The organism is Noviherbaspirillum humi, from assembly GCF_900188095.1.
Classification (GTDB): Bacteria; Pseudomonadota; Gammaproteobacteria; order Burkholderiales; family Burkholderiaceae_D; genus Noviherbaspirillum; species Noviherbaspirillum humi.
This window is the reverse complement of sequence record NZ_FZOT01000008.1, coordinates 113,085-170,558: the sequence shown is the minus strand read 5'-3', so window position 1 is coordinate 170,558 and position 57,474 is coordinate 113,085. Positions and strand designations below refer to the sequence as shown.

The window sequence follows — 57,474 nt, the reverse complement described above, 5'->3', positions numbered from 1 at the left end:
GTGACCAGGTTGCCGCTGGCATCGAAGATGTTGGCATAGAGGAGCTGGCTTTCCGGGAAGATGCCGTGCGCCTTGTCCTTTTCCAGGTCGACCGGGATCACCGGATCCTCCCAATGGTATTTCAGCCGCAGCGTGATCTGGTCGACCTGCTCGATCATCTGGGCCAGCTGCTGGGAATAGGAATCGGCGACGGCGACCGCTTCGCTGCGCACGCTTCTTTCGGCCTCCCGCCGGCTGCGCTCCCGCTTTTCGGCGGCGTTGATCCAGACCAGGCCGATCAGCAGCGCGCCCAGCAGCGGCCAGACCAGGACCGCCAGCCATTCGCGTCGCTTGGCGAACACATTCAGATTGATGCGGGGAAAGGCGGCCCAGCTTGGCATGGAGGTAAGCAGTCGCTTGGATATGGGGATGTGAGAAATCCGCCGCGGTGAAGTTCCTTCGATGCAGGTTTTTCCAAGTCACATGGTGGCCGCGTGTGCAGTCCGGGCCGGCTGCCTGCCGGCAGTGCGCTTCCAGCTTGCCCTTGTTTTACGCAGACTGCGCACCGCATTCTCGCGCCTCCGCTCGGAACTGGCGCATCCGCCCCACGAACGCTCGCTTTTGGATAGCGAAAGCCAAGGAAAACAGGCCGAAAACGGGTATTTCCACTTGGCATAGCCATTGCTAAGAAGGCTTATACGTTTTATGTATGAACTGCCTGTTTTTATATGATACAAAAATCTAGCTTTAACTCGATTTTTGTCCTATTCTGACAGCCTGCAGTTCATATTTAAACAGTTGTTTTATATATGAGACAAACGGTTGGCCAGAGATGGTCAGTCATCAAGGACTGCAGTTCTGTTTGTTGAAGCGTCGTACTCAGACCCCGGGGCATCATGATAGAAATCGAATTTCGCAACGTCGGCAAAAGCTTCGTCGATCGTCAAACCTCTGAACTGCGCACAGCGGTTTCCAACCTCGATATCAGCATCCGCAGCGGCGAAGTGGTATCCATCATCGGCCCCTCCGGCTGCGGCAAGAGCACTCTGCTCAACATGGGCGCCGGCCTCTACCTGCCGACCATCGGCGAGGTCTTTGTCAGCGGCGAGCGCGTCACCAAGCCGGTCAAGAAGGTCGCCTTCATGCTGCAGAAGGACCTGCTCATGCCATGGCGGAACATCCGCGCCAACGTCGAACTCGGCCTCGAGATCGACGGCATGGCGCCCGAGAAGCGCCGCGTCATCGCCGAGGAACTGCTCGCGCGCTGCCACCTGAAGGGTTTCGAGGACCACTATCCCTACCAGCTCTCCGGCGGCATGCGTCAGCGCGCCGCCCTGGCGCGCACCCTGGCGGTCGATCCGCAGGTGCTGCTGCTCGACGAGCCCTTCTCCGCCCTCGACGCCCAGACCAAGATGGTGCTGCAGCAGGACCTAGCGAAAATGCTGTATGAAAAGAAGAAGACCGCGCTCTTCATCACGCATGACCTGATCGAAGCCATCGCCCTGTCCGACCGCCTGCTCGTCATGAGCGAGCGCCCCGGCACCATCATCGAGGAAATCACGATCAACCTTCCGCATCGCGACAACCCGCTGGAGCGGCGCAAGCTGCCGGAGATCGGGCCGCTGCAGGGCCGCCTGATGGAGCTGCTGAAGGTAGGCAAGGAAGAAGCCGAGCTGCATTAATCAACGACGCATCAACCGCACATCCACGGAGGAAAGAGCATGAACAAATTGATCGCATCCCTGTGCTGCAAGCTGGCTCTCGCCGCAGCAGTCGTCCCGACGCTGGCGCATGCCGCGCCGGAGGAAGTCACCTACCTGCTGCCGGCGCCGCCGAATTCACCCGCCTTCGGCCCGTGGATGATCGCCCAGCAGAAAGGCTATTACGCCGACGAGAACCTGAAGGTCACCTTCGTCGCCGGCAAGGGCGGCGTCGACGTCGCCAAGCAGATCGGCGCCGGCAATGCCGTCATCGGCGGCGCCATCGGCGATACCCCGATCGTGGTGCGCGCCAACGGCGTGCCGGTGAAGGCGGTGGCGGTGCTCGGCGCCGGCTCCCTCACCATGGTCGCCGCGCACCAGGGCGAGAACATCAAGTCGCTCAAGGACCTCAAGGGCAAGACCATGACGGTCATGTCCTACACCGACACCACCTACTATGCGCTGCTCGGCAACCTGAAGTCGGTCGGCCTCTCCAAGAGCGATGTCCAGATCCAGGCAGCCGGACCGGCCGGCGTGTGGCAGCTGTTCGCCGGCGGCAAGGCCCAGGGCATGGCCGGGGTGCCGGACTGGGTCGTCAGTTCCTCCGACGCCGGCGCCAAGGTCGAGCTGCTGGAGTCGAACGGCTTCAAGAGCATGGCCCAGGCCATCCTCGCCTCGGACGAAACCATCCAGAAGAATCCGCAGCTCATCAAGCGCCTGGTGCGCGCCACCCTGCGCGGCATGGAAGACATCATGAAGGACCCGAAGGCCGCCGCCGCCACGTATGCCGAGGCAGTGCCCGCCTACAAGGGCAAGGAAGCCAGCATCGAGCAGGTGTTCGAGCTGTACCGCAAATACGTGTACGCCAACCAGAAGCCGCTCGGCGTGATCGATCCGAAGCGCATGGAAGAAGTGCAGAAGTTCTATGTCAGCGAAGCGATCGTGCCCAAGGCCACCCCGGTCAACGACCTCTACACCAACCAGTTCGTCGGTACGGAGCGATAAATGAAAACCGCCACTACGGTCGATTCCATGCCCGTCCAGCAGCAGGCCAAGGCCAAGCGCCCCGTGATGAGCGAGCGCGCCTGGATCGCCACCGGCAGCGTGCTGCTGCTCATCCTCTTCCTCGCCCTCTGGCAGTGGGGTCCGGCCATGCTCGGCATGCCGGAGTTCATCCTGCCGAACTTCACCCGCACCATGCAGGAAGCGGTGGTGATGTGGAACAACGCCGACCTGCTGTCGCACTTCGCCATCACCGCGATGGAAGTGGTGGTCGGCTTCGGCCTCGGCTCGCTGCTCGGCCTCGGCGTCGGCGTGGCCCTCGGCCTGTCGCCGCGCGCCGAAGCCATGCTTTCGCCCTACATCCTGGCGCTGCAGATCGCGCCGAAGGTGGCCTTCGCGCCGCTGTTCGTGATGTGGCTCGGCTACACCGTGTATCCGAAGATCATCGTCGCCATCCTGATCGTGTTCTTCCCGGTGATGATCAACGTGCTGTCCGCCATCCGCACGGTGGATCCGGACATGGTCAACCTGGTGCGCACCCTTAACGCCAGCCGCTGGCAGATCTTCCATCTGGTGGAGTTCCGCTCCGCCACGCCGGCCCTGTTCTCCGGCCTGCGCATCGCCTCCACGCTGGCGGTGATCGGCGTCACGGTGGGCGAGCTGGTCGGCGGCAACAAGGGCCTCGGCTTCCTGCTGGTCGACGGCGAAGGCCAGGGCAATACCGCAGCGGTGTTCGTCACCATTCTCGCGCTCACGCTGATCGGCATCGCCGCCTATGGCGCGGTGGTCTGGGCCGAGCGCAAGGTGCTGCACTACCTGCCCAAGGTCGCCACTACCACGGTCTGAGGAGAGCGCATGTCCTTCGCAGCAAACCAACTGCTCGCCGGCCGCAAGGTGCTGGTCACCGGCGCGGCGCGCGGCCTCGGCTTCGACTTCGCCAGCGCCATCGCCGAAGCGGGCGCCAGCGTGGTCATGGCCGACATCCTCGCCGACCGCCTCGCCGAGAGCGTGGAGCAGCTCAAGCGGCGCGACCTGGCGGTCAGCGGCGTGGCCGTGGACCTGGCCGATCCGGCTTCCATCGAGCGCTGCGCGAAGCAGGCGGTGGAAACCCTGGGCGGTCTCGACGGCCTGGTCAACAACGCCGCCATCACCAACTCCGGCGGACGCAGCAGCGAACAGCTGGAAATCGGCATGTTCGACAAGGTGATGACGGTGAACGTACGCGGCACCTGGCTGATGTGCAACGCCTGCCTGCCGGCGCTGCGCGCCTGCGGCCGCGGCAGCATCGTCAACCTCGCCTCGGACACCGCGCTGTGGGGCGCGCCCAACCTGATGGCCTATGTCGCCAGCAAGGGCGCGGTAATCGCCATGACCCGTTCGCTCGCCCGGGAAGCCGGCAGCGACAACGTCACGGTGAATGCCATCGCCCCCGGCTTGACGCTGGTGGAAGCCACCGAATACGTGCCCCAGGCGCGGCACGACACCTACCACAACGGCCGAGCGCTGCAGCGCGCGCAGGTGCCGGAAGACGTGTCGGGCGCGGTGGTGTTCGCGCTGTCGGACCTGTCCCGCTTCATCACCGGGCAGCTGCTGGCTGTCAACGGCGGTTTCGTCATGAACTAACGCATGAACCAACTTAAGGAGCAAGCAATGAGTGATCTGTCAGAACAAGAGAACGTCAAGCGCAGCTGGGACCGCCCGGAAGGCGCCAGCTTCGAGGAGTGGATGAATACCCGCATCGCGCGCTTCTCCACCCGCAAGTACGACTGGGATGCCCTGAAATTCCAGGCCGACTACGACCCGAAGTATCGCCGCGCCCAGATGCGCTACATCGGCACCGGCGGCACCGGCGTGACCGCTGACGTCAACACCATCCCCGCGGAAAACTTCACTTTCTCCACCATGGTGATCCCGGCCGGCCATGAGGGTCCGTCCCACCTCCATACCGACGTCGAGGAAGTGTTCTTCATCATTCGCGGCAAGATGAAGCTAATCGTGGAAAAGGATGGCGAGCGCTTCGAGACGGTCCTCACCGACCGCGACGTCGTCTCCGTGCCGCCGGGCGTCTATCGCGAGGAAATCAACATCGGCGACGAGGATGCGCTGATGTGCGTGATGCTCGGCGCCAAGAAGCCGATCACGCCTACCTATCCGCCCGAGCATCCGCTGGCCAAGATCAAGCGCGGCTGAAAGACATGAACGACCAGGCCATGTCCCCGTCATTGCAGCAGCAGGTGGAACTGCTCGACGCTGCCTTTCCGGAACGTCGCGTGGAAACCGCCGACGGCATGCTGTCCTGCCGCAGCTGCGGCCAGGGCGATGCCATCGTGCTGCTGCATGGCATCGGCTCGGGCGCCGCCTCCTGGCTGCCCTGCGCCCTGCAGTTGCGGGACAAGGCAAGGGTGGTCGCGTGGAATGCGCCCGGCTATGGCGCTTCCGATCCTCTGCTGCAGGCGCGGCCGCAAGCGAAGGATTACGCCGTCCGCCTGGACGCGCTGCTGGCGGCGCTCGACATCGAGCGCTGCACGCTGGTCGGCCATTCGCTCGGCGCCATCATGGCGGCGGCGTATGTGGCCGGCGGCGGCCGGCGCGTCGCCAAGCTCGCGCTGCTGAGCCCGGCCCAGGGGTACGGCGTCGATCCGGAGAAAGCGAAGAAGGTGGAGACGGAACGCCTCGGCAACCTGGCGCAGCTCGGCATCGAGGGCATGGCGCAGCGCAGCCCGCAGCGCATGCTCTCGGCCGATGCCGATGAAACGGCGCGGCAATGGGTGACGTGGAACTCGCGCCAGCTGCGGCCGGCCGGCTATGCCCAGGCGGTGCACCTGCTGTGCGGCGCCGACATCCGCGCCGATGCGCCGCAGGGCGTGCCCTGCGTGGTCGCCTGCGGCGATGCAGATGCCGTCACCACGCCCGAGGCCAGCCGCGCGCTGGCCGATCATTTCGGCGTGCCCTATATGTCCATCGCGGGCGCGGGGCATGCCTGCTACATCGAACAGCCGCGGACAGTGGCGGAGCTGATCCTGTCCCTGCACGCGGCCCCTATCCAGCATGAACAGGCTTGAATCGAACATCATGGCGAAACCCGAACAACCCGAAGAAGACGGCCAGGACCGGTATTCGGTGCCTGGACTGGAGCGTGGATTGCGGCTGCTGTGCGAGTTCAATCGCCACAACCGCGCGCTCTCGGCGCCGGAATTGGCCAAGCGCCTGGACGTGCCGCGCTCCACCGTGTTCCGCCTGCTGACCACGCTGGAACGCCTCGGCTTCGTCGAGCGCAACGACGGCGGCCGCGAATACCGGCTCGGCATGGCGGTGCTGCGCCTTGGCTTCGAATACCTGGCATCCCTCGAACTGACCGAAATCGGCCGGCCGATGCTGGACCGCCTGCGCGACGAGATCGGCTATGCCGCCAATCTGGTCGTGCGCGACGGCCGCTCCATCGTCTACATCGCCAAGTCGGTCAACTCCACCTCGCTGGTGAGTTCGGTCACCGTCGGCACCCGCCTGCCGGCGCATGCGACGGTATTCGGCCGGGTGCTGCTGCAGGACCTGACCCTGGCCGAGCTGCGCGCGCTGTATCCGGAAGAACACCTCGAGGCCTACACGCCGCACACGCCGAAGACGGCGCTGGAGCTGTTCAACATCGTGCAGAAGGACAAGCAGCACGGCGTGGTGCTGCAGGAAGGCTTCTTCGAGCGCGGCATTTCCACCGTGGCCGCGCCGGTGCGCGACCAGAGCGGCCGCGTGATCGCGGCCCTGGGCGCCACTGTGCCGGCGCCGCACATCGCCGAGAGCGAGCTCGGCCACATCATCCGCCGGGTGGAGCAGGTGGCGCAAGAGCTTTCGCGCCTGCTCGGCCACTCGCCGGACAAATTCAACAACGTGGTCAACCTGTAACGGGACAAGACAACCATGAGCATGCTCGTCAACCTTTCCGACCGGGTCGCCGTCGTCACCGGCGGCTCCTCCGGCATCGGCCTGGCGACGGTCGAACTGCTGCTGGAGGCCGGCGCGAGCGTCGCCTTCTGCGGCCGCAGCGAAGACCGCCTCGCTTCCGCCAAGGAAGCGCTGCTGCGGCGCTATCCGCAGGCCCGGCTGCTGGCGGCGCCCTGCGACGTGCTGGACCCGGCATCGGTGCAAGCCTTCGCCGCGCAGGTGAAGGACGCTTTCGGCGATGCCGCCATCCTGGTCAACAACGCCGGACAGGGCAGGGTGTCCACCTTCGCCAGCACCGAGGACGCCGCCTGGATGGAGGAGCTGCAGCTGAAGTTCTTTTCCATCATCAACCCGACCCGCGCCTTTCTGCCGCAGCTGCGCGCCAGCCGCGAGGCGGCGGTGGTCTGCGTCAATTCGCTGCTGGCGGTGCAGCCGGAGCCGCACATGGTCGCCACCTCGGCGGCGCGCGCCGGCGTGCACAACCTGGTGCGATCGCTGGCCACCGAATTCAGCGCCGACGGCATCCGCGTCAACGGCATCCTGCTCGGCCTGGTGGAATCCGGCCAGTGGCGCCGCCGCTATGCCGCCCGCCCGGCGGAAGAACAGGACCTGAGCTGGGAACAGTGGACCGGCAGGCTGGCCCGCAGGAAGGAAATCCAACTCGGCCGTCTCGGCCTTCCCGAAGAGGCTGCCCGGGCCATCATGTTCCTGGCCACGCCGCTCTCCTCGTACACCACAGGGAGTCATATCGATGTTTCAGGAGGACTATCACGTCATGCCTAATCAAAAGCAAGTAACCGTCGGCTGCGCCATTGCCGCCTTCCTTGAGCAGTGCGGTGTCAAGGCCGCCTTTGGCGTGATCTCGATTCACAACATGCCGATCCTCGATGCCTTCGGCGAGCGCGGCAGGATCCGCTTCATTCCGGCGCGCGGCGAGGCCGGCGGCACCAACATGGCCGATGCCTATGCCCGCACCACCAACAGCCTCGGGGTCTGCCTCACCAGCACCGGCACCGCCGCCGGCAATGCCTCCGGCGCGATGGTGGAGGCGCTCACCGCCGGCACGCCGCTGCTGCATCTGACCGGCCAGATCGAGTGCCAGTACCTGGACCAGAACCTGTCCTACATCCACGAAGCGCCGGACCAGCTCACCATGCTCAAGGCGGTGTCGAAAGCCGCCTTCCGGGTGCGCAGCGTGGACACCGCGCTGTCCACCGTGAAGCTGGCGGTGCAGACCGCGCTGACCGCGCCGACCGGCCCGGTCAGCGTGGAGATTCCCATCGACATCCAGGCGGCGCTGATCGACATGCCGGCCGATCTCAGCCCGCTGCCGGTGCCGCGCCAGCAGCCGGCCGAACCGGCGCTGGATGCGCTGGCCGAGCGCCTGGCCAAGGCGAAGCGGCCGCTGCTGTGGCTGGGCGGCGGTTCCCGCGGCGCCGGCGCGCAGGTCAAGCGCCTGCTCGACATGGGCTTCGGCGTGGTCACCACCACCCAGGGCCGCGGCGTGGTGCCGGAAGACGATCCGCGCTCGCTCGGCGCCTTCACCCTGCAAAAGCCGGTGGAGCAGTTCTATCAGACCTGCGACGCCATGCTGGTGGTCGGCTCGCGCCTGCGCGGCAACGAGACGCTGAAGTATGAGCTGCGCCTGCCGCAGCCGCTGTACCGTATCGATGCCGACCCGGCCGCCGAAGGCCGCTGCTACCCCAGCGACTTCTTCGTCAGCGGCGATGCCGAACTGGCGTTGAAGGGCCTGGCCGACCGCCTCGAAGGCAGGATGAAGACCGACCCGGCCTTCATCGGCGACCTCGGCAAGGCGCGCGACGCATCGGTGGCCAGCCTGGTGGACGGCCTCGGCCCCTACAGCGAACTGGTGTCGCAACTGCAGCAGGCCGCCGGCCGCCATTTCAACTGGGTGCGCGACGTCACCGTCTCCAACAGCACCTGGGGCAACCGCTACCTTCGCATCTTCGATCCGCACGCCGGCGTGCATGCGCTCGGCGGCGGCATCGGCCAGGGCCTGGCAATGGGCATCGGCGCCGCGGTCGGCGCGGCGGTGACCGGGTCGGGCAAGAAGACCTTCTGCCTTTCCGGCGACGGCGGCTTCATCCTGAACCTGGGCGAGCTCGCTACCGCGGTGCAGGAACAGGCCGACATGGTGATCGTGCTGATGAATGACAAGGGCTACGGCGTCATCAAGAACATCCAGGATGCGCAGTACGGCGGCCGCCGCCATTACGTCGACCTGCATACGCCCGACTATGCGCTGATGTCGCAGGCACTGAACTTCGGCCACAAGCGCATCGGCAATCTGGCCGACATCGGCGCGGGGCTGAAGGCAGCGGCCGAAGCCAAGGGACCGTTCATGCTGGAGATCGACATGCTGTCCATCGGCAGCTTCAAGACCATCTTCGCCGGCCCGCCGGTGAAGGCGGCCGAACCGGCGGCGGCAACCACCTGAGGCGGAGAACGAGATGCTGCATGTATCGATGATCGGCTGCGGCGCCATCGGCGTCGGCGTGATGGAGCTGTTGAAGAGCGACCCGGACATCGTGGTCGACATGGTGATCGTCCCGGAAGGCAAGGAGGACAGCCTGCGCGCGGTGGTGCAGCGCCTGGCGCCGACGGCCCAGGTGGCGAGCCACCTCAATGGCGGCGCGCGTCCCGATCTGCTGATCGAATGCGCCGGGCATCAGGCCATCGAGCAGCACATCATCCCGGCGCTGGAGCACGGCATCCCCTGCATGGTGGTGTCGGTCGGCGCCCTGTCCGAGCTGGGCATGGCGGAACGGCTGGAGCAGGCGGCGCGCAAGGGCAATACCCAGGTGCAGCTGCTGTCCGGCGCCATCGGCGCCATCGATGCCCTGGCCGCCGCCAAGATCGGCGGCCTGGAGTCGGTGGTGTACACCGGCCGCAAGCCGCCGCAGGCCTGGAAGGGCACGCCGGCCGAGGCGCAGTTCGATCTCGACCGGCTGGAGCAGCCGACCGTCATCTTCGAAGGCACGGCGCGCGATGCCGCCCGCCTGTACCCGAAGAACGCCAACGTCGCCGCAACCCTGTCGCTGGCCGGCCTCGGCCTGGACCGTACCCACGTGCGCCTGCTGGCCGACCCGACGGTAACCGAGAACGTGCATCACGTGGAAGCCAAGGGCGCCTTCGGCGGCTTCGAGCTGACCATGCGCGGCAAGCCGCTGGCGGCCAATCCCAAGACTTCCGCGCTGACGGTGTTTTCCGTGGTGCGCGCGCTGGGCAACCGTGCCCATGCGGTGTCGATCTAACCAGTTGAGCTAACGGACATGGACCTCACCAAGACCCAACCCATCTGCGTCGCCGGCGAATGGCGGCTCGGCGGCGGCGACCGCTACGCCACGCTTTATCCCGCGACCGGCGAACCCGCCGCCTGGCTCAATGCGGCCAGCCTGGCCGACGTCGAAGAAGCCATCCAGGGCGCCGACCGCGCCTTCCGCACCTCCGGCTGGGCGCAGCGCAAGCCGCATGAGCGCGCCTCGGTGCTGTACAACGTCGCCACGCTGATCCGCAAGCGCTCCGAAGAGCTGGCCCAGCTGCAGCGGCTGGACAACGGCAAGCCGATCAGCGAGACGCGCGCCCTGGTGGCCAGCGCGGCCGGCACCTTCCAGTTCTTCGCCGCTGCCTGCGAGACCCTGGAGGAAACCCTGACCCCGATGCGCGGCGACAACCTCACCATGAGCGTGTATGAACCCATGGGCGTGGTGGCCGCCATCACGCCGTGGAACTCGCCGATCGCGAGCGAAGCGCAGAAGATGGCGCCGGCGCTGGCCGCCGGCAATGCGGTGGTGGTCAAGCCGGCCGAGGTCACGCCGCTGCTGGCGCTGGAACTGGCCCGCATCTGCGAGGAAGCCGGCGTGCCGCGCGGCCTGATCAGCGTACTACCCGGCAAGGGCTCGGTGATCGGCGACGCCATCACCCAGCATCCGCTGGTGCGGCGCGTGTCCTTCACCGGCGGCACGACCACCGGCAAGCACATCGCCCACATCGCCGCCGACAAGATGATGCCGGTATCGCTGGAGCTGGGCGGCAAGTCGCCGACCATGGTGTTCGAGGATGCCGACATCGACCATGCGGTCGCGGGCGTGCTGTACGGCATCTTCAGCTCCTCCGGTGAATCCTGCATCGCAGGCTCGCGCCTGTTCGTGGCGCAGGTCATCTACGACGTATTCATGGAGCGCCTTGCCGCCGGCGCCGCCGCGCTGCGCGTGGGCGACCCGGCCAGCGAGCGCACCCAGATGGGCCCGCTGATCACGGCCCGCCACCGCGAGGGCATCGAATCCTATGTCGCGCTCGGCCTGGAGGAAGGCGGGCGGCTGCGCACCGGCGGCCTGCGGCCGCAGGGCGAGGCGTTCGACAAGGGCTTCTTTTACACCCCGACCATCATCGAGGACGTGCGCAACGACATGCGCATCTGCCAGGAAGAGATCTTCGGGCCGGTGCTGGTGGCCATGCCTTTCGACAACGAGCAGGACCTCGTCGATCAGGCCAACGACAGCGTGTACGCGCTGGCGGCTGGCATCTGGACCCGCGACTACAAGAAGGCCTGGCGCATCGGCCGGGCGGTCCAGGCGGGGAACGTCTGGATCAACACCTACAAGCAGTTTTCGATTTCGACGCCGTTCGGCGGCTGGCGCGACAGCGGCCTCGGCCGCGAGAAGGGCAGGCTCGGCATCCTGCAGTACATGGAGCAGAAGGCCATGTACTGGGGGCTGAACGAACAGCCGCTGCCCTGGATGAACTGAGCCGCATGGACGGCGCAAGGAGAGAAGGATGAATGTACTGGGCATAGATGAAATCACCTACGGCGCGGACGACCTGCCGCTGTGCAAGCGTTTCTTCACCGACTGGGGCATGAAGCTGGCGCAGGAAAGCGCCGACACCCTGGTGTTCGAATCGCTCAACGGCTGCCGCGTGATCGTGCGCGACCGCAGCGCGGCGGATCTGCCGCCGGCGATCGAGGACGGTCCGACGCTGCGCGAGGTGGTGTGGGGCGTGGCCGACCAGGCCTCGCTGCAGCAGATCAACGGCAAGATTCAAGGTCTTCCGGGCTATGTGAATCAGCGCGATGGCGGCCGCGTCGGCTGCACCGATCCGAACGGCCTGGCGGTGCGTTTCCAGGTGACCAGGAAGCACGAGGTCGACCTCGAATGCGCGCAGATGAATACCTGGTCGAACAAGCCGCGTCGCAACCAGCGCAGCAAGATCTACGACCATGCCGAGCCGATCGAGGTGGGCCACGTGGTGTTCTTCGTGAAAGATGTGAAGGCCTGCGAAGCCTTCTACGCCGAAAACTTCGGCTTCGTCGCTTCCGACCGCTATCCGGGCCGCGGCGCCTTCCTGCGCTGCGCGCCGGAGGGCGGCCATCACGACCTGTTCCTGCTGCAGACGCCGGAAGGCCGTGCCGGACTGAATCATGTCGCCTTCGCGGTGCGCGACATCCATGAGGTGTTCGGCGGCGGCATGAACATGTCGCGCCTCGGCTGGGAGACGCAGCTCGGCCCGGGCCGGCATCCGATTTCTTCCGCCTATTTCTGGTACTTCCGCAATCCGGCCGGCGGCCTGATCGAGTACTACACCGACGAGGACCATCTCGATGCCGAGTGGGAGCCGCGCGAATTCGAGCCGGGCCCGACGGTGTTCGCCGAATGGGCGATCGAGGGCGGCATCGACGGCCAGACGCGGCGCCAGCGCAATGCCGATGCGCCGAGCGGCAAGTTCCTCACCGAGAAGCCGAAATCATGAGCGAGGCCACGCCGGGCACCATGCTGCTCACCGTGCTGCTCAGGCACGACCAGAGCAAGAACCTGGACCAGATCCAGACCCACATGAAGGAAATGGACTGGTGGGAGCGCTTCCCGGTGGAAGGCGCCCGCGTCGTCTCCTGGACGGTGGCGATGGGCCTGGGCCAGATCGTCACGCTGGAACTGCCGCCGGCGCTGCTGCCGAAGGTGAACGTGGAGCTGGAGCGTTCCGCCTGGGGCGTGTTCCGCACCGAATGCTATCCGACCTATGACTTTGTACCCGTGCGCGAGCGCATCCGCGAGCGCGTCAGAAATGGAGGGAAATGATGCAAGACCGCTACCTTGACCCGCACCAGGCTCGCAGCCGCCAGCCGACCGCGTATGAAGACCTGCTGGGCGACGCCATCGAGCGCGCCTATGCCGCCGGCATCCACGACCTGCCGGGGCTGGTCGCCCAATTGAACCGTTCCGGCCCGAGCTGCCCCGGCGGCGTGGCATGGACCGAAGAGAACTACCAGGCCGAGATCGCGCGCCTGGCAGCCGACTGCTGAACCGACTTGCGAAGGACCCGACATGAGAACCACAGCCAATGACCCGGTGGACGCGCTTCTGGCAACCGGCCTGAAGGACCTCTGGTATCCGATCTGCCCGTCCGGCTTCGTCAAGGAACGGCCGGTGTCGCTGCGCCGCCTCGGGCGCAAGTTCGTGGTCTGGCGCGAAGCCAGCGGCAAGCTGCACGCGCTGGAAGACCACTGCCCGCACCGCGGCGCGCCGCTGTCCATGGGCATGGCCATGGGCGACCGCATCGCCTGCGGCTACCACGGCGTGCAGGTGCGCGCCGACGGCGTGGTCACCAAGGTGCCCGGCAGCCCGGGCTGCAAGCTGGAGGGATCGCGATCGACCCGTTCCTTCCACGTGCAGGAAGCGGCCGGCGCCATCTTCCTCTACAACAGCAGCCAGAACGTGGACACGCCGCCGCCGCTGAACCTGCCGAAGGAACTGACCGATCCGGAGTACTCCCATTTCCTCTGCTACACCGAGTGGAAAGGCGACTACCGCTACGTGCTGGACAACGTGATGGATCCGATGCACGGCACCTTCCTGCACAAGCAGTCGCACTCCATGGCCGAGGGCGACGCCACCGCCAACTTCCGCATCCGCGAGACCGACATCGGCTTCGTGTTCGAGAAGGAAGGCCAGCGCGACGTCAACTTCGACTGGACCGAGTGGGCCGACACCGGCATCCACTGGATGCGCCTGGAGATTCCGTATCCGAAGACCGGCGGCCCCGGCGGCAACTTCATCATCGTCGGCAGCTACACCCCGATCACCAACGAGCTGGCCGGCGTGTTCCACTGGCGCTGCCGCAAGCTGACCGGCTGGCAGAAGGACACCTGGCGCTTCCTGTACAAGAACCGGCTGGAGGCGCGCCACTGGGCGGTGCTGGAGCAGGACAGGGTGGTGCTGGAGCTGATGGAGCCGGACGCCAACCAGCGCGAGATGCTGTATCAGCACGACATGGGCATCGTCCGCCTGCGCCGCCACCTGCGCAAGCTGGCCCAGGCTCAGCTCGCGCCGCAGGAAGAGAAAGCTGCCTGATGGACCTGCTTCCCGTCAGGCGGGTGCAGTCGGCGGACGTGCCGGAGCCGCCGAACGCTACCTGGTCCAATTGCCTGGTGCTCGGCAATGAGATCGCGATCTCGGGCATGACGGCGCATCCGGCCTCGCGCGACAACCGTCTCGGCACCTACGAGCAGACGCTGGTGGTGCTGAACAAGGTGCGCGCCCTGGTGGAAGCCGCCGGCGGCGGCCTCCACAACATCTACAAGATCGTCGTGTATGTCACCGACATCGCCGACAAGGACGAAGTGGGCCGGGCGCGGCGCGAGTTCTTCCGCACGCCCTATCCCTGCTCCACCCTGGTGGCGGTGAAGGACCTGGTCTTCCCCGAACTGACGGTGGAGATCGATGCCTTCGCCCGCCTCGACATCGACATGCGCGCCGCGCAGATTTGATGCACGGGGTGGTTGTTGACAGGTAGTGCGAGTCCGGAATTCGTCGCGCAGCAAAGAAATCTCCTCCCCTTTCAAGGGGAGGCTGGGAGGGGGATGGGGTGCTTCTGCATGAAAAGGACGTACTTTAGACACTGAAGAAACCCATCCCCACCCACAGCAGCGCTTGCAAGCGCTGCTGGCTGCGCAGGCGCGGAGCAGTGCTCCGCGAAACCCCTGCTACGCCCCTAATCCTCCCCTTGAAAGGAAGGGAATTTCCTTTATGCGTGAACCGCACCCACGGTTGCGCTTGCAAGCGCAACCGGCTCCGCGAGCGCAGAGCAGTGCTCTGCGAAACCCTCGCTACGCCCCCTTGAATGGGAGGGGACTTTCTTTATGGTTGGCCCTTACATTGAGAAACAACCAGCGCAAAGCTTACATCCTTACCACCCGCCATCATCATGAACAGCACCCTCACCGTCCGCGTCCAGTCAATGCGCTTCGAAGCGGAAGGCATCGTTAGCCTGGAGCTGGTCTCGCCCGAAGGCGCGGAACTTCCGCCCTTCGAGGCCGGCGCCCACATCGACCTGCACCTGCCCAACGGCATCCAGCGCAGCTACTCGCTGCTGAACTCGCCGGAAGAGCGCGGGCGCTATGTGGTCGGCATCCTGAAGGACCGCAACAGCCGCGGCGGCTCGCGCTACGTGCACGACCAGCTGCGGGTCGGCATGACGCTGGCAATCTCCGCGCCGCGCAACAATTTCGCGCTGGACGAAGGCGTCGGCCAGTCGGTGCTGATCGCCGGCGGCATCGGCATCACGCCGATCTACTGCATGCTCAACCGCCTGCAGAAGCTGGGCAAGCCGGCCCGGCTGCTGTACTGCGCCCGCTCGCGAAGCGAGGCCGCCTTCGTCGAGGAGCTGCTGGCGCGCGACAACGTGCAGGCGCATTTCGACCAGGAGCAGGGCGGCCCGCCCGACCTGCGCGGCTTCCTCGCCAGCCAGCCCAAGGACGCCCATTTCTACTGCTGCGGCCCGACGCCCATGCTCAATGCCTTCGAGGCGCTGTGCGAGGAGCTGGGCCTCAAGAACATGCACCTGGAGCGCTTCGCCGCTGCCGAGAACGTGGAGGCGGTGCAGGGCAGCGAATACACCGCCCAGCTGGCGCGCAGCAACAAGGTCATCACCGTCCCGGCCGGCAAGTCGCTGCTGGATGCGCTGCTGGAAGCCGGCATCGACGTCGACCACAGCTGCCGCGAGGGCGTGTGCGGCGCCTGCGAAACCCGGGTGCTGGACGGCCAGCCGGAACACCGCGACGGCGTGCTCAGCAAGACGGAGCGCGAGTCGAACAAGATGATGATGGTCTGCGTTTCCGGCTGCAAGGGCAGAAGCCTGGTGCTCGACCTATAATCGAAGGGTCGTGATCAGCGTAAGAGGGCGTTGTGGAAGAACTGCGGGTTTCGAGCTGGAATGAATTCGTCGATGTCACCGCCGAGCTGGACGGCTGGGCCTTCCGAGGCCAGCAGGATGCGCGCTGGGAGCTGAAGACCTCGCTCTCGCGCTATTTCAACGCCTTCATCCCGGACCCAGCCACCTGGCGCATCCGGGAAGAACGCGCGATCCGCATCTTCCGCCGCAAGGCGCACAACTACCTGGCCAAGACGGCCATGCTGCATACCGACCTGCGCTGCCTGGCGCTGATGCAGCATCACGGCGCGCCGACCCGGCTGCTGGACTTCACCAAATCCGCCTTCGTCGCCGCCTTCTTCGCGCTGGAAAGCGCGGAAGGCGATGCGGCGGTATTCGCCCTCAACACCCTGCGCATGTGGGATGCGGTGCCGGCCAACAACCCGCTCCTCACGCGCCAGGAAATCGATCCCGCCGTTCCCGGCAATTTCGAGCGCTATTTCCTGCCCAATCAAAATCCGGTGCTCTGGATCGGCGAGCCGAACGAAATGGATGAGCGCCTCGCCGCCCAGTCCGGCACCATGGTGATTCCCGGCGTGCTCGACCGCTCGCTGCCGGAGATTCTGCAGGAGTACCGCGATTCCGCCACCCTGATCAAGAAGATCGTCATCCCGCGCGCCATCCGCGAGCCGGCGATGAAGGCGCTGTACCGGATGAACATCACCAACGCCACCCTGTTCCCCGACCTCGACGGGCTGGCCCGCTCGCTGCGGGTGGAACTCGAGGTGCTGTGGCCGGGTTCCGCACCCGGGCATGGCGGGCTGTAGGCATCCGCCGGATGGCATCCGTATCGACCCGACAAGAAAAAGAAAGGACATCACTCGATGACACCCAACCGGACTGAACGCCGACGGCTGCTCGCCCTGATGGCGGCGCTGGCCAGCACGGCTGCCGTACCTGCCTGGGCGCAGACCGCCGGCGCCGGCGCGGCCGAACGCCAGCTCGGCCAGGACCGCTTCACGCTCGTCGCTCCCTTTCCGCCAGGCGGTCCGGTGGACGTCCTGGCGCGCATGCTCGCCGACGGCCTGCAGCGCAAATACGGTCAGGCGGCCATCGTCGAGAACTTGCCGGGCGCCGCCGGCAACATCGGCATCGATCGGGTCAAGCGCGCCAGGCCGGATGGCCACACCCTGCTGGTCATCCCCGCCGGCAACCTGACCATCAACCCGACGCTGATGCCAAGCTTCCCCTTCAACATCGAGAAGGATTTCGCGCCCGTCACCATGCTGGCCCAGGCGCCCAACGTCCTGGTGGCCAATCCCGGCCTGAAGATAAAGACCGCGCAGGAGCTGGTGGCGCTGGCCAGGGCGAAACCCAATACTCTGGCCTATGCCTCGCCCGGCATCGGCAGCGGCTTGCACCTTGCGGGCGAACTGTTCAAGCAGCAGACCGGCACCGACATCCTGCATGTGCCCTACAAGGGCTCCGGCCCGGCGCTCAATGACGTGGTCGCCGGCCAGGTCGGCCTGATGTTCACCAACCTGCCGGCCTCGCTCGCCTTCATCCGCAGCGGCAAGCTGGTGGCCATTGGCACCACCGAGGCGAAACGCGTGCCGGCGGCGCCGGAGATTCCGACGCTGGCGGAGCAGGGCATCAAGGGCGTGGTGGTCTCTTCCTGGTACGGCCTGCTGGCGCCGGCCGGCACGCCGCCGGCGGTGGTGGCGCAGCTGGCGCGCGATGCGGCCGACATCCTGAACGAGCCGGCGATGCGGGAGCGCCTGAATGGACAAGGCCTCAGCCGCACGGCGATGAGCCCGGCCGAGTTCCGCGATCACATCCGCGCCGAGACCGAGACCTGGGCCAAGGTGATACGCGCACGGCATATCGTCGCGGAATAGCAGCGCGGTGTCCGTGCCTCTTTGGCTACGAGGCGATGGAATAGCTCGATGGCGAAGGGCTTTTCGGAAGGCTCAAAGGCTCTCATACCCGCTGCCCGCTTGACGATTCTCAAATGCAGGCTTCCCGCCGGCAAAACCAAACGTCCGCTCCGCCATCCAATCTTTTCCCGAAACGGCTGCCGTACGACGGCCCCGTTTTCCGCGTCGCGACACCAAGGAGAAGAATCATGGTCAGGCCCGGCAGCGTCATCGCTCTCATCTTCGGCACAACATTGGCGCTCACCGGATGCGGTGGCGGAGGCGAGAGTCCCGCCGCCAGCGCCGGCAGTCCGAGCGGCGTCACCATCCTCAGCCCCACCGTCTACTCCACCGAAGGACGTCCGCTGAATTCCTGTTCATTCGACGCGCGCTGCTCCAACAATCCCTACGCACCCTATACCGTGTTCGCGAATCCGATGCCGCCGGACGGTAGCGTGCTGAGCGGCTTCGTGCGCCTCCAGGTAAGGGGCATCGATCTGGGCAACGTCGAGCTGCTGCCGGCCAGCGGCTACCTGCCGCGCTACGGGGTATTCACCCTGTCGCAGGATAAAACCGTCGCCTGGCTGGACCTCGACACCCGAACCCTGCCCAACGGTCCGGTGACGGCGCGCATCAGCGCCTTCAACGTCGCCGCCGGCCAGCCGAATGCCATCGAGCTCATCGCCATGTCGCCGCGCACCTGGACCATCAGCAACGCGCCGCTGGCCAGCGGCGGCTTCAGCGCCGCCATCGCCAACGCGCCGGGCAATGGCGCCACCGTCTCCGGCACGATCCGTATCGAACTGCGCGGCAGCGGCATCGCCAATGCCGAACTGCTGCCCGCTTCCGGCTACGCGCCGCGCCTCGGCCAGTTCAACGTCTCCGCCGACCGCAGCTACGCCTGGCTCGACCTCGATACCCGCGGTATGCCGGACGGACCGCAAAGCCTGCGAGTGAGCGCCTTCAACGTCACCGCGAACCAGCCGGGCGCGGTGGAAATCGTCGCCATGCCGGCGCGGCAGTGGAACGTCGCCAACGGCAACGACGGCAGCTTCACCGCCCGCCTCGTCACCGCGCCGCTCGAGGGCGAAGCGGTGAGCGGACGCATCACGCTGGAAGTGCAGGGCGCCGGCATCAAGAACATCGAGCTGTTGCCGGCGAACGGCTATACCCCGTCGTACGGCCGCTTCACCACTTCCTTCGACGGCAAGAGCGGCTTCCTCGATATCGACACCGCCAGCCTGCCGAACGGACCGATCGACGTGCGGGTGAGCGCCTTCAACGTCGCGCCGGGGCAGGCGGGGGCGAAGGAAATCGTGGTGATGGGAGTGCGGCGGTGGGTGGTGAGGAATTGACCTTTCCGGCTGCGGCAAACCGGCACGGCACTTTGCCTAAGCTCAAGCGCATTGCCACGGTCAAGGTTTTTCGATGCGAAGAGTCACTGGCAAAGAATGCGTTTCCATCGCCGGACGACCAGGCGGTCGGCAAATTGCCGTGCCTTTGACCCTTACTACTGTTTCCGATGTAATACTCATCTGATGAGTATTCTCCACAGTGCCAGTGAATGCAGATGGTTTCGAAGCGGATTCTCTAGAAACGGAACCATGGGCACTTGGACCAGTTGCAGAAATAATGGTCTGTGCTTCGACAGTCACTGGAACAGTTTGACCGTTTTCTTGGTACCGTCCGGTTGTCTTGCCGATGACAGTTCTCTGATTGCTAAGTTTGTCCCGGAAAACGAAACCATCAACCTGTACAGTGCAAAACGCTCCTTGATTTTTCTGGTCCTTGGCTGGTTCGATGCTAGCCTTTTTCGGCACATTGGGGATTAAGACTTGCCTGGTTCCAGGTGAGTTTTCCGATCGCCTTTTTCTCCCGGCGTAAATCCTATCGAGTGCAGCCTGAATAACAGTCCGGTGCTCTTCGGATCCGTTTCCATCGCCAAAACCCCATGTCTTTTTTTCCATGGAATCTTCAACAGCTTTTCGAAGAATGCCTTGCTCTTCAGGGGAAAAGGTATTCATTAAACTCGGTGGAAGAAGCTCATTTGTTATTTTTTGCTTTCTCTTCTGTATTTCCGCTCTGTTATACGGAAAGCCAAGCATCAATATGCCAAGCGGGGCAAGAAAGCTGTCGGATTTACTCCACCAACTATCACCAATGGGCGCCGGTGATGGTGTTGCCTGAACCGGGGTGGGTCTTGAAATAGGTGGCGCCACTTTTTGAGGAGTGATCGGCTGCTCCGAAGGCAGTCGAGCAAGAACGGTAGGAGCGGACGGTAAGTTCGTCGTAATGAATGTCATAGTAATGCCTCATGCAAGCGGAAGAACCTTGCGGTGTGAACTTCGATGCGCGAATTGATAGAACAGGCAGGAGGGAAGATGCGGCGGTGTTCAAGCCGCAAGACCACCAAGTCGATGTCGCTTGGACTGTGCTGGCCACATTCATCCTGGGACGAACGTTACCAGATCTCCATACCGCTGCAGGCAGGATATGATCGCATCCCCTCTAGTAGGGACACGAACTGCAGAAAATTTATGCTCAGGCGGTAATCACCTAGCGACAGCCCTAACTTCCCGCCACGGCTGCGCGCTTCTGACGCTCCATCACCAGTTCCTGCAGTTGCCACAGATTGGCCGGCTTCACCAGATGCGTGTCGAACCCGGCGCGCGCGGAGGCCTCGCGGTCCTGCTCCTGCCCGTAGCCGGACAGTGCCACGAACAGGCTGTCCGGCGCCGTGCCGCTGCTGCGCAGATGACCCACCAGCTCATAGCCGTTCATGCGCGGCAGGCCGATGTCGAGAATGTACAGGTCGAAGGGGCGCTGGCGATGCTGTTCGAGCGCCGCCGCGGCGCTGTGCTCGATGACGACCTGATGCCCCATGGTTTCCAGCAGGAGCGCCATGGTGAAGGCGGCGTCCACGTTGTCGTCCACCATGAGGATGCGCAGCCGGGGCGATTGAGCTTCGTTCACGCTTTGACGGGTCGCCTCGGGGGCTTCAATGGAAGACCGTCGCGGCAGCGTCAACCGGAATTGGCTCCCTTGTCCCGGGCCCGGGCTCGATGCCGCGATGCGTCCGCCATGGAGTTCCGTCAGGCTCTTGACGATGGAAAGGCCGATACCCAGGCCGCCTTGAGCGCGGTCCAGCGGCCGCTCGCCCTGGAAGAACAGGTCGAAAACATGTTGAACCAGCTCCGGCGCCATGCCAATGCCGCTGTCGGCGACGCACAAGCTCACCTCATCGGCATCCGCGTCGATCGTCACACTGACCCGCCCGCCGTCAGGCGTATATTTCGCGGCATTGTCGAGCAAGTTCACCACGACCTGAATGAGCCGATTGTGGTCGCCGAAAACGTAGACCGGGTCGGCGCCGAGATCAAGCGTGAGCCCGTGCTTGCGCCGTTCGATGGCGGGCCGCACCTGCTCGACGGCGTCGGCGATCACCTGCTTGATGTCCAGCGGCCGGCGGTCGAGTCTCACCAGGCCGCGCGTCACGCGGGAAGTGTCCAGCAGATCCTCCACGAGTCGCACGATGTGTTCCACTTGCCGGCTGATGATGGCGCTTGCGTTCACGAGGGGCGGGTCGCCCCGGGCACGCAATGACAACAGTTCCGCCGAGGCGCTGATCGGCGCCAGCGGGTTGCGCAGCTCGTGGGCGAGCATGGCGAGGAACTCCGTTTTGCGGACATCAATTTCATTCAGCGCCTCGGAGGCCAGCTCCTGCGCATGGATATCCGTATTGGAGCCGATCCACTCGGTGATGCGGCCCGCCTCATCCCGGACAGGCACGGCGCGCACAAGGGTCCAGCGGTACTCGCCGGAATGGTGCCGCAGCCGGTTCTTCACTTCGTAGGTCGTGCCCTGCACGACGCTGATTTTCCACTGCGCCAGGTTCGGCTCGCGGTCTTCCGGATGCACGGCGTCCCAGCCATTCAGCGCGCCATCGGGCATGCCGGTGAATGCGTACCACTGCTGGTTGAAATAGGTTGGTTTTCCTTTAGGGGAAACGGACCAGATCAGCTGCGGAATGGTATTGATCAGGGATTGCAGCCGCGCCTCGCTGGTTTTGAGCGCTTGGGTGGCAGTCACTGCGTGTGTGGTGTCAGCAGCAATGACGAAAATCCCGATGATGTCGTGATGATGGTCCCGAATCGGATGATAGATCACATTCATGTAGACCAGCGCCGGCGTGCCATCGGCAGATTGATAATTGATCGGCATGTCACGTCCGTTGAATGGCACGCCCGTTCGATACACCGTGTCCAGGATGTCGGTGAAACCCTGTTCAATCACTTCAGGAAATAATTCTTTAACTCCTCGTCCAATGACGGGACGATTTCCGAGGAAGGCCTGGTTGGCGGGATTGGAGATTTCGTAGCAGTGATCCGGGCCCAGCAGGACCGCCATCGGCGCCGGCGCCTGCTCGAACATATTGCGCATCCAATTGATCTCGGCTTGCAGCGCCTGGTTGGTGTCGACCTGATGTGTCGTCTCCATGCAAATGCAAAGCACGCCGCATACCGTATTGGCTTCGTCGCAGACAGGCGAGTACGACGCGGTAAACCGATCGGTGTCCTCTAATTCCTCGCGCTTCAGGGGGAAGGGGAGGCCTTCATGAATAACGGACTCTCCGGAAAAGACCTTGCCCACGAGGTCGGAAATGGCTTCGCGGGTGCCATCCGCCAGATCGCCGAAGCGGCGTCCCAGCGCATCAGGGTGGCGCGCCGCGAGAATGTCGATGAAGGCGTCGTTGTAGAAAAAGGTCTGCTCGTTACCCCATGCCAGGAACATGGGGAAGCGCGCGGCCAGCATCATGTTCAGCGCGGTCTTGAATGAGGCGGGCCAGTCGCGCGGAAGCCCCGGGGGCGTCGCCGTCCAGTCGATATTGGCGATACGCTGCGCCATTTCTCCGCCTTCCGGGGGAAAGAAACCGGTTAACCAGAAAGGAGAATCAACCATGGCTGCCCCATTTTGTTGAATGCAAGCAAATATATAGTACCCATGAATCATGCGCCGAAATATTTGCATGGGCGGTCCCGATGCTGGCAACGGATGTTGACCTGTCAGCGAGGATCGAGTGCTTTCCGGCGCTTTGCAGCCGAGCGCTAGTTTCGTGCGCCCTCACTTGCGCAAGTCTTCCAGGCAGCAACATTTGCATGTTGGCATGACAATAATTCATACCTTCGGAAACCGGGGAGCGATGGTGACAAGCCAACGGCGCAGCAATGGCGACCATGGCCAGTGCCGTTGTCAGGGTGCCCATTCGAGGCCGCCAGAGGGAACGGCCGAAATGGGCATCTGCCAGCAAGGCATTCGCCAAATCTGGCCGCCCCTGGGTTCATGCCCGCTCCACCGTCAACTCCTGCGGAACACCCGTGACGCGCTTATAGCCAGCAGAGCTCAACTGTCTTAATATTGATTTACCACAACAAACTGGTGAGTCGAGATGTCTGCCTGCGTCGCTTCTGATTTCGACTTCCTGCCGAATGGAACCGGACAAATGGCAGGCCACATCCGGGGATTGGACTGGACGCGCACGGCGATGGGCCAACCCGCAGCGTGGCCGCCCGTGCTGAAGGCGGCATTGAACACGCTGCTTGCCGCGCGTCTTCCGATTTTCCTCGTGTGGGGAGAAGAACAGACCTGCTTCTACAACGATGCCTTCATCGACATCGTCGCGCGCCGTCATCCCGAGGCGCTGGGCATGAGCCTGAGCCAGATCGCGCCGGAGGCCTCGGAAGCGATTTCAGCGCTGATCGGCCGGGCGATGGCCGGGCAACCTGCCCGCATCGAGAGCCTGCCCTTCCCGGCGCATGGAGCGCGCGGCGGCGCTGACCCGCTCCGGCTGAACGTTTCCTGCTCTCCTGTCGGCGCCGGAGACGCCTTCGGCGGGCTGCTGGTCATCTGCGAACCGCTGCGGCATCCATTACATGCCGATAATGCGGCAATCGCCGAGATTGCGCGGCTGAAGGGAATCTTCGAGCAGGCGCCGGTTCCGATCGCAGTGCTCGTGGGACCGGAACACCGGTTCGAAATCTCCAATGCGGCGAACAAGCGGATATTCGGCGACCGCGCCATCATCGGCGAGGCGTTCCGCGAGGCCGTGCCTGAAAGCGCTGAGCTAGGCGACCTGCTGGACCGCGTCTACCGGACTGGCGAACCGCACGTCGGACACCAGATGCCTTTCCGAACGCAAGCCGCCGATGGAGTGCCGCAGCAGATCTACATGAACTTAATCTTCCAGCCGCTGCGCGACGCGGCCGGGAAAGTGTTCGGCATCATTGTCGTCGGATCCGATGTCACGCAGGAAGTGCAAGCGACCGCGGCACTGCGGAAAAGCGAAAGGCGAGCCCGGGCCATCATCGATGCCGTGCCGCAGATGATCTGGACCGCGTCGCCGGACGGCGCCACCAACTTCTTCAACAAGCAGTGGTACGACTTCACCGGCCTGCCGCAAGATTCGCTGGCGGGATGGGAGGCGGTACACCCGGATGACCGGGCGGTCAACGCCGTTCATTGGCAACGCTGCGTGGCGGACGGCACGCCCTATGAAGCCAAGAGCCGCTTGCGGCACCGTTCGGGGGAATATCACTGGACGCTGGTGCGCGCCGTCCCGGTCAAGGATGCGAATGGCGGCATCATTGAATGGATAGGCTCCAATACCGACATCCATGGGCAGGAGACGGCGAACGAGACGCTGAAGGCGGAGAACGCCCGCAAGGACGAATTTCTGGCGATGCTTGCCCATGAATTGCGGAATCCCCTGGCGCCGATTTTCGCGGCGGCCGAATTTCTGACGACCCGTGCCGCGCAGGACCCCATGCTCGAACAGCCGAGCAGCATTATTACGCGGCAGGTGCAGCATATCGCTCATCTCGTGGACGACCTGCTCGATGTATCGCGGGTCACGCGCGGCCACATCGAGCTCGAGCGGGTCAGTCTCGACCTCAATCACGTGATCGCCGATGCCGTCGACCAGGTCAATCACCTGTTCAAGCAGCGCCGCCATCGCTTCGTGCTCGACCTGGGTTACGACGAGGTGCATGTTCAAGGCGACCATAATCGGCTGGTTCAGGTGATTGCCAATTTGCTGAGCAATGCGGCCAAGTACACGCCTGACCGAGGGCGAATCAGCCTGAGCATGGATGCGGATGCAGACCGGGTGACGATATGCGTGGCGGACAACGGCATCGGCATGGCGCCGCAGCTCATCAGCCATGCGTTCGACCTGTTCTACCAGGGACAGCGGCCGCTGGACCGCACGGAAGGCGGCCTCGGCATCGGACTCTCGCTGGTCAAGAGTCTGATTGAACTGCATGGCGGCACTGTCCGTGCCGACAGCGAAGGCACGGGACGCGGCAGCAGCTTCGTCCTCACGCTTCCCCGCCAGAGGGCGGAGGACGTCCGGCGTGAAGCAAGGGTGCCGATGAAATCGTTGGCGCCTATCGACCTCGTGCAAGCCGCACCGGCACCGAGCGGATTGCGCATCCTGATCGTGGACGACAACGCCGATGCGGCCCTGATGATGGGCGTTCTGCTGCGGGACGCGGGCTACCAGACGGTAGTCGAGCACGACGGCCTCGCCGCGCTCGACCGGCACCGGCAGGGCGCATTCGACATTTATCTGCTCGACATCGGGCTGCCGGGCATGAACGGTTATGAACTGGTGAAGGCGGTGCGCGCCAGCGGCACGGCGGAAAACGCTGTCTTCATCGCCTTGTCCGGGTACGGCAAGGAAAAGGACCGCAAGGCCTCCGCGGAGGCGGGCTTCCATCACCACCTGGTGAAACCGATCAGCGTGGATAAGGTGCAGGAGTTTTTAGCGAGTATCAAACCCCATGCTTCCATGCAGGCTTGAAACGCGCTCTCAGGCCGCCAATATCCTGATCTGCGAGACGTCTATCCCCAACCGTATCGGAGAAGCGGTTGTAAAGCCAGGCATGCTTGCGTGATGCAGTTGGTCGGCGGCGAAGAGCATGGTGCCCACGCGGACGTGGTACCGCACAAACTCGCCGAGGAACTCGCCATGCTCTACTTTACCGTCGAGCCAGAAATAGCGATGTTCGCATGCGTCGCCCACACGAGCCACCTTGACGGTATGTGGCCGGAAGCTCAGTGTCGCCTTGCCCGGTAGGGCGTCGGCGGACGTCGCAGGCAATGCCAATTCGCCCAATGCGGGCGCACGGAAGGAGAGGCTGTTCCCTGTGCCCGCCGCAATCTCCCCCTGCACCAGATTCGTCGTCCCCACGAACCCCGCCACAAACGCATTCACCGGATAATCGAACAGCGCCGCCGGCGTCCCCACCTGCTGCACCACGCCGCCCTCCATCACCGCCATGCGGTCGGCGGTGGTCATGGCTTCTTCCTGGTCGTGGGTGACGAAGACGGTGGTAATGCCGAGCTGGCGCTGCAGCGCCAGCAGCTCCTGGCGCATCTGCACCCGCAAGGTCTTGTCGAGATTGGAGAGCGGCTCGTCAAGCAGCAGCACCTGCGGCTCGATGACGATGGTGCGCGCCAGCGCCACCCGCTGCTGCTGGCCGCCGGAGAGCTGGCCGGGGCGGCGCTGCGCATACTGCGACAGGCCCACCAGTTCCAGCGCGGCGCCGACCTTCTGCTTGATCACCGCCTTGCTCATGCGGCGCTCCACCAGGCCGAAGGCGACATTGTCCCAGACCGTCATGTGCGGCCACAGCGCATAGCTCTGGAACACCATGCCGATGTTGCGGGCATGCGGCGGGGTGGCGCTGATGTCGCGGCCATCGACCAACAGCTCGCCGCGCTGGTGGCGGTTGAAGCCGGCGATCAGGCGCAGCAGGGTGGACTTGCCGGAGCCGGACGGGCCGAGCAAGGCGAAGAATTCGCCGGGTTCGATGCGCAGGCTGATGTCCTTCAGCACTTCGGTCTTGCCGCCGTCGTAGGAAAGGCCGATGCTGCGGCATTCGATGGGAATCTTCTTCAGGGGCGTCATTCGGCAGGCTCGCTCGACAGGATGGGTTTCGGTTGCACCGCGGGAGCGGCGGCGGAAGGAAGCGCCGGCGCAATGGGCGCGGCGGGATCGGCGGCCAGCGCGTCCGCCCGTTCGTTCGCCGTGCCGCGCTCCAGCATCCAATGCGAAGCGAACGTGCCTGCCGCGACAAGCAGCACCGCCAGCACGCCGAGCGCGGCGCCTGGCCCGCGTCCGGACACGCTCTGCATGTAGAGATAAATGCCATAGCTCATCGGCGCCTGCGATTCGGCGGTGGTGAGCAGCAGGGTGGCCGAGAGTTCCACCGCCGCCGTGATGAAGCTGCTGACGAAGCCGGCCAGGATGCCGCCGGCCATCAGCGGCAGCACCACGCGGCGGATGGTCCGCGCCCGGGTGGCGCCGAGGCTCTGCGCCGCTTCCTCCAGGCTGAGGCTGATCTGCTGCAGCGCCGCCACGCAGGAGCGCAGCGCGTAGGGCAGGCGCCGCACCGCGTAGGCGATCATGATCAGCACCCAGGTTTGGGTCAGGTAGATTTCGGTGAACGGGATCTTCGCGCCGCGGAAGAAGCGCAGGTAGCCGATGGCCAGCACCACGCCGGGAATGGCGAGGGCGGCGCTGGCGGCGAAGTCCAGCCATTGCCGGCCGGCGAGGCGGGTGCGCAGCATCAGGTAGGCAATCGCAACGCCGAGCGCCACGTCGAGGAAGGCGGCGAGGCCGCAGTACAGCAGGGTATTGCCCACCATGCCGGCGGCATCCTCCATCACCGTGCCGTAGTGCTGCAGCGTGAAGGCATCCGGCAGGACCGAGAAGCTCCAGACCCTGGCGAAGGACAGCAGCAGCAGGCCGAGGTGCGGCGACAGCACCACCAGCAGCACCAGGCCTATCCAGCCATAGGCGAGCAGCGCCTGGCCGGGCGACAGGCGCCGCCGCTGCAGCGAGGCGCCGCCCTTCTGGGCGGTGCTGTAGTCGCGGTCGCGCATCGCCCGCGCCGACAGCCACAGCGCCAGGATGGAGAAGCCGATCATGATGAAGGCGATGACGTAGCCGAGCGGATCGTTGATGCCGATGGAGGTGATGCGCAGGTACGCCTGCGGCGCCAGCATGTTGGTGGTGCCGAGCACCAGCGGCGTGCCGAGGTCGTCGAAGACCTTGATGAAGACCAGCGCCGCGCCGGCGAGGAAGCCGGGCATGGCGAGCGGGAAGATCACCCGCCGGAACAGCCGCCAGCCGCGCGCCCCGAGGTTGAGCGCGCTTTCCTCCATCGCCCCGTCGATATTGCGCAGGGCGACCGTCAGGTTCATCAGGATGAAGGGAAAGTAATGGATGCTTTCGACGAACACCACGCCGGTGAGCCCCTGCATCAGCGGCAGGCGCCAGCCCAGCCATTCGTCGAGCAGCAGGTTGACGCTGCCGTTGGTGCCGAAGATGAGCTGCAGCGCCACCGCGCCGACGAAGGGCGGCATGATCAGCGGCAGCACGCCCAGGGTCTGGATCAGGATGGCGCCCCGGAACTGGAAGCGCACGGTGAAGTAGGCCAGCGGCACCGCGATCAGGGAGGCGAACAGCACCGACAGCAGCGACACCGCCAGGCTGTTGGCGAAGGACTCGCGCAGCAGGGACTGGCCGAAGAAGCCGGTGAAATGGCTGAGCGTGAAGCCGCCGGCGCCGTCGTCAAAGGCGGTGAGCACCACAGTGCCGACCGGCAGGATCAGGAACAGGGCGAGCAGCGCGGCGATCAGCAGCGCCACGCCGAGGGTGGCGGGGGAAGGGCGTGCATGCATGGGCTGAGGAAGGCGAGAGGGCAGGAAGGCGGCCGCTCATCCGGCCGCCGCGGGCATCACATGGCGGCTGCCTGCTGCGCCAGCTCCAGGGCCTTCTGGTAATTGGCCTTGGCCCGGGTGTTCCACTGCTCCTCGATGGCGGCGAGCGGGCTGCCGCCCTCAGTCTTCTTGGAAACCGACTTCAGGAAGGGATCGAGGAAGCCCGGTTTCTTCAATTGGGCCTCGTCCACCACCGGCGCATAGGCGGTGTCGCGCGCCTGCTTCAGCAGTTCCGCCGCCTTCGGGTTCGGTTTCGCGGCCAGCTTCTTCTCCGCTTCGTGGATGGCCTTGGTCGCCGCCTGCAGCTCCTTCAGGCGGAAGGTCACGGTCTGGTCGAACATGGACGTCACCACGTGGTAGCGCTTCTCCGCGAGCTCCGAGTCGAACTGCACCCTGGACTTCTGCGCCACCTCGAAAATGTTGGGGTAGCCGGCCGGCACCTTGCCGCCCAGCTTGTCGTAGGGAACAATGGGCAGGCGCGAGATCTTCGGATCGAGCAGCAGCAGCTGGCCTTCGGACGACAGCGCGAACTGCATGAATTTCTTTGCATCCGCCGGGTTCTTGCCGCCGGCGATCAGGCCGATGCTGGCCGGCACCACCGAGGTCACCTTGGGATAGACGAACTCCACCGGGAAGCCGCTGTACTTGCCCGCCAGGCCGAAGAAGTCGATCACCAGGCCGATGCCGAACTGCCCGCTGTTGACGCCGTCCGGCACGCCGAAGGAGCGCTCGGTCACGGCCGCGCAGTTGCCGGCGATCTGCAGCAGCTGGGTCCAGCCCTTGTCCCAGCCTTCGCCCTGCAGGATGGTTTCCACCGTCAGGTGGGTGGTGCCGGAGCGGGAGGGCGAGCTGGTGGCCACGTGGCCGAAATAGGCCGGCTTGGTCAGGTCGCTCCATTCGGCCGGCGCCGGCAGGTTGTTGGCCTTCAGGTAGCGGGTGTTCCACATGATGCCGTAGCCGGACAGCGCCTGGCCGTAGTACAGGTCTTCCGGGTCGTTCATCGGATAGTTGCCGATCTTCGCCGGCGCCGCCGGGTTCTTCACCTCCGGCGCCTTCTCTAGCAGCTTCTCGCGCGACATCACCTCGAAGGCATCGGGCGCCGAGGCCCAGAAGATGTCCGGCCGCTGACCCGGCGCGTTCTCCTTGACGTAGGCGAGGGAGGCGACGGTGTTCTTGTTCAGGATCTCGACCTTGATGTCCGGATACTTCTTCTCGAAGGCCTTCTTGTAGGTCTCGGTGATCTCTTTCGGGAAAGAGGTGACGATGGTGATCGGGGCGGCATGGACCGCAGCGGAAAACAGGCAGGCAAGGACGGCTGCGCACAGGCGGGGTCGCATGGGATGTCTCCTTCGTTGTTTTGGGTTTTTGCTGCGCCAGGCTAACTATACCGGCTTGGAGCGACTGCCGGCAATCGCCGCGCGCAAGGAAGCGAAGGGAGAAAAATCGCCGGCGGCCGCTACGTCCCGGCGCAAGCGCCGGCGCTATCAGCCGTCCTTGCCCAGGAAGCGGTGGAACTGCCGCTTCACGGTGGCATAGCACTCGCAGGACACCGCTTCCAGCCCTTTCCGGTCGAGGATGCGGATGACCCCGCGGCGGCATTCGATCAGGCCGGCGCGCTGCAGCGAAGTGGCGGCGAAGCTGACGCTGGGGCGCTGCACCCCGAGCATCACGGCCAGGTAGGCCTGGGTAAGAGGCAGTTCCGCCTGCTGCGCCCGGTCGTGGCTGATGAGCAGCCAGCGCGCCAGCCGGTTCTGCAGGTCGTGCAGGCGGTTGCAGGCCACCGACTGGGAAATCTGGCAGAGATAGGCCTGCAGATAGCGCATGCACAGCCGGCGCAGGGGCGTATCGCCGTCCGTCATCTGCTGGAACACCGCCGCCGGCAGGCTCAATGCCGCTCCCGGCATCTGGCAGACCATGGTTTCCGTCGCTAGCCTGCTGCCCAGGAGCAGGTCGACCGTGGAAAAGCCTTCGTAACCCACCGTGGCGATTTCCACCATGGAGCCGTCTTCCATGGTGGCCAGCACCGAATGCGCGCCGCGCAGGGGGAAGTAAGCATGGCGGATGGGCTGGTCGCGCCGGAAGAACATGAAATCGATCGGGGTGTCGATCAGTTCCAGGTACGGCAAGAGCGCCTGGTAATCCGCGTCGGGGAGCATCGACAGCAGCAGATTGGCGCATTCGGCCGGTGAAGAAGGGATGACGCTCATTGCCGGTGTCGAAGCGTCGCGGTCGATGGACGGTTTCTCAAATTGGGTTCGAAAGGAAAGGAAACGGGAGGATGCGAGGCCATGCCCAGGCGCTAATGGTGCAGGCGCTAGGCCTGCAGCAAGGCGGGGTCGCCTATCTTGTCGAGCGCTTCCTGAATCGAGCGGCACAGGCCGAGCGACTGGCCAGCCCGGCGCAGCACGAAAAAGCATTCATTCATGCCGCCCGCCGTGCCGGAAATGCCGATAGGACCGACCGTATATTCACGCTGGCGCAGCGCCAGCCAGGCTCTGAATGCCTCGATTTCTTCCGGCGATTGGGCTGGCATTGTTTTTTGTGGCGTAGCCATGGCGATTCGAGCGGTGGAGATTCTGGTACAGGAAAAGAAGCGGGTATGCGTGATTCTGCTTGGCGTACCGATTCAACAAGTCTCGGAAGCCTTGATCAAGAATAAAGATATGGCATGCGTCTGTCTGTTAAGTAACTGACATAGATGCCGGCAGCAGGGCGGATCCGCAGCGGCGCGGCTTCGAACCGATGTTTTGGCGGTCGGTCTGCCGACGAGCGGGTTCCCGGCTGAAAGCGCTGCGGAAGCTGTCATGAGCATGACATGACAATCAGGTTCAATACCTGACCGGGACCGAATCCGGGAAGGTGGCAGCCCTGCGGGCCGCACCGTCGGCCGGCATCGCGGTGCAGGGATGGCTGCCAACGGGTTCAGTCATCCCAGGAGATTGAAGGGATACCGCATTGAACGAAATGTCAGGTACCGAACCGACCTGCGCTGCACGGAGATGATAATAAATCGATTTTCCCCAGCTTCGGCGCAGCCATGAAATACAGTTCCTCGCCTTCGTGTTTCATGTTCGGTTCATTCATTCTTTTTACCGGCGACCGATTCATCGCCGTGCGCGCGTACGAAATCCTGAACAGCGACGCGCGCTCGACCCACACCAGCATGGGGGTGATCCGCATCGATGACGCACCCGTCGCCTGGCGCAATCTCGCCGTGCAGGAAGGCGGCGCTGTAGAAAGCAGCCAGGATTGAGGCATTGCGATGCGCGACCTGGTCGTGTCATGCAGAGACTCGGGGCCGATGCGCTCCGTCGGCTCACACGCGTTCCTGAATAAAAAATGCCCCATGAATGGGGCATCGTGTTTCGGCCGCTCTGGGCGGCGCGAGTCGAGCGGACCAGAACTGATCCCAGTCCTGCTCCGTCGACGTCGGGGTGGCTTTCTCCTGGGTGGTGAAATATCGGGTGAAATCCCGTCGAGCGGGTCAGACCAGTCAGGCGGCGATGCGTGATGCCAGCCCGAGCTCGGCGCCGGACATCAGCCGGTCGATGTCCAGCAGGATCAGCATGCGGTCTTGCAGGGTGGCCAGGCCAAGCAGATAGTCGGTGTCGACGGCGCCGCCCATTTCGGGAGGCGGCTTGATCTGTTCGGCGGACAGGGCGGTAACGTCGGAAACGCCGTCGACCACCATGCCGATGGTGTGGCCGTGAATGTTGATGATGATGACGACGGTGAACTGGTCGTAGGCCGGCGCGCCGAGCTGAAAACGGATGCGCAGGTCGACGATGGGCACGATCAGGCCGCGCAGGTTGACCACGCCCTTGATGAAGTCCGGCGCGTTGGCGATTCGGGTGACGTTCTCGTAACCACGGATCTCCTGCACTTTCAGGATGTCCACGCCGTATTCCTCCTGTCCCAGCCGGAAAGCCAGCACTTCGGTTTTTTGTCCCGGATCCTGTTCCAGTTTGTGAATCGTCGCCGTCTCCATATTCTTCTCTCCAAGGGGTTGAATTGTCGGGTGCCTATGCTCCGAGGCCGACGGCAGGTTCGCATCGACCCTGCCAAGTTAACGATTGCCGGAGCGGTTGAACAGTCGGCGATGGGAGCTTTTTGTGTCGTGGAATGTGACGGGGGTGTAGGACGAACGCCTACGGCAAGCCGGCTGCCGCTTGCAGCCGAAGGTCTCGTGCACTAATGGCAGCGCAGTCCGATGGAGTGCGGCGGCGGCAAGACCCCCTGCGCGCGCTGCCGATACCAGACCTCGAACTCCTCCCCCGGCATCGGCCGTCCCAGATAGAAGCCCTGCGCCTGCTTGCAGCCATGGGCGCCGATGTAGTCGAGCACCGATTTCGATTCCACGCCCTCGGCCACCACTTCCAGGTCGAGCGTGCGGCCGAGCGCGATCATGGCGTTGGTCACCGCCTGGCTGGCGACGTCGTGCGTCAGCGGGGCGACGAAGGAGCGGTCTATCTTCACCTTGTTCAAAGGCAGGCGCGCGAGATAGGCCAGGCTGGAGTGTCCGGTGCCGAAGTCGTCGAGCAGGATTTTCACGCCGAGGGCCTTGAGCCTGGAGAGGATGGCGACGGCATGGTCGACATCGTCCATGATGGCGGTTTCGGTGACTTCCAGCTGCAGCGCATCGGTATCGATGCCGTATTCGCGCATGGTGCGCTCGAAGCGGCCGGCGAAGTCGCGGTCGCGGAACTCCACCACCGACACGTTCACCGCGATCGGTATCGACGGCAAGCCGTGATCCTGCCATCTGCGGTACTGGCGCGACGCTTCCCGCAGCAGCCAGCGGCCGATCGGATTGATGATGCCGGTGGCCTCGGCGACCGGCACGAAGCGGTCCGGGCCGATGTCGCGGTTGGGCCAGCGCAGCAGCGCCTCGGCGCTCACCACCTCGCCGCTTTCGATGTCCACCACCGGCTGGTAGCAGAGGTGGAAGGCGCGGTCGTGCAGGGCGGCCTTGAGCTGCTGCTCGATGGCGATCTGCTGCCGAGCGCCGGCGGCGCAGGCGGCGGAATAGAACTGGAAATTGTTGCGGCCGGCCTGCTTGGCCTGGTACATCGCCAGGTCGGCATGGCTGATGAGGGTGTCGATGTCCTGGCCGTCTTCCGGGAACAGGCTGATGCCGACCGAGGCCGAGAGCGACAGGGCGAGTTCGCCCACGTGATAAGGCGTGCTGATGCGGGCGACGGCGTGGCGTGTCACCTCCGCGGCTTCGATGGCATCGTGAATGTCCTGCAGCAGGACGATGAATTCGTCGCCGCCCAGACGGATCACGATGTCCTCGGCGCGCAGGCTGGCGGCCAGGCGTGCGGCGACTTCCCTCAGCACCTGGTCGCCCGCTTCATGGCCATGGGTATCGTTGATCGGCTTGAAGCGGTCGAGATCGATGAACAGCACCGCCGCACGCTGGCCGGTGCGGCGATTGTGCGGCAAGAGGTGGCTGGCGTATTCGAACAGCATGGCGCGATTCGGCAAGCCGGTGAGCGTATCGTGCAGGGAAGCATGCCTGACCCGCGCCTCGGCCATCTTGCGGTCGGTGATGTCGACCACGATGGCGACCAGGCCCTGGTAGTCGCCGTCGGCGCCGCGCATCGCATTGACGCTGCTGGTGGCCCACATCAGCGTGCCATCCTTGCGCCGGTATTGCTTCTCGATCACGAAGTCCGGCCCGCCCGCCGCCAGCCGCGCCACCGCTTCCAGCGTATGCGGCACCGAATCCGGCGCGGTGATGTCGACGACGGTCTTGCCGATAAGCTCCGCTTCCGAATAACCCAGCATGTCGCAGAATTTCTGGTTCACCAGGGTCATGATGCCGGCGGCGTCGGCCTCCACCACGCCGGTGGCGGCCTGGCTGACGATCTTCCGGAACCGTTCCTGGCTTTGCCGGAGCTCGGCTTCCACCCTCACATGGTCGGTGAGGTCCATCACGCCCACCACCGCGCCGGTGATGCTGCCCTCGCCATCCTGGATCGGGGCGGCGCTGATGAGCAGGATGCAGCGCTGGCGCCTGGCATCCCAGGCTTCGAATTCGATCATGACGTGCTGCACCCGCTCGCCCTTCAGGGCGCGCGACATCGGCCAGTCTTCCGCCCGCAGCGGCTCGCCGTGGCGTTCGCTGCCGTCGGCCCACCAGCCTTTCCACCGGCCATACTCGGCGACCGAGCGCGAGAGCGGACAATCGACGCCGCAGATGCGCTTGACTTCGGAATTCATGCGAACCAGGGCGCCGTCCGCATCGGCGACGATGATGCCGACCGGCGCGGCCTCCAGCACGGCGTCGAGCTGGCGCCGCTCGGCGGCCGCTTCGTGCACCGCCCGCAGCAGGTCTTCTTCCGCTCTGCGCCGGCGTTCGATGTCGATGATCATGCCCAGCCAATTGCGAATGCCGCCATTGCCGGCCGGCAGCGGCGCCGCGCGCAACTCCACCCAGCGCCAGTCGCCCGAGGCCAGCCGCAGCCGCAGCTCGAGCTCCAGGGGCATGCCGGTCGCGATGGCGTCGCGCCATTGCTGGGCGGCGAAGTTGCGGTCCTCGGGATGGATGGCATCGATCCAGCCTTGCGCCAGCCATTGCTCGCGAGTTTGCCCGGTGAGCCGGCGCCAAGAAGGCGAATCGCCGATGATCGTGCCGTCGGGGTCGGTTTCCCATAGCGCCCGGGCGGTCTGCCCGAGCAGCACGCGCAGGTTTTCCTCCTGCACCATGCGGCGCTCCAGCTCGGTCCAGATGCTCAGGATGGCGGATACGGCGCCGCCATCTTCCCGTACCGGCAGCAGCGAAAATGAAAAGCGGCCTTGCCCGGGCGGCCCATTCGGCGGCACGTCCGGCGGCGACTGCTCGCCGCTGCATGGCTCGCCCTGGAGCGTGCGATCGATCAGCGACCGCCAGCGGTGCATCGCTTCCGGCCAGGCCTGATGTAACGGCCGCAGCATCGCTGCCGGGTGCCGGGCGCCAAGCAGAGTGGCGTAGGCGTCGTTATAGAAAAGGAGCAACTCCGGCCCGAGCAGGAGAAACATGGGCTGGCTTGCGTCCAGCATCAGCTGGAGCGCGGTTCTGAGCGGTGCGGGCCACTGCAAGGGATGTCCGATGGGAAACCCGGGCCAGTCCTGCGAACGCAGCAGCTCTCTGACGTTACCTTTGCCCTGCAGGGGATCATGGATTCCGTGCACGGGAAGTGGCGTGATCATCGGCGAACGGCTGCATGTGTAGAAAATTGTTGTGACCCGATGCGGCAGCGAAGATTCCGCGCCGCCCGAGCCGGCGGTTCAGATATTCGCAGAGCGCTTGATGCAGATGCGGCTTTCCAGACGGAATCGTAAGCTGCCTCCAGGATGTCAACGCCGTGCATGCGCGGCCTGCGGACCGGTCGGGAGGCGTCCGTGGCAGACAGCGGCGGGCCGGAGCGATTCGCGCGCCGGCCCTGGCCCGCCCTTCCATTTGGACGGAAGGGCGGGTGCTAGAGCGCCGCGGGTTCGCTGGTCTCCGAAGTGCTCAGGCCGATGGCATCGGCGGAAACCGGCTCCGCGTCTTCCGATCGGCTGGCGGCCAGGTTGGCGACGAAGCTGGTGAAGGCATCGAGGGCGGTGCCGCCGGCCGCGCCCGGCGCCGGTGCGGCAGAGGCGGTGCCGGCATCATCTCCGCCGCTGCCGCACGCCGCCAGCAACAGCGATGCGGCGATGACCAAAATCAGGCTTTTCATTGCATGCTCCTTGGATAAGTGGCTTAGTTCGACGGCGAACCGGCGAGCGGCGTCTTCAGATAGGGGAAGGCGGCATTCACGAAATTGCTGCCATGGTCGAGATAGGCGCCATCGGTGAAATCGATGGCGCCGGAAGGCGCCTTGTCCGGCGTGCAGCCGACCAGGGTGTTGACGCCGTTCACCGTGCACAGCCTGCCCATGACGACGCGCAGGGCGATGTCGACCACGTCGTCGCCGATGCGGCGGCCGTTGGGGAAGCCGGCATTGTCGCCGCCGAGCACGCCGAGCCTGTTCGGGCTGGACGACGGCGCCACGGCGGTGTTCAGCCGCAGCATTTCAGACGGCACCACATTGGCCGGCTGGTTTAGGGTCTTCACGCCGGTAAGGAAGGCGGCAACCAGGTCGGTGCGCGGGAAGTTGGTGGGCGCCTTCACCCCGGCGCCGGCGAACAGCGTCTCGACCAGGGCCGGCAGGGTGGGATTGGTGACGTAGTCGGCGAATTGCCCGTCGTTGCTCGGCTTGCTGTGGTTGAACCTGTCCTTGTCCTTCAGTCCGATCACCACTTCATTGACCAGCGGCATGCCGAGGCGCGACACCTGGGTCCAGGCGCCGCCTTCCTTGCTGGCGGACAGATTGGCCGGCGTCGGATTGAGCAGGCGGGCCTGGCGCAGGCTGGCGGTGGTCCAGGCGCCGATCACCGGCTCGGCGCCATTGGTCAGACAGGCGATCGGCACTTCGAGCGCGATCGAGGTGACGTTCTTGCCGGCGAGAGAATCCTTTTCGAGGCGCTCCGCGTTCGGATCGAAGGCGGTGGCCGGTGCGGCGATGTTGATCAGGTCGAAGGTCTCTCCCAGGTTGACCACGAAGGGATCCTTGCGCTGGCCGACGAACACGCGGCCGGGCGCGCCGCAGCCGGGAATGTTCGCCGTGTAGACGTGGCGGTTGGCGTAGCTGTCGTAGTCGCTGATGCTCTTGTTGCCGATGTTGTCGAGCGGCTTGTCGAAGCTGGCGTTGCCGCCGCTGGTGACGGCCTGCCGGTTGCCGCCGCGGCGGTCGCCGCGCACGATGTCCACGGTGTAGGTTTCCCTCACGTTGGCCGCGCTCGAGTTGGGGCTGTTGATGTCCCCGCTGCCATTGATCACCAGCGGAATGGACACCGCCTTGCCGCCGACGTTGAGCTGTGCATCCTTGTTCTGGTAATTGAAGCGGAACTGGAAGGTGATGTCTTCCTTGCCGTCGCCGTTGTTGTCGACGTGGATTTCGTACAGGGCATCAGGGTCCATGGCGAAGTAGTTCGGTCCGCCGTAGGGGTCCTGGAGCGGCATGTAGTTGGCGATCAGGGTCACGTAGTCGGTGCGGCCGGCTTCGGTGCTGCGGAACATGTAGAAGTCGGTGGCGTCGACCTTGGGCTGGCGGGTGATGAACGGCGCCTCGCGGTGGCTGGAGGCCAGCGCGGGCAGGGAACAGGCGATGGAGGCAAGGGCAAGCGCAATGCTGCAGCGTTTCTTCAACGATGGTGTGGGCATGATCATCTCCTGAATGGACAAGCAGGCCGCGACATGCGGGCCTGTCTACGTCTATACGCGGCGGCGCGCGGATCGGATTCAGGCGTTGCGAAATATTCATCGACCGGAGCGATTGCATCAATGTTGAATCCGCCCGGGCCTTGGGCGCGTATATGGCATATGCGGCGTCGAAGCCGCTGCCCACGACGGCCTTTGTGATGTGCCTCACCTTCCGCGACGCCTTGCCATGCAGATACGCCTGACCGCCGTTCCCGCTCTTGCCAGCCTGCTGCTCGGCCTCATGCTCGCCGCGCCGGCCGCGGTCGCCCATGAATTCTGGATGTCTTCCCTGCCTGGTCCGGCGGGGAGCGCGCGCCTGCAACTGCTGGTGGGTGAGTATTTCGAAGGCAGCCGGGTCGGCTTCACTCGCGAACATGCGGCGGCGATGCGCCATTACACCGGGGCCGGCGTGGAGGACCTCCTTCCGCGCCTGCCTCGCGACGGCATGCTGGAAGCGCTGGCGCTGCCGGCGCTGCGGCCGGGCATGCATCTGATCGCCTACGACAGCCATCCCAGCCTGATCACGCTGCCGGCCGGCAGATTTCACGCCTACCTGCATGACGAAGGGCTGGATGCCATCGTCCGCTGGCGCGAGGAGCATGGGTTGGCGGACCGCCCGGGGCGCGAACGCTTTCGCCGTCACGTCAAGCACCTGATATGCGTCGGCGACGCCGGCGCGATGAACAGCCAGGTCCACGCCGTCGGCACCGGGCAGCGGCTGGAAATCCTGCCCCGCTTTCAGGCCGGCGATCTGCGGCCAGGCGCCGACCTGCCGCTCGCGGTGAGCTTCGACGGCCGGCCGCTCGCAGGCGCGTTGCTCAAGGCTTGGCACAGGCGCTCCGGCCAGACGACGCTGATCCGCGCCCATACCGATGGGCAGGGCCAGGCGACAATCGACCTGCCTTATGCCGGAGAGTGGATGTTCAGCGTGGTGCACATGATTCCCGCCGAAGGCACGGCCGATGCGGATTGGGACAGCTTCTGGGGCAATCTCACGCTGACGGTGCGGGAGGGCGGATGCCGCTAAGCCGATTGCATGAGCAGATGCGGGTGGATGATGCCTATAATAGAGGAATCATGACGGCCGGCCTGCAGGGAGGCAGCCGTCATCCCGGCGCTGTTCGCTTCCACCCATACCGAAAAAAATTGGCGACGACCGACCCCCACCAACTTCAAGCCTGGCTGCATGCAATCGCGCGGCAGGACCGTCACGCCTTTGCGCAGCTCTACGCCGCCACCGCGCCCAAATTGTTCGGCTATGCCCTGCGCATCCTCTCCAGGCGGGAAGTCGCCGAGGAAGCGCTGCAGGAAAGCTTCGTCAACATCTGGAACAGCGCCGCCGCCTATCAAGCCGGCATGGCGGCGCCCATGACCTGGCTCACGGCCATCGTGCGCAACAAGGCGTTCGATCTCTTGCGGCGCGCGGACCCTGCGCTGGAACTGGATGCCGGCCAGGGGGACGATGGCATGCTGACGATGATCGAGGCGATGGAATCTGCGGATGCGCCATCCGGCGAGGCGCTGCAGTTCAGCCGCGATGCCGTGGCGCTGTCCCGCTGCCTGCAGCGGCTGGAAGGCCTGCACCGGCAGGCGATCGCGCTGGCCTACTTCCATGACCTGTCGCACAGCGAAGTCGCGACCCGGCTCATGCTGCCGATCGGCACCGTGAAGACCTGGATACGGCGCGGCCTGGAGCGGTTGCGGCTTTGCCTGGGCGGGGAGGCGATATGAACATCCGCCACAATGCCGCACTGCGCGAGAAGCTGGCCGGCGAATACGCGCTGGGGACGCTGCGCGGCGGCGCGCGCCGGCGTTTCGAAAGCTGGCTGCTCGAAGATGCGGCCTTGCGCCGCGCGGTGGCCGAATGGCAGGACCGCCTGGCGCCGCTGGCCGAACTGACGCCGCCGGTCGAGCCGCCGCCGCGGGTGTGGCGGGCGATCGAAGCCGGCATCGCACCAACTTCCTCGCTGCGCCGGACATCGATCTGGCATGGCAGCCTGAACTTCTGGCGCTGGCTGGGTGCCGGCGCCACGGCGGTGGCGGGGCTGCTGCTGGCCATCCTCCTCATCCGCCAGCCCGACATCGAAGCGGCGCCTTCCTATGTCGCAGTGCTCGGGGATGACAAAGCCCAGACTGCCTTCATCGTCACCGGCGACAGCCGACGCCGGCAGTTGTCGGTGAAGGTGGTGACGCTTTCCTCCATCCCGGCGGACCGCAGCCTGCAGCTGTGGGCCTTGCCGAAGGAGGGCAGCCCGCGTTCCCTTGGCCTGCTCGATCCGGTCGGCGGCGCCAGCCTGCCCTTGCCGCAGGATGTGTCGCCGCAATCGGTGCCGGCGCTTGCCGTGTCCCTCGAGCCGAGCGGCGGATCGCCCAATCCCAACGCGCCGACCGGACCCGTGCTGTACAAGGGTGCCTGGTTGCCGATCTGATGACATCGGCTGAAGCGGGCAGGCATGGACAATTTGTCCGTGCAAATTAAAGTGCATTTGCAATGCATCTTTTGGTAGAATCCTTCTCGAACGATTGCCGGAGCGATATCCGCGCCGCCTTCCTGCGCTTGCAGCACGGGCAGTGAAGTCCGCGCACCCGCATTCGGCGTCGACCGCTGCCTGACCGGCAGGTGCTCTTCGCGCCGGTCTTCATCCTTAATGATGCATTTTATAAGCATCTAATTTCCGGAGATGTGAATGGTTTCTGCCGCCGCCCGCCCTTATATCGATGCCAGCGTTCCCGTACTGCAGGAGCATGGACTCACCATTACCCGCACCTTCTACGGCAACATGTTCTCCGCCCATCCGGAGCTGAAGAATCTCTTCAACATGGGCAACCAGGCCAGCGGCGTCCAGCAGCAATCCCTGGCGGCGGCGGTATTCGCCTATGCGGCGAACATCGACAATGCCCAGGCGCTGGCGCCGGTGGTGACCCGCATCGTGCACAAGCATGCTTCCGTCGGCATCCGCGCCGACCACTATCCCATCGTCGGCCGTCACCTGCTCGGCGCGATCCAGCAGGTGCTGGGCGAGGCCGCGACGCCGGAACTGATCGCCGCCTGGGACGAGGCCTACTCCGAACTCGCCAATGCCCTAATCGACGCGGAACGCGCCCTGTATGAAATCGCAGGCACCCAGCCTGGCGCGCTGCAGGAAATGCGCGTGCGCGAAGTCCGCACCGAGTCGGAGGACATCAAGTCCTTCATCCTCGAAGCCCGTGAAGGCGAAATCCTGCCGGCTTTCAAGCCGGGCCAGTACGTCAGTGTCGCCGTGACTTTCGACGATGGCAGCACCCAGCTGCGCCAGTACAGCCTGTCCGATGCGCCGAACGGCCAAACGCTGCGCCTGTCCATCAAGCGCGAGCGCGATCCCGCCAGGCCGGCGGGCCGCGTCTCCAACTGGCTGCATGACCGTGTCCGCGCCGGTGCGTCCATCCGGATCACCCATCCCTTCGGCGACTTCACGCCGGATGCCGAGTCCGATGCGCCGCTGGTGCTGCTGTCGGCCGGCGTCGGCATCACGCCGATGATCTCGGTGCTGAACCGCATCGCGCAGGCCAATCCGGCGCGCGAGGTCGTGTTCGGCCATGCGGCAAGGGGCCGGGGCTGGCATGCCCATCAGGGCGACCTGGCCCGCGCCCGGCAAACCATGCCCAATCTGAAAGTGGCGCTGTTCTACGAGGATGGCGCCGAATGCGACGGCACTGCCGCCCACGCCGGACGCATGCATGCCAATTTGCTGCCCGCCTGGGCACGCGCCGAAGCGGACGTCTATCTGTGCGGTCCGATCGAGTTCATGCAGGGCCAGTGGCTCCAGCTGCTCGCCACCGGCGTACCGGCTCAGCGCCTGCACCGCGAAGTCTTCGGCCCCGAGCTGTTGAACTACTTGAAGTAAGACCTGAAGTCGGGGCGGCGCGGCCGTCTTTTTAAGGAGCGATCATGAACCATGCCGCCATCACCGAAGCCTCCATCCGCAGCATGGTCGACCTCTTCTACGGCCGCGTCCGCCAGGATGCGGTGCTGGCGCCGGTATTCGAGCGCATGCTGGCCGGCAGGTGGGAAAGCCACATGCCGCGCATGGTCGCGTTCTGGACCAAGGTGCTGCTCGGCACAGGCGAGTTTCAGGGCAATGTCTTCGGCAGGCACATGGCGCTCGCCGGCATCCAGAGGGAACACTTCGTGCACTGGCTCACGCTGTTCCGCCTGAGCGCCATTGAAACCTTCGGCATCGAGCAGGCGGACGTGGTGATCCAGGTCGCCGAGCGCATCGCTTCCAGCCTGCAGCTGGGCTATTTCGGGGAGTGCGTGGTCTAGCACGTTCCCGGCATTCTCCTACCCGCGCCCAGCCGCGACTCGAACCGTATGGGTTCGGCGCGATCTTCCCTTCAGGCGAGAAGGGCCCCCTCCATGAGCCCTTTCTTTACGGCTGCCATGCAGCGAAAAGTGCATGCAATTTGCACCTATCAATCGGCTATCCATTGAGCAATATCAAGCCATGGCTATGGTGCTGTGATCGCCTTGTCTGCAAGCAGCGATTCGAGCCGAATTACTTATCCATATTAAGCAACACCATCACCTTTCCGCTGTAGAATCAGCGCTCTCGCGCAATACCACACAATAAATCAACCATGCGCGCCGCTGCCTGCGACAAGATGATCCATGGGGTCGCGCCTGTCGCCGACGGCCAATTCGCCAAAGGAGCTTGAATGACAAAACAGACCACCGGCCACCTCGCTAAAATCATCCGGAACAATCAGGACACCCTGCTGAGCGGGTGGATGGAGGGCATGCTTTCCCGCACCGTCAGGCGCGATCGAAACGCCGAGACCGAAATGCGCCAGCAGGCCAGAGAGTTTTTGCCAACGGTGGCGTCAGCGGTGGAGAAGGACGGCAGCTACGACATCGATGCCGGCGCCTGGGACGAAGTGCGCCGCCAGTTGAGCGAGATCTCGCAGTCGCGACTGCGCCAGGGTTTCACGCCGTCGGAAACAGCAACCTTCGTCTTCTCGCTGAAAGAGCCGCTGTTTTCCCTGCTGCGCACCGAACTGGCATCCGATCCGATCGCGCTGGTGGAGGAAACCGCAAGCACCGGATCGCTGTTCGACAAGCTCGGCCTGTTCACGATCGAAGAGCACATGAAGGGTCGGGAGCAGGTGATCCTGCGCCAGCAGCAGGAACTGCTCGAGCTCTCCACTCCGGTGGTGCAGCTGTGGAGGGACATCCTCGCCGTGCCGCTGATCGGCACCCTCGACAGCGCCCGCACCCAGGTGGTGATGGAAAACCTGCTGCAGAAGATCATCGATACCGGGGCCTCGATCGCCATCGTCGACATCACCGGCGTGCCGACGGTCGACACCCTGGTGGCCCAGCACCTGCTGAAGACGGTGGCGGCGGCTCGCCTGATGGGCGCCGACTGCATCATCAGCGGCATCCGTCCGCAGATCGCCCAGACCATCGTGCATCTCGGCGTCAACCTGGAAGACGTGATCACCAAGGCGACGCTGGCCGACGCGTTCATGGTCGCGCTCAAGCGCACCGGCGCCGCCGTCATCCACAACGCCGCAGAGCGCTGAGGCACGGATGGAGCGGATTCCAATTCTGAGGATGGGCAACCTGCTGCTGGTGACCATCCAGGTGGACATGCACGACCGGCTGGCGATGACGCTGCAGGACGACCTCACCGCCCGCATCGTAAAGGACAAGGCGCGCGGCGTTCTGATCGACATCTCCGCGCTGGACATCGTGGATTCCTTCATCGGCCGCATGATCAGCAACACGGCCGCCATGGCCAAGATCCTCGATGCCAGCACGGTGGTCGTCGGCATGCAGCCGGCGGTGGCCATCACGCTGGTGGAGCTCGGCCTGAAGCTGGAAGGCGTGAAGACGGCGCTGAACGTCGAGCAGGGAATCAAGCTGCTGCAGCGGCGAGAGGATTGAGCGCGGCCGATGCCGCGCTTTTGTGAAAGGCTGACATTTTGAGTACCAAGGACGTGGACGCAACCATCGTGCCCCTGCGCTCCGACGAAGATGTGGTGCGCCTGCGCCAAGCGGTGCGGGAGTGCCTGGTGTCTGTCGGCTTCAGCCTGGTCGACCAGACGAAAATGATCACCGCCGCGAGCGAGCTGGCGCGCAATACCGTGCGCTATGGCGGCGGCGGCGAATCGCATCTGCTGAAGGTGATGAACGGCAGCCGCAAGGGCGTGACGCTGGTGTTCATCGACCATGGCCCCGGCATTCCGGATATCAAGCAGGCCTTGACCGACGGCTACACCAGCGGCGGCGGCATGGGCCTCGGCCTGGGCGGCGCCAAGCGGCTATCCGACGAATTCGACATCGATTCAGAACCGGGCAGGGGAACGACGGTCAAGATCACCAAATGGAAACCATTCTGAGCCCATCCAGCCGGCAGCGCCTGGTCCGCATCGAGGAATCGAGCGCGGTGGCGGCCGCCCGGCGCGAGGCGACCGATCTCGCCGCCGAACTCGGCTTCGATGACATCGCCGCCGGCGAGGTGGCGCTGGTCGTCACCGAAGCCGCAACCAACATCCTCAAGCATGCCGGCCGGGGGCAGATACTCATCCGCCCGCTTCGTTCCGGCAGCGATGGCGGCATCGAGGTGCTGGCCATCGATGCCGGCCCCGGCATGCGCAATGTCTCCTTCAGCATGCAGGATGGCACCTCGACGGCGGGCAGCTACGGCGTCGGCCTCGGCGCGATGCGCCGGCTGGCGGACGAGTTCGATCTCTACACCCAACCGGACAAAGGCACGGTGATCCTGATGACGGTATGGCCCAAGGGCGCGCTGCCGCCGGCGCCCCTGCTGCATGTCGGCGCGGTCTGCGTGCCCATACCGGGAGAAGTCGCCTGCGGCGATGCCTGGGCCATCGCCGCCGAGCCGAATGCGGCGGCCGTCATGGTGGCCGACGGGCTGGGGCACGGCGAGCATGCGGCCGCCGCCGCCGGCGCCGCCACCAGCATGTTCGCCGACGCGCCCGGCCTGCCGCCGGCCGCTTCGATGCAGGATGTCCATGGCGCGCTGCGCGCCACGCGGGGCGCCGCCGTCGCCATCGCCCGCATCGACATGATGGCCGAACAGATCGTATTCGCCGGCGTCGGCAATATTGCGGCCAGCGTCTTGGACGGCCGGGATCGGCGCCAGCTGGTGTCGCACAACGGCATCGTCGGCAGCAACATGCGCAAGGTGCAGGAGTTCACGGCGCCCTGGCACGACGGCTGCCTGCTCCTGATGCACTCGGACGGCCTCGGCAGCCGCTGGGACATCGACCAGTATCCTGGCCTGGCGGCGTGCCATCCGGCGATCATCGCCGGCGTGCTGTACCGCGACTTCTGCCGCGGCCGCGACGATGTGACGGTGCTCGCCGTGCGCGAAGGCGGGAGGCGCTGAGATGGCGCTGCGACTGCTTACCCTGCGCATCGACGGCGAGCTCGACGTCGTCGCATCGCGCCAGCGCGCGCGCCAGATCGCGGGCCTGTGCGGCTTCGGCGCGCAGGACCAGACCCGCATCGCCACCTCGGTGTCGGAGCTGGCCCGCAACGTCTACAACTATGCCGGCCGCGGCCGCATCGAGTTTTCCGTCGAAGGCGTCACCACGCCGCAGGTGCTGATGATTTCGATCGAAGACCAGGGACCGGGCATCCCCCATCTCGACCTGGTGCTGTCCGGACGCTACCAGTCCAGCACCGGCATGGGCCTGGGCCTCATCGGCGCGCGGCGGCTGATGGACCAGTGCGAGATCGATACGGCGCCGGGAAAGGGCACCACCATCCTGCTCAAGAAGCTGCTGCCCGCCGGCGCGCCGCTCATCACCGCCCGCATGGCGGGCGACTTTGGCGCGCAGCTGGCATCCGGCTCGCAGGCCGGCGCCACCCTGGCGGAATTGCAGCAGCAGAATCAGGAGCTGCTGAGCACGCTGGCGGAGCTCAAGGCGCGCCAGGATGAAATGCTGCAGCTCACCCGCGAACTGGAGGATACGAATCGCGGCGTGGTGGCCCTTTATGCCGAGCTGGACGAGAAGGCCGATCATCTGCGCCGCGCCGATGAAATGAAATCGCGCTTCCTGTCCAACATGAGCCATGAGTTCCGCACGCCGCTCAGTTCCATCCGGGCGCTGTGCAAGCTGCTGCTGGACCGGGTGGACGGCGAGCTCACCGGAGAGCAGGAAAAGCAGATCCAGTTCATCCTCAAGGGCTCGGAATCGCTGAGCGAGCTGGTGAACGACCTGCTGGACCTGGCCAAGATAGAGGCCGGCAAGATCGAAGTCCGTCCTTCCCGGTTCGACGTCGCCGAGATGTTCAGCGCCCTGCGCGGCATGCTGCGGCCGCTGCTGGTCACCGAAACCGTGAGGCTGGTCTTCGACGAGCCCGAGGGTGTCGGCAGCATCCATACCGACGAAGCCAAGGTATCGCAAATCCTGCGCAATTTCATTTCGAACGCGCTCAAGTTCACCGAGACCGGCGAGGTGCGCGTCAGCGCCGCCGCCCTGCCCGATGAAGAGGCGGTGCGCTTCACGGTGCGCGATACCGGTCTGGGCATCGCCCCGGAAAACCATCAGGTCATCTTCGAGGAGTTCAGCCAGGTGGAGAACCGCCTGCAGCAGCGGGTGAAGGGAACCGGCCTCGGCCTGCCGCTGTGCCGCAAGCTGGCTCACCTGCTCGGCGGCCGCATCGAGCTGGAAAGCGAACTCGGCACCGGATCGGCGTTTTCGGTGGTGCTGCCGCTGCGGCTGCAGCAGGACGAGCCGGCCTGGCAGGCGCTGCCCAGCCAGGCCGAGGATGATGGCCGCTTGCCGCTGCTCATCGTGGAGGACAACCGCCAGACCAGCCTGATGTATGAGAAGTACCTGGAGGAAACGGAGTTCAGGCCGGTGACCGTCCGCAGCGTCTGGGAGGCCGAGCAGGCCTGGGGCACGTTGTCGCCGGCGGCGGTGCTGCTCGACATCCATCTGGGCAGCGAGGATACCTGGCGCTGGCTCAACAAGCTGAAGATGGATCCGCAGCGGCGGCAGGTGCCGGTCATCATCGCCACCGAGGTGGACGACCAGCACAAGGGATACACCCTGGGCGCCGACGCCTATTTCGTCAAGCCGCTGTTCCGCGAGGATCTGCTGGGGGCCCTGCGCCGCCTCACCGGCTCCGAATCGGGCGAGGCGCCGCAGCAGAACGTTAACGACACCATGCAATCGAACCGATATGACGTCAAACCAAGCTGACGAGCTCATCCTCAACGTGGACGACACCGATGCGGCCCGCTATGCGAAGACGCGCATCCTGACCCGCGCCGGCTTCCGCGTGGCCGAAGCGGCCAGCGGCGCCGATGCGCTGGCGCTGGCGCGCTCGGAGATGCCGTCCCTGGTGCTGCTCGACGTCAAGCTGCCCGACATCAACGGCTTCGACGTCTGCCGCATGCTGAAGGAAGACAAGGCGACGCAGATGATCCTGGTGCTGCAGACGTCCGCTTCGTTCATCGGCACCAGCGACAAGATACGCGCGCTCGAAGGCGGCGCGGACAACTACCTGTTCGAGCCGATCGAGCCGGAGGAACTGGTGGCCAACGTGCGCGCCTTGCTGCGCCTGGGCCGTGTGGAGCGGGAACTGCGCGACATGGACCGGCGCAAGAACGAATTCCTGGCGGTGCTGGCGCATGAGCTGCGCAACCCGCTCGGGCCGATACGCAACGCGGTCGAGTTTCTGCATCACGCCGATGCGCAGGGCGCGCAGAACCAGGAGATCGCCCGCCAGACCATTCTGCGCCAGACCGACCACATGGTCCGGCTCATCGACGACCTGCTGGACGTGGCGCGCATCTCCCAGGGCAAGATCACCTTGCGCCAGGAGGTGGTGGAGCTGAAATCCGTCATCCAGGCCGGGGTGGAGTCGGCCCGTTCCGCCATCGACCGGCACCAGCACCGTTTTGCCGTCGAACTGCCGGATCGCGACCTCTGGCTCAACGGCGACAGCGTGCGCCTGGCCCAAATCATCTGCAACCTGCTGACCAACGCCGCCAAGTTCACGCCGCCCGGCGGCGAGCTGGCCATCGGCGCCGCCCAGCAAGGCGATGAGGTCGTCATCCAGGTGCGGGACAACGGCATCGGCCTGTCGTCCGAGGATGCCGCCAGCATCTTCGAGCTGTTCACCCAGGCCGGGCACCTGCCGGACCGGGTTCAGGACGGCCTCGGCATCGGGCTGGCGCTGGTGAAGATGCTGGTGGAACTGCATCATGGCAGCGTCAGCGTCGCCAGCGCCGGAACGGACAAGGGCAGCACCTTCGAGATCCGGCTGCCGCTGGCAATGCGGCAGGCCGAGCCCGACCACGTGGATGAGGCCAGCATGCCTGGCGCTGCCGGCCACCGCATCCTGGTGGTGGACGACAACGTCGATGCCGCCGACACGCTCGCGGCGCTGCTCGAGATCGATGGCCACGACGTCCGGAAAAGCTACGGCGGCGGCGCCGGCATCGACATGGCGCGCCAGTTCAGGCCGGACATCATCTTCCTCGACATCGGCCTGCCGGACATGACCGGCATGGAAGTGGCCGCGCGCCTGCGGCAGCTGCCGGAAACGGCGGATGCCGTCATCATCGCGCTTACCGGCTACGGCCAGGAGCGGGACAAGGAGCAGGCCATCGAATCCGGCTTCGACCGCCACCTGACCAAGCCGATTTCCTTCGAGATGCTGACGGCGACCATCCGGTCGTCGATCGAATCGAGGAAGTGATGCCTGCGGGAAGGCGGATGGCCGTGCAACCGGCCGTTCCATCGCCCCCGTGCGAACCGAAACTGCGTTCAACCTGACGCGCCAAGGAGAGATAGCTACCGTGAAGCAGCCAGTCACGCCAGTCGATGCGTCCCCGGCCTTCCTCGCCGGGAGCGGCGTCATGGGCGAAAAGATCGCGGCCTTCGACTGGAACGCCACGCCGCTCGGCGACATGGCGCAGTGGCCGGCCGCGCTCAAGACGTCGATCAGCATGGTGCTCAATTCCCGATTTCCCATGTATTTGTGCTGGGGCGAGGCATTCATCAGCTTCCACAACGACGCCTATGCGCCGCTGCTTGGCGTCAAGGAAGCGCTGGGCAAGCCTTTCGCCGACGTCTGGCCGGAGGCCTGGGACACGGTGGGGCCGTTCGCCCGCCGTGCGCTGGCCGGAGAAGCCACCTTCGCCGAAGACCTTCCCATCGTGCTGGAGCGCCATGGCTATCCGGAGCTGACCTATTACACCTTTTCCTACAGCCCCATCCGTGACGAGAACGGCGCCGTCGGCGGCATCCTCTGCACCGTGGTCGAGACCACGTCGAAGGTCACGGCGCTCAATGCCCTGAAGGAGAAGGAAGAGGCGCTGCGCGAGCTCAACGCCAGGCTGGAGAGCGAGGTCGCGGCGCATGCCGCCGAACGCGACCGCGTATGGCGCATGGCCCAGGACATCATGGCGGTGGCATCGCTGGGCACCGGACGCTTCCTCACCGTGAATCCGGCATTCAGCGCCGCGCTCGGCTGGACCGAGGAGGCCGCCACCAGCATGCCCTTCATGGACATGGTGTATCCCGACGACAAGGACGACGTGGCGCGGAACATGCTGGTCCTCGCCGCCGGCACGCCCCTGGTGCGCTACGAGACGCGGGTGATGCACAGCGACGGCTCCCACCGCTGGCTGTCGTGGACCATCGTCCCGGAAGGCGAGCTCCTGTACGGCGTGGCGCGCGACATCACGGCGGAGAAGCACCAGGCGGAAGCGCTGCGGACGGCGGAAGAAGCGCTGCGGCAATCGCAGAAAATGGAGGCGGTAGGGCAGCTGACCGGCGGCCTCGCCCATGATTTCAACAACATGCTGGCCGGCGTGGTGGGCAACCTGGAGCTGCTCAAGCTGCGCCTGGGGCAGGGCGAGGCGGACGAGCTGCGGCGGCGCATCGATGCCGCTCTGGCCGTGACCGAGCGCGCCTCGGCGCTGACGCACCGGCTGCTCGCCTTCTCGCGGCGCCAGGCGCTTGACCCGAAGCCGACCGACGTCAATCAGCTGGTGGGTTCCATGCACGACTTGATCCTGCGCACCGCCGGGCCGGCAATCCAGGTGGAGACGCGGCTGCAGCCCGACATCTGGAACACCCTGTGCGACCCGAACCAGCTGGAAAGCGCGCTGCTCAATCTCGCCATCAATGCGCGCGACGCGATGCCCGATGGCGGAAAGCTGGTGATCGAGACGGAAAACATCCATCTCGGCGCCGGCCATGTGCGGGTCTATCAGGAGCTCACGGCGGGCGAATACGTCGCGGTGAGCGTTTCCGACACCGGAACCGGCATGCCGCCGGAAGTGGTGGAGCGCGCCTTCGATCCCTTCTTCACCACCAAGCCGATGGGCCAGGGAACCGGCCTCGGCCTGTCGATGGTATATGGCTTCGCCAAGCAGTCCGGCGGCCAGGTGCGCATCTATTCCAGCCCGGGCAAGGGCACCATGGTCCGCCTGAAGCTGCCGCGCCATGTGGCGACCCGGGATGAAAATCCGGCGGCTGCCGCTGCGTCGGCGCCGGCCGTGGCGTCGATGAATGCCAGCGTGCTAGTGGTGGACGACGAGCCGGTGGTCCGCAGCCTGCTGGCCGACATGCTGCAGATGCAGGGCATGCAGGTGCTGCAGGCGGAAGACGCGCCCACGGCGCTGAAGGTGGCCCAGTCCGCGCCCAACATCGACCTGCTGGTGACGGATGTCGGCCTGCCGAACGGCATGAACGGCCGCCAGCTGGCCGACATCATGCGCACCCACTGGCCGGCCCTGCCGGTGCTGTTCATCACCGGCTATGCGGAGAATGCGGTGATGAAGAACGAGTCCCTGCCGGCGAACATGCAGATTTTGGTGAAGCCGTTCACCATGAGCGCGCTGATGGAGCGAATCAAGACTGTATTGGCGACGGCAAGCCAGGTTTAGAAGTCCAGGAACGCTGCGGCAACACTTAGTAGGCGCTTTGATCCCTACGCGAGAACCGACTTCAATTCATTTTCCCCAATCAGGACTGCCAAGAATTCGCCGGTAGGGCTCCTAAATGGCTTTCCTCTTCAGCATTTGCGATCTGCCCGATACAGAAAACATAAGCGTTAACTAAAGCTGTCTTACGGTCCATTTGGCGAATCGTTTTTCTTTTACTGATAAGACTCAGCTAGTTTTCGGTGGTATTTGTCCAACCAATTCCTGCCGAATTTATTCTGGACGAAGGCCAGTACCTGGCTATGCTCCAGTCTTGCCAAATTGCCTAGGCTGACTAGATCATCGGCATAAATGCTCAAGATTTCATCCTTCAGATCGGCTGATAACTCGCACATCATGGTTAACACCTGAAGCGAGATATCTTGGCCGTTCCGATTCAATTCGTCCCAGACATCGGCTTGTTCGTAATCGCCGACTAGCTGAACCATATCCCCGCTCCAACAGCCAAGCCATTGCTGTGAATAGTGACCAAGCTGCTTGTGTGCTAACCACGCCGAGTTGGCTGAGCCGATGGTAAGTAGTGCAAGTCCGGCACTCAGATGCTTGCTGCCGGTAAGCATGGAGGGAAAATTGCCACTACAAGGGAATCGAGATGGCTCCAGAAATTGGAGTTTGCTTGAATTAAAAATACGAAAATACTGGCTCATGGAAACCTCCGAAGGTTCATGTTAAATCAACATGTTCCTCCGTCACCGGTTTTTTTCAGACCAAGCCATTTGAGAAGCGCGGCGTTTTAACCGCTTGAGAGCATTGGAACAGATCGGGTCGATGTCGTTCAGGATTCGTCTATAGGCATGATTTCTAGCCAGGCGTCATGCTTTGCCATTCATGTTTTATTCAGGCGGCACTGCGCTCCCGCATGCCCAAAGCCATCTCGATCCGGTTCCGTCCCTCCCACTTGGCGCGGTAGAGCGCCTCGTCGGCGCGGGCGATGGCCTGGGCTACCGTCTCGTCCGGGCGGAATGCGGCGATTCCCATTGAAATGGTGACCGGCTTCGCTTCCAGGAGAGGCAGGCGGGCGGCGGCCACGCGCTGCCTGATGCGCTCGGCGAATGCCTGGGCCGCGTCCGCCGACGTGCTGGTGAGCAGCATCAGGAATTCCTCGCCGCCGTAGCGGCCGACGTGGTCGGTCTTCCTGACCTCGGATTGCATGGCGCAGGCGATCTCGCGTATCACCTGGTCGCCGATGCCATGGCCGAAGCTGTCGTTGATCGCCTTGAAATGGTCGATGTCGATCAGGCAGATGCAGAAATCGCCGCCGTGCCGCTCGGCGCGGTGTTTCTCCTGTTCGGCCAGGCGCAGTATCTCGCGCCGGTTGAAGACGCCGGTCAGTTCATCATGGGTGGCGAGGTGCTGCACCGCATGCATGGCCTGGTTCAGTTCGCGCACCAGGTTGGTCCGGCTTTTCTCGAACAGGAAGATATCCAGGCCCACCGAGCAGATGATGCCGATGGTGGAGACCAGCTGCAGCAGCGGCATGTCGCGGACCTGCACCGCAGGAAAGGGAAAGCCGGATTTCTGCGCGGCGTAAATGCCGAGCACGGCCAGCACGCTCAGGATGGCCCAGCGCAGCGCCGCGCGCAGCCCGCCGCCCAGCATGGCGATGAAGGAGCACATGGAGAACCAGATGATGGAAGGCGACGAGATGCCGCCCACCCGGTAGCAGATACCGAGCAGCAGCAGGAAGATGACGGCGATGAGGGCATCGCGGGCGAGGGCGATGCCGCGTCCGAGCAGCAGCGGCACGGCCAGTATGGGCGGGATGGCGGCAAAGCAGAGCCAGGCGGTCGCCGGATCGCCGAGATAGAGGTAGAGCAGTCCGAAGACGGGCGCAATGGAACCCGCCATGACGCAGCCGAAGAGGATGTTCTCGGCATGCATGAGCCTGACCGGGTTCTCCTGGATGGCGGGCGGAATGAAGCGCCGCATCCGCCGAAAGAACGGACTCGGTCTGGTATCTGGCTGCATCGTCTTCCCCTGGCGGACTGCGTGTCCGTTTCGTATTTTTTCTGTTTTTGCAGGTTCTTCATCGCTCCACCGGGGCGGGGCGAATGATCGATTATACGGGCCGGATTCCGCGCGCGAAACTGGAGTTTGTCCGACACGCCGGCTTCCTGCAAACCCTGCCCGGAACAGGGGATGTCCCGGCCCGGATTACTGGAAAGCCACCTCGGCGAAGCTGCGCAGCTTGCGGCTGTGCAGGCGCTGCACGCCCTGCTGGCGCAGCAGCTCTACCGTGCGGATGCCGATGCGCAGATGCTGGTCGACGCGGGAACGGTAGAACTCGTTCGCCATGCCCGGCAGCTTGATCTCGCCATGCAGCGGCTTGTCGCTCACGCACAGCAGGGTGCCGTAGGGGACCCGGAAGCGGAAGCCGTTGGCGGCGATGGTGGCGCTCTCCATGTCGAGCGCGATCGCCCGGCTCTGGCTGAAGCGCCGCTCCGGCGTGCGGTGCGGCAGCAGCTCCCAGTTGCGGTTGTCGGTGGAAGCCACGGTGCCGGTGCGCATGATGCGCTTGAGGTCGTAGCCGGTGAGCTTGGTGACCTCGGCCACCGCCGTCTCCAGCGCCACCTGCACTTCAGCCAGGGCCGGAATAGGCACCCACAGCGGCAGGTCCTCGTCCAGCACATGGTCCTCCCGCACATAGCCGTGGGCCAGCACGTAATCGCCGAGCTGCTGGGTATCGCGCAGGCCGGCGCAGTGGCCCAGCATCAGCCAGGCATGCGGCCGCAGCACCGCCACATGGTCGGTGATGGTCTTGGCGTTGGCGGGGCCGACGCCGATGTTGATCATCGTGATGCCATTGCCGTCGGCCCGCACCAGGTGGTAGGCCGGCATCTGCGGCTGGCGCGGCGGCGCCTTGCCGGCCGCATCGTCCGGCTGGCGCGGATGGCCGGCGCGGCGGGTGACCACATTGCCCGGTTCGACGAAGGCGATGTAGCCGCCGTCGCGCGCTTCCTCCGGCGCTTCGGCATCGCTGCGCATGATCTCGTGGCCCATGCGGATGAATTCGTCGATGTAGAACTGATAGTTCGTGAACAGCACGAAGTTCTGGAAATGGCCGGGCGAGGTGCCGCAGTAGTGACGCAGCCGGTGCAGCGAGTAATCGATCCGCGGCGCGGTGAACAGCGACAGCGGCTTGGGCTGGCCGGGTGCCGGGTCGCAGGTGCCGTTGGCGATGCCGTCGTCCATGGAAGCCAGGTCGGGCAGGTCGAACAGGTCGCGCATCAGCAGGCGGCGCAGGGTGCTGATATTGCCCTCGATATGGTCCTGCTCGGAAAAGGAGAAATGCACCGGGATCGGCTGGGCGCTGGTGCCGACCTCCAGCTGCACCTGCTGATGCCGGCCGTGGTTCTGCAGCAGCAGGCGGAACTGCTCCAGGTAGTAATTCGAGAAAAGGTCGGGCCGGGTGAGGGTCGTCTCGAAAGTGCCGGCGCCTTCGACGAAGCCGTAGGACAGCCGCGTATCGGCCGGCAGCACGCTGTCGGTATGCAGGCGCACGAAGGGGTAATAGGCCCTGACCCGTTCGCCGAACTCCTCGCCGGCGATGAAGCGCTGCAGGTGGGATTGCAGATGGTCGATGTTCTGGTCGTAAATGGTGCGGACCTGCTCCAGGGCGGCGTGCGGATCGTCAAAGCAGGCGGAAGCGATGAATTTAGGCGTCAGCAAGGTGCAGCTCCTTCCATTAGGCGGCATATGCGAGAGCCCTGTGCAACACACATGCCAGAGGGAATCATCCGTCGACGCTTTCGAGTCTACCCCAAGCACCTGCATTCGGCGAAGCGTGATCGCAGCATGGTGATGATGCGCTACACTTGAGCGACCTCAATCCATCGACACATTCACCGACCGATGCCGGACAGCGCCAACCACAGGAAGCCGCAGGCCGCGACGCAGAAGCGTCCGCGCACGACCGATCAGGGCTGGCGCCGCCATAACATCGGCCGCCTGCTGAACAACGCGATCCAGCGCTTCGAGAAGCGCATCCTCGAACAGATGGAGCAGGCCGGGCATGGCGGCTGCAGCCTGAGCCATATCGGCGTGACCCGAAACCTCGACATCGAAGGCACGCGCGCCACCGAACTGGCGCGCCGCGCCGGCATGACCAAGCAGGCCATGGGCGAACTGATCGCGCAGCTGGAAGAGCGCGGCCTGGTCGAACGCCGGCCCGATCCCATCGACAGGCGGGCCCGCATCGTTTATTTCAGCGACCAGGGACTGGAATGGCTGAATGCCTTCCATATCGCGCTGGACCGGGCGGAAAGCGAGATGCGGCGAGAAATCGGCGCCGCCGGCCTCGAGCTGATGAAGCAGGCACTGGAAAAATACGGTGCGCGGGAAGAGGCGCATGCGGCATTGCCGCATGGATAGCGCTTGACGAGTTAGTAAGGAAACCTTACCTTAAGCGGAATCCAGTCAATTGGGGTCTGCCGTGCCTGCTGCTCTCCCATCCCGAAGCGCTGTCGTCATCGTCGGCGGCGGCCCTTGCGGCTTGATGCTCGCCAACGAACTCGGCCGGCGCGGCATCAGCGCCGTGCTGGTCGATGAAAAGCCGGGCACCGCCTTCAATCCCCAGGCCAATGCCACCCAGGCGCGCACCATGGAGCATTTCCGGCGCCTCGGCATTGCGGAAGAAATACGCAGCCTCGGCCTGCCGCCGGACTTCCCCACCGACATCGCCTATTTCACCCGCTACGCTACCCACGAGCTCGGCCGTTTCCGCCTGCCGACGGCGCGCCAGGCGCGTGAGCGCGTCAGCACGCTGAAGGGCGCCTGGGGCGCGGCCGAGCTGCCGCACCGGGTGTCGCAGAAATTCGTCGAGGCGGTGCTGCGCAAGCATGCCGAAAAGCTGCCTGGCATCTCGGTCAACTATGGCTGGCGCATGACGGCCTTCCGCGATTCAGGCGATGCGGTGGAGGTGGAGGTGGAGCGCATACAGGATGGCGAGCGGCAGACGCTGCGCGCCGACTACCTCGTCGGCGCCGACGGCCCGCGCAGCCCGGTGCGCCAGCAGCTCGGCTTCCGCTATGCCGGCGAGACCGGCGTGGCGCGCGACTTCATGGGCGGGCGCATGTATGCGATCTACCTGCGCGCGCCGGACTTCTACGAGGCGGTGCCGCACGATCCGGCCTGGATGAACGTCAGCTTCAATGCCGACCGCCGGGCCTTCATGGCGGCGGTGGACGGCAAAGGCGAGTTCGCCTTCCACACCCAGCTCAAGCCGCACGAGAACGAGGACGAGATCACCGACGACGAGGCGGCGCGCATGTTCCAGCGGGCGGTCGGCGCGCCGGTGAAAACCGAAGTGCTGTCGCGCCGCAGCTGGACCGCCGGCCATGCGCTGGTGGCCGACCATTTCCAGCGCGGCCGGGTTTTTCTCGGCGGCGATGCGGTGCACCTGTTCACCCCCACCGGCGGCCTCGGCTACAACACCGCGGTGGAAGATGCGGTCAACCTCGGCTGGAAGCTGGCGGCGGTGCTGAAGGGGCAGGCGGCGCCGGCCCTGCTCGACAGCTATGAAGCCGAGCGCCGGCCGCTGGCGGTGCGCAATACCGGCTACGCCAGGCGCTTCGCCGATTCGCTCGGACTGTTCATGCCGGTGCCGGAACTGGAGGAAGACAGCGACGCCGGGCGCGAAGCGCGGCGCAAGGCCGGCGAATACCTGGAAGCGCACGGCCGGGCCGAGTTCAACATCCCCGGCATCACCTTCGGCGGCCGCTACGACGGTTCGCCAGCCATCTTTTCCGACGGCACCCGGCCGCCGCCGGACGCGGCCAACGAATACATTCCCAGCGCCTGTCCAGGCGGCCGCCCGCCGCACATCTGGGTGGGCGATGGCGTATCCTTGTACGACACCTTCGGACCCGAGTGGACGCTGCTGGCCCTCGGTCCGCAGCCGCCGGATGCAACGCCTTTCCTCGAGGAAGCGGCCCGGCTGGGGCTGGAAATGACACGGGTGGCGCATCCGGCGCCGGAAATCTTGGCGATGTACGAAGCGCCGCTGGCGCTGATCCGGCCGGACCAGATCGTCGCGTGGCGCGGCCATAATGCCGGCGAGGCGCCGGCCGTGCTGGCGCGGCTGACCGGCAGGGCGCCGCCGCCGGATTGAGTTGCAGCATCCTCGCATAACCAGACAACAGCAAGAGGAGGAGACACTATGAAGAAGATAGACATCTACAACCACGTGATGCCGCAGCGCTACCTGGAGATGATGAAGCAGCACTCCAAGGATGCCGGCATCGTCAAGCGCATGACGAGCCTGCGCATGCTGTGGGATATCGAGCACCGGGTCGAAATGCTGAAGCAGTTTCCCGACGTGCAGCAGGTGCTGACGCTGTCGCTGCCGTCGCCGGAGGCGCTGGGCGACGCCGAGCTGTCGCCGCAGCTGGCCCGCATCGCCAACGACGACATGGCAGCCATGGTGCAGCGCTGGCCGGACCGCTTTCCGGCTTTCGTCGCCGCGCTGCCGATGAACAATATCCCGGCGGCGCTGCAGGAGATGGACCGCGCCATCGGCGAGCTCGGCGCGCGCGGCATCCAGCTCTCCACCAACATCAACGGCCGCCCTCTCGACGATCCCGAGTTCTATCCGGTGTTCGAGCGCGCCACCGCCCATCACGGCGTGCCGATCTGGATGCATCCGGCGCGGCCGGCCACCCGCTCGGATTATCCGACCGAAACCAAATCCAAGTACGAAATCTGGCAGGTGCTGGGCTGGCCCTATGAAACCAGCGCGGCGATGG

At 65.0% G+C, this 57,474-nt stretch carries 52 protein-coding genes (2 of these 52 running past the window's edge); 38 read left to right on the top strand and 14 right to left on the bottom strand.

Annotation, left to right across the window (positions count from 1 at the left end):
• On the bottom strand, positions 1–380 hold the beginning of the coding sequence (locus CHB88_RS13830) for a bifunctional diguanylate cyclase/phosphodiesterase (RefSeq protein ID WP_089399919.1). Its footprint begins 2,332 nt before the window's first position; 380 of the gene's 2,712 nt are visible here — the first part of the coding sequence; its start codon is at positions 378–380; its stop codon lies beyond the left edge, outside the window.
• 495 nt (positions 381–875) lie between these two features.
• Here CHB88_RS13830 and CHB88_RS13825 point away from each other — a divergent pair, with 495 nt between their 5' ends.
• From CHB88_RS13825 to CHB88_RS13730, 20 genes are all read left to right on the top strand, one after another.
• A complete protein-coding gene (locus CHB88_RS13825; RefSeq protein ID WP_089399918.1) occupies positions 876–1,661 on the top strand; it encodes an ABC transporter ATP-binding protein in 786 nt (261 codons plus the stop codon).
• A 39-nt stretch (positions 1,662–1,700) separates the two neighbouring features.
• Positions 1,701–2,684, top strand: coding sequence for an ABC transporter substrate-binding protein (locus CHB88_RS13820; protein WP_089399917.1), 984 nt, complete (start codon positions 1,701–1,703; stop codon positions 2,682–2,684).
• On the top strand, positions 2,685–3,527 hold the full coding sequence (locus tag CHB88_RS13815; RefSeq protein ID WP_089399916.1) for an ABC transporter permease: 843 nt from the start codon (positions 2,685–2,687) through the stop codon (positions 3,525–3,527).
• A gap of 9 nt (positions 3,528–3,536) precedes the next feature.
• Positions 3,537–4,304, top strand: a complete 768-nt coding sequence (locus tag CHB88_RS13810; protein ID WP_089399915.1) for an SDR family oxidoreductase — start codon at positions 3,537–3,539, stop codon at positions 4,302–4,304.
• Positions 4,305–4,331: 27 nt separating this feature from the next.
• A complete protein-coding gene (locus tag CHB88_RS13805) occupies positions 4,332–4,871 on the top strand; it encodes a cupin domain-containing protein (protein WP_089399914.1) in 540 nt (179 codons plus the stop codon).
• A 5-nt stretch (positions 4,872–4,876) separates the two neighbouring features.
• Positions 4,877–5,743 carry an alpha/beta fold hydrolase gene (locus CHB88_RS13800; RefSeq protein ID WP_217900168.1) on the top strand — a complete coding sequence of 289 codons (867 nt, stop codon included), beginning with the start codon at positions 4,877–4,879 and terminating at the stop codon, positions 5,741–5,743.
• 10 nt (positions 5,744–5,753) lie between these two features.
• Positions 5,754–6,578 (top strand): IclR family transcriptional regulator, encoded by an 825-nt coding sequence (locus tag CHB88_RS13795; protein ID WP_089399913.1) that lies wholly within the window; start codon positions 5,754–5,756, stop codon positions 6,576–6,578.
• A gap of 15 nt (positions 6,579–6,593) precedes the next feature.
• Positions 6,594–7,400 (top strand): SDR family oxidoreductase, encoded by an 807-nt coding sequence (locus CHB88_RS13790; protein ID WP_089399912.1) that lies wholly within the window; start codon positions 6,594–6,596, stop codon positions 7,398–7,400.
• The gene (locus tag CHB88_RS13785) at positions 7,393–9,075 is read left to right on the top strand and encodes a thiamine pyrophosphate-binding protein (protein ID WP_089399911.1); all 1,683 of its coding nucleotides are present in this window, start codon (positions 7,393–7,395) and stop codon (positions 9,073–9,075) included. The genes CHB88_RS13790 and CHB88_RS13785 overlap by 8 nt, the downstream gene beginning before the upstream one ends.
• A gap of 13 nt (positions 9,076–9,088) precedes the next feature.
• Positions 9,089–9,892 (top strand): aspartate dehydrogenase, encoded by an 804-nt coding sequence (locus CHB88_RS13780; RefSeq protein ID WP_089399910.1) that lies wholly within the window; start codon positions 9,089–9,091, stop codon positions 9,890–9,892.
• A gap of 18 nt (positions 9,893–9,910) precedes the next feature.
• A complete protein-coding gene (locus CHB88_RS13775; protein WP_089399909.1) occupies positions 9,911–11,386 on the top strand; it encodes an aldehyde dehydrogenase in 1,476 nt (491 codons plus the stop codon).
• Positions 11,387–11,414: 28 nt separating this feature from the next.
• Positions 11,415–12,386, top strand: a complete 972-nt coding sequence (locus CHB88_RS13770; protein ID WP_089399908.1) for a VOC family protein — start codon at positions 11,415–11,417, stop codon at positions 12,384–12,386.
• Positions 12,383–12,712: a hypothetical protein gene (locus CHB88_RS13765; RefSeq protein WP_089399907.1), complete on the top strand. Its 330-nt coding sequence runs from the start codon at positions 12,383–12,385 to the stop codon at positions 12,710–12,712. Before CHB88_RS13770 ends, CHB88_RS13765 begins: the two co-directional genes overlap by 4 nt.
• Positions 12,709–12,936, top strand: coding sequence for a recombinase-like helix-turn-helix domain-containing protein (locus CHB88_RS13760; protein ID WP_217900167.1), 228 nt, complete (start codon positions 12,709–12,711; stop codon positions 12,934–12,936). The genes CHB88_RS13765 and CHB88_RS13760 overlap by 4 nt, the downstream gene beginning before the upstream one ends.
• A gap of 22 nt (positions 12,937–12,958) precedes the next feature.
• Entirely contained in the window at positions 12,959–13,984 is a 1,026-nt protein-coding gene (locus tag CHB88_RS13755) for an aromatic ring-hydroxylating oxygenase subunit alpha (RefSeq protein ID WP_089399906.1), read from the top strand.
• Positions 13,984–14,400, top strand: coding sequence for a RidA family protein (locus CHB88_RS13750; RefSeq protein WP_089399905.1), 417 nt, complete (start codon positions 13,984–13,986; stop codon positions 14,398–14,400). The genes CHB88_RS13755 and CHB88_RS13750 overlap by 1 nt, the downstream gene beginning before the upstream one ends.
• Positions 14,401–14,837: 437 nt before the next feature.
• Positions 14,838–15,785 carry a PDR/VanB family oxidoreductase gene (locus tag CHB88_RS13745; protein ID WP_176442466.1) on the top strand — a complete coding sequence of 316 codons (948 nt, stop codon included), beginning with the start codon at positions 14,838–14,840 and terminating at the stop codon, positions 15,783–15,785.
• 32 nt (positions 15,786–15,817) lie between these two features.
• Positions 15,818–16,609 carry an FRG domain-containing protein gene (locus CHB88_RS13740; protein ID WP_089399903.1) on the top strand — a complete coding sequence of 264 codons (792 nt, stop codon included), beginning with the start codon at positions 15,818–15,820 and terminating at the stop codon, positions 16,607–16,609.
• Between the two features lie 57 nt (positions 16,610–16,666).
• Complete coding sequence (locus tag CHB88_RS13735; RefSeq protein ID WP_089399902.1) at positions 16,667–17,680, top strand: Bug family tripartite tricarboxylate transporter substrate binding protein; 1,014 nt, start codon at positions 16,667–16,669, stop codon at positions 17,678–17,680.
• Positions 17,681–17,907: 227 nt separating this feature from the next.
• Complete coding sequence (locus CHB88_RS13730) at positions 17,908–19,053, top strand: hypothetical protein (RefSeq protein ID WP_089399901.1); 1,146 nt, start codon at positions 17,908–17,910, stop codon at positions 19,051–19,053.
• Between the two features lie 60 nt (positions 19,054–19,113).
• Here CHB88_RS13730 and CHB88_RS24515 read toward each other — a convergent pair whose 3' ends face one another.
• A complete protein-coding gene (locus CHB88_RS24515) occupies positions 19,114–20,001 on the bottom strand; it encodes a hypothetical protein (protein ID WP_143131272.1) in 888 nt (295 codons plus the stop codon).
• A 265-nt stretch (positions 20,002–20,266) separates the two neighbouring features.
• On the bottom strand, positions 20,267–22,603 hold the full coding sequence (locus tag CHB88_RS13725; RefSeq protein ID WP_176442465.1) for a hybrid sensor histidine kinase/response regulator: 2,337 nt from the start codon (positions 22,601–22,603) through the stop codon (positions 20,267–20,269).
• Between the two features lie 541 nt (positions 22,604–23,144).
• Here CHB88_RS13725 and CHB88_RS13720 point away from each other — a divergent pair.
• Positions 23,145–25,556 carry a hybrid sensor histidine kinase/response regulator gene (locus CHB88_RS13720; RefSeq protein WP_089399899.1) on the top strand — a complete coding sequence of 804 codons (2,412 nt, stop codon included), beginning with the start codon at positions 23,145–23,147 and terminating at the stop codon, positions 25,554–25,556.
• A gap of 9 nt (positions 25,557–25,565) precedes the next feature.
• Here CHB88_RS13720 and CHB88_RS13715 read toward each other — a convergent pair whose 3' ends face one another.
• The 4 genes from CHB88_RS13715 to CHB88_RS13700 all read right to left on the bottom strand — a co-directional run bounded on the left by CHB88_RS13715 (position 25,566) and on the right by CHB88_RS13700 (position 30,690).
• Entirely contained in the window at positions 25,566–26,657 is a 1,092-nt protein-coding gene (locus CHB88_RS13715) for an ABC transporter ATP-binding protein (protein ID WP_089399944.1), read from the bottom strand.
• Between the two features lie 5 nt (positions 26,658–26,662).
• Positions 26,663–28,444 (bottom strand): ABC transporter permease, encoded by a 1,782-nt coding sequence (locus CHB88_RS13710; RefSeq protein WP_089399898.1) that lies wholly within the window; start codon positions 28,442–28,444, stop codon positions 26,663–26,665.
• A 56-nt stretch (positions 28,445–28,500) separates the two neighbouring features.
• Complete coding sequence (locus CHB88_RS13705) at positions 28,501–29,820, bottom strand: ABC transporter substrate-binding protein (RefSeq protein WP_089399897.1); 1,320 nt, start codon at positions 29,818–29,820, stop codon at positions 28,501–28,503.
• Between the two features lie 147 nt (positions 29,821–29,967).
• On the bottom strand, positions 29,968–30,690 hold the full coding sequence (locus tag CHB88_RS13700; protein ID WP_176442464.1) for a Crp/Fnr family transcriptional regulator: 723 nt from the start codon (positions 30,688–30,690) through the stop codon (positions 29,968–29,970).
• A 216-nt stretch (positions 30,691–30,906) separates the two neighbouring features.
• Between CHB88_RS13700 and CHB88_RS24510 the strand changes: the two genes are divergently transcribed.
• Complete coding sequence (locus tag CHB88_RS24510; protein WP_143131271.1) at positions 30,907–31,176, top strand: hypothetical protein; 270 nt, start codon at positions 30,907–30,909, stop codon at positions 31,174–31,176.
• A 344-nt stretch (positions 31,177–31,520) separates the two neighbouring features.
• Positions 31,521–31,736 (top strand): hypothetical protein, encoded by a 216-nt coding sequence (locus tag CHB88_RS13695; RefSeq protein ID WP_143131270.1) that lies wholly within the window; start codon positions 31,521–31,523, stop codon positions 31,734–31,736.
• A gap of 240 nt (positions 31,737–31,976) precedes the next feature.
• Here CHB88_RS13695 and CHB88_RS13690 read toward each other — a convergent pair whose 3' ends face one another.
• The 4 genes from CHB88_RS13690 to CHB88_RS13675 form a co-directional block, all read right to left on the bottom strand.
• Positions 31,977–32,471, bottom strand: coding sequence for a chemotaxis protein CheW (locus tag CHB88_RS13690; protein WP_089399894.1), 495 nt, complete (start codon positions 32,469–32,471; stop codon positions 31,977–31,979).
• Between the two features lie 203 nt (positions 32,472–32,674).
• Entirely contained in the window at positions 32,675–35,566 is a 2,892-nt protein-coding gene (locus tag CHB88_RS13685; RefSeq protein ID WP_176442463.1) for a sensor domain-containing protein, read from the bottom strand.
• Between the two features lie 380 nt (positions 35,567–35,946).
• Entirely contained in the window at positions 35,947–36,189 is a 243-nt protein-coding gene (locus tag CHB88_RS13680; RefSeq protein ID WP_089399892.1) for a hypothetical protein, read from the bottom strand.
• Between the two features lie 23 nt (positions 36,190–36,212).
• Entirely contained in the window at positions 36,213–37,715 is a 1,503-nt protein-coding gene (locus tag CHB88_RS13675) for a DUF4331 domain-containing protein (protein WP_089399891.1), read from the bottom strand.
• A 226-nt stretch (positions 37,716–37,941) separates the two neighbouring features.
• Here CHB88_RS13675 and CHB88_RS13670 point away from each other — a divergent pair, with 226 nt between their 5' ends.
• From CHB88_RS13670 to CHB88_RS13615, 12 genes are all read left to right on the top strand, one after another.
• A complete protein-coding gene (locus tag CHB88_RS13670) occupies positions 37,942–38,781 on the top strand; it encodes a DUF4198 domain-containing protein (protein ID WP_089399890.1) in 840 nt (279 codons plus the stop codon).
• 119 nt (positions 38,782–38,900) lie between these two features.
• Positions 38,901–39,485 carry a sigma-70 family RNA polymerase sigma factor gene (locus CHB88_RS13665; protein ID WP_245844964.1) on the top strand — a complete coding sequence of 195 codons (585 nt, stop codon included), beginning with the start codon at positions 38,901–38,903 and terminating at the stop codon, positions 39,483–39,485.
• On the top strand, positions 39,482–40,183 hold the full coding sequence (locus CHB88_RS13660; protein WP_089399888.1) for an anti-sigma factor: 702 nt from the start codon (positions 39,482–39,484) through the stop codon (positions 40,181–40,183). Before CHB88_RS13665 ends, CHB88_RS13660 begins: the two co-directional genes overlap by 4 nt.
• A 258-nt stretch (positions 40,184–40,441) precedes the next feature.
• On the top strand, positions 40,442–41,638 hold the full coding sequence (gene hmpA / locus CHB88_RS13655; protein ID WP_089399887.1) for an NO-inducible flavohemoprotein: 1,197 nt from the start codon (positions 40,442–40,444) through the stop codon (positions 41,636–41,638).
• A 44-nt stretch (positions 41,639–41,682) separates the two neighbouring features.
• The gene (locus tag CHB88_RS13650) at positions 41,683–42,057 is read left to right on the top strand and encodes a group III truncated hemoglobin (protein WP_089399886.1); all 375 of its coding nucleotides are present in this window, start codon (positions 41,683–41,685) and stop codon (positions 42,055–42,057) included.
• Positions 42,058–42,449: 392 nt separating this feature from the next.
• A complete protein-coding gene (locus tag CHB88_RS13645) occupies positions 42,450–43,316 on the top strand; it encodes an STAS domain-containing protein (RefSeq protein ID WP_089399885.1) in 867 nt (288 codons plus the stop codon).
• A gap of 7 nt (positions 43,317–43,323) precedes the next feature.
• Complete coding sequence (locus CHB88_RS13640; protein WP_089399884.1) at positions 43,324–43,680, top strand: STAS domain-containing protein; 357 nt, start codon at positions 43,324–43,326, stop codon at positions 43,678–43,680.
• A gap of 38 nt (positions 43,681–43,718) precedes the next feature.
• On the top strand, positions 43,719–44,135 hold the full coding sequence (locus tag CHB88_RS13635) for an anti-sigma regulatory factor (RefSeq protein WP_176442462.1): 417 nt from the start codon (positions 43,719–43,721) through the stop codon (positions 44,133–44,135).
• Positions 44,120–45,148: an ATP-binding SpoIIE family protein phosphatase gene (locus CHB88_RS13630; RefSeq protein ID WP_089399882.1), complete on the top strand. Its 1,029-nt coding sequence runs from the start codon at positions 44,120–44,122 to the stop codon at positions 45,146–45,148. Before CHB88_RS13635 ends, CHB88_RS13630 begins: the two co-directional genes overlap by 16 nt.
• A 1-nt stretch (position 45,149) precedes the next feature.
• Positions 45,150–46,973, top strand: a complete 1,824-nt coding sequence (locus CHB88_RS13625) for an ATP-binding protein (RefSeq protein WP_089399881.1) — start codon at positions 45,150–45,152, stop codon at positions 46,971–46,973.
• Entirely contained in the window at positions 46,954–48,477 is a 1,524-nt protein-coding gene (locus CHB88_RS13620; protein WP_089399880.1) for a response regulator, read from the top strand. The genes CHB88_RS13625 and CHB88_RS13620 overlap by 20 nt, the downstream gene beginning before the upstream one ends.
• A 100-nt stretch (positions 48,478–48,577) precedes the next feature.
• The gene (locus CHB88_RS13615) at positions 48,578–50,674 is read left to right on the top strand and encodes a hybrid sensor histidine kinase/response regulator (RefSeq protein ID WP_217900166.1); all 2,097 of its coding nucleotides are present in this window, start codon (positions 48,578–48,580) and stop codon (positions 50,672–50,674) included.
• A 212-nt stretch (positions 50,675–50,886) separates the two neighbouring features.
• On the opposite strand, the gene CHB88_RS13610 is transcribed toward CHB88_RS13615, so the two are convergent.
• From CHB88_RS13610 to CHB88_RS13600, 3 genes are all read right to left on the bottom strand, one after another.
• Positions 50,887–51,378: a hypothetical protein gene (locus CHB88_RS13610; RefSeq protein WP_143131269.1), complete on the bottom strand. Its 492-nt coding sequence runs from the start codon at positions 51,376–51,378 to the stop codon at positions 50,887–50,889.
• Between the two features lie 190 nt (positions 51,379–51,568).
• A complete protein-coding gene (locus tag CHB88_RS13605) occupies positions 51,569–52,612 on the bottom strand; it encodes a GGDEF domain-containing protein (RefSeq protein WP_176442461.1) in 1,044 nt (347 codons plus the stop codon).
• 273 nt (positions 52,613–52,885) lie between these two features.
• Positions 52,886–54,427 carry an AMP nucleosidase gene (locus CHB88_RS13600; RefSeq protein ID WP_089399876.1) on the bottom strand — a complete coding sequence of 514 codons (1,542 nt, stop codon included), beginning with the start codon at positions 54,425–54,427 and terminating at the stop codon, positions 52,886–52,888.
• Positions 54,428–54,583: 156 nt separating this feature from the next.
• On the opposite strand from CHB88_RS13600, the gene CHB88_RS13595 reads away from it, so the two are divergent.
• The 3 genes from CHB88_RS13595 to CHB88_RS13585 form a co-directional block, all read left to right on the top strand.
• Positions 54,584–55,102: a MarR family winged helix-turn-helix transcriptional regulator gene (locus CHB88_RS13595; protein ID WP_089399875.1), complete on the top strand. Its 519-nt coding sequence runs from the start codon at positions 54,584–54,586 to the stop codon at positions 55,100–55,102.
• A 61-nt stretch (positions 55,103–55,163) separates the two neighbouring features.
• Positions 55,164–56,840: an FAD-dependent oxidoreductase gene (locus CHB88_RS13590; protein WP_089399943.1), complete on the top strand. Its 1,677-nt coding sequence runs from the start codon at positions 55,164–55,166 to the stop codon at positions 56,838–56,840.
• 48 nt (positions 56,841–56,888) lie between these two features.
• Positions 56,889–57,474, top strand: partial view of an amidohydrolase family protein gene (locus tag CHB88_RS13585; RefSeq protein WP_089399874.1) — the 5' portion only. The gene runs 428 nt beyond the window's last position; only the first 586 of its 1,014 coding nucleotides appear in the window; the start codon lies at positions 56,889–56,891; the stop codon falls past the right edge of the window.

Excerpts from the sequence above, each read along its gene's own strand:
- CHB88_RS13825 (WP_089399918.1), top strand. The coding sequence starts at position 876 with ATGATAGAAATCGAATTTCGCAACGTCGGCAAAAGCTTCGTCGATCGT.
- CHB88_RS13820 (WP_089399917.1), top strand. The coding sequence starts at position 1,701 with ATGAACAAATTGATCGCATCCCTGTGCTGCAAGCTGGCTCTCGCCGCA.
- CHB88_RS13815 (WP_089399916.1), top strand. The coding sequence starts at position 2,685 with ATGAAAACCGCCACTACGGTCGATTCCATGCCCGTCCAGCAGCAGGCC.
- CHB88_RS13810 (WP_089399915.1), top strand. The coding sequence starts at position 3,537 with ATGTCCTTCGCAGCAAACCAACTGCTCGCCGGCCGCAAGGTGCTGGTC.
- CHB88_RS13805 (WP_089399914.1), top strand. The coding sequence starts at position 4,332 with ATGAGTGATCTGTCAGAACAAGAGAACGTCAAGCGCAGCTGGGACCGC.
- CHB88_RS13800 (WP_217900168.1), top strand. The coding sequence starts at position 4,877 with ATGAACGACCAGGCCATGTCCCCGTCATTGCAGCAGCAGGTGGAACTG.
- CHB88_RS13795 (WP_089399913.1), top strand. The coding sequence starts at position 5,754 with ATGGCGAAACCCGAACAACCCGAAGAAGACGGCCAGGACCGGTATTCG.
- CHB88_RS13790 (WP_089399912.1), top strand. The coding sequence starts at position 6,594 with ATGAGCATGCTCGTCAACCTTTCCGACCGGGTCGCCGTCGTCACCGGC.
- CHB88_RS13785 (WP_089399911.1), top strand. The coding sequence starts at position 7,393 with ATGCCTAATCAAAAGCAAGTAACCGTCGGCTGCGCCATTGCCGCCTTC.
- CHB88_RS13780 (WP_089399910.1), top strand. The coding sequence starts at position 9,089 with ATGCTGCATGTATCGATGATCGGCTGCGGCGCCATCGGCGTCGGCGTG.
- CHB88_RS13775 (WP_089399909.1), top strand. The coding sequence starts at position 9,911 with ATGGACCTCACCAAGACCCAACCCATCTGCGTCGCCGGCGAATGGCGG.
- CHB88_RS13770 (WP_089399908.1), top strand. The coding sequence starts at position 11,415 with ATGAATGTACTGGGCATAGATGAAATCACCTACGGCGCGGACGACCTG.
- CHB88_RS13765 (WP_089399907.1), top strand. The coding sequence starts at position 12,383 with ATGAGCGAGGCCACGCCGGGCACCATGCTGCTCACCGTGCTGCTCAGG.
- CHB88_RS13760 (WP_217900167.1), top strand. The coding sequence starts at position 12,709 with ATGATGCAAGACCGCTACCTTGACCCGCACCAGGCTCGCAGCCGCCAG.
- CHB88_RS13755 (WP_089399906.1), top strand. The coding sequence starts at position 12,959 with ATGAGAACCACAGCCAATGACCCGGTGGACGCGCTTCTGGCAACCGGC.
- CHB88_RS13750 (WP_089399905.1), top strand. The coding sequence starts at position 13,984 with ATGGACCTGCTTCCCGTCAGGCGGGTGCAGTCGGCGGACGTGCCGGAG.
- CHB88_RS13745 (WP_176442466.1), top strand. The coding sequence starts at position 14,838 with ATGAACAGCACCCTCACCGTCCGCGTCCAGTCAATGCGCTTCGAAGCG.
- CHB88_RS13735 (WP_089399902.1), top strand. The coding sequence starts at position 16,667 with ATGACACCCAACCGGACTGAACGCCGACGGCTGCTCGCCCTGATGGCG.
- CHB88_RS13730 (WP_089399901.1), top strand. The coding sequence starts at position 17,908 with ATGGTCAGGCCCGGCAGCGTCATCGCTCTCATCTTCGGCACAACATTG.
- CHB88_RS24515 (WP_143131272.1), bottom strand. The coding sequence starts at position 20,001 with ATGACATTCATTACGACGAACTTACCGTCCGCTCCTACCGTTCTTGCT.
- CHB88_RS13725 (WP_176442465.1), bottom strand. The coding sequence starts at position 22,603 with ATGGCGCAGCGTATCGCCAATATCGACTGGACGGCGACGCCCCCGGGG.
- CHB88_RS13720 (WP_089399899.1), top strand. The coding sequence starts at position 23,145 with ATGTCTGCCTGCGTCGCTTCTGATTTCGACTTCCTGCCGAATGGAACC.
- CHB88_RS13710 (WP_089399898.1), bottom strand. The coding sequence starts at position 28,444 with ATGCATGCACGCCCTTCCCCCGCCACCCTCGGCGTGGCGCTGCTGATC.
- CHB88_RS13705 (WP_089399897.1), bottom strand. The coding sequence starts at position 29,820 with ATGCGACCCCGCCTGTGCGCAGCCGTCCTTGCCTGCCTGTTTTCCGCT.
- CHB88_RS13700 (WP_176442464.1), bottom strand. The coding sequence starts at position 30,690 with ATGAGCGTCATCCCTTCTTCACCGGCCGAATGCGCCAATCTGCTGCTG.
- CHB88_RS24510 (WP_143131271.1), top strand. The coding sequence starts at position 30,907 with ATGCCGCCCGCCGTGCCGGAAATGCCGATAGGACCGACCGTATATTCA.
- CHB88_RS13695 (WP_143131270.1), top strand. The coding sequence starts at position 31,521 with ATGAAATACAGTTCCTCGCCTTCGTGTTTCATGTTCGGTTCATTCATT.
- CHB88_RS13690 (WP_089399894.1), bottom strand. The coding sequence starts at position 32,471 with ATGGAGACGGCGACGATTCACAAACTGGAACAGGATCCGGGACAAAAA.
- CHB88_RS13680 (WP_089399892.1), bottom strand. The coding sequence starts at position 36,189 with ATGAAAAGCCTGATTTTGGTCATCGCCGCATCGCTGTTGCTGGCGGCG.
- CHB88_RS13675 (WP_089399891.1), bottom strand. The coding sequence starts at position 37,715 with ATGCCCACACCATCGTTGAAGAAACGCTGCAGCATTGCGCTTGCCCTT.
- CHB88_RS13670 (WP_089399890.1), top strand. The coding sequence starts at position 37,942 with ATGCAGATACGCCTGACCGCCGTTCCCGCTCTTGCCAGCCTGCTGCTC.
- CHB88_RS13660 (WP_089399888.1), top strand. The coding sequence starts at position 39,482 with ATGAACATCCGCCACAATGCCGCACTGCGCGAGAAGCTGGCCGGCGAA.
- hmpA (WP_089399887.1), top strand. The coding sequence starts at position 40,442 with ATGGTTTCTGCCGCCGCCCGCCCTTATATCGATGCCAGCGTTCCCGTA.
- CHB88_RS13650 (WP_089399886.1), top strand. The coding sequence starts at position 41,683 with ATGAACCATGCCGCCATCACCGAAGCCTCCATCCGCAGCATGGTCGAC.
- CHB88_RS13645 (WP_089399885.1), top strand. The coding sequence starts at position 42,450 with ATGACAAAACAGACCACCGGCCACCTCGCTAAAATCATCCGGAACAAT.
- CHB88_RS13640 (WP_089399884.1), top strand. The coding sequence starts at position 43,324 with ATGGAGCGGATTCCAATTCTGAGGATGGGCAACCTGCTGCTGGTGACC.
- CHB88_RS13630 (WP_089399882.1), top strand. The coding sequence starts at position 44,120 with ATGGAAACCATTCTGAGCCCATCCAGCCGGCAGCGCCTGGTCCGCATC.
- CHB88_RS13625 (WP_089399881.1), top strand. The coding sequence starts at position 45,150 with ATGGCGCTGCGACTGCTTACCCTGCGCATCGACGGCGAGCTCGACGTC.
- CHB88_RS13620 (WP_089399880.1), top strand. The coding sequence starts at position 46,954 with ATGACGTCAAACCAAGCTGACGAGCTCATCCTCAACGTGGACGACACC.
- CHB88_RS13610 (WP_143131269.1), bottom strand. The coding sequence starts at position 51,378 with ATGAGCCAGTATTTTCGTATTTTTAATTCAAGCAAACTCCAATTTCTG.
- CHB88_RS13605 (WP_176442461.1), bottom strand. The coding sequence starts at position 52,612 with ATGCATGCCGAGAACATCCTCTTCGGCTGCGTCATGGCGGGTTCCATT.
- CHB88_RS13600 (WP_089399876.1), bottom strand. The coding sequence starts at position 54,427 with ATGCCGCCTAATGGAAGGAGCTGCACCTTGCTGACGCCTAAATTCATC.
- CHB88_RS13595 (WP_089399875.1), top strand. The coding sequence starts at position 54,584 with ATGCCGGACAGCGCCAACCACAGGAAGCCGCAGGCCGCGACGCAGAAG.